The sequence below is a fragment of the Pseudogemmobacter humi genome (assembly GCF_900609055.1).
In the GTDB taxonomy this organism is placed as follows: Bacteria; Pseudomonadota; Alphaproteobacteria; order Rhodobacterales; family Rhodobacteraceae; genus Pseudogemmobacter; species Pseudogemmobacter humi.
On sequence record NZ_UXAW01000071.1, the window covers coordinates 56563 to 109250 of the forward strand.

Below are 52688 nucleotides of genomic sequence, written 5' to 3' on the forward strand. Positions count from 1 at the left end.
CTGGGACGGCGCCTATTCCGCGTCGAAATTCGCGGTCGAGGGCTTTTGTCTGGCGATGCGCGAGGAACTGAAACCCTACGGCGTCGAGGTCTGCACCGTGAACCCCGGCGCCTATCGCACCGGCTTCAACGACACCGGCATGGAATCGCAGGACCAATGGTGGGCTCAGGGCGAGCGTGTGATGGCGCACTGGCCGGTGCGCGAGTTGAAGAACCAGCATGATCCGGCCGAAATGATCGCGGCGATGATCGACGTGCTGACCGCCGAAAAGCCCGCCTTCCGCACCGTCCTGCCCGCCAAAACCGCCGACCGCGTCCAGAGCGAACAGCGCGAAGCCTGGGACTGGACGGTATGAGCCTGCGGGTCACAGCCCGCATCACCGCGCGCGATCCGGAAGCGCTGATCCCGCTCTTGCACCAGTTGACCGAACACAGCCGGAATGAGCCCGGCTGTCTCGACTACGGCTGGTATCGCAAGGGCGCGGTCTTTACCTCGGTCGAGCTGTGGCAAACGCCCGAGGCCGAGCGCGCCCATAACAGGACCGCGTTCCTGGACGACCTTCTGTGCCGCATCGTCCCGTTGCTCGAAGGCCGGCCCGAGGTCACCCGCTGGGAGAATATCTGAGACAGAGCGCGGATCACCTGAAACAGCGGTTCCTCTGTTGTCGCGCGCCTTCGCCGGCAGGCCTCACCCCCCGCCTTCCTGGCAGGGGCCGGCGGTATGTGCAGAGAGCATGGCTTCAACGTCATCCAGAAAAGCGAACCAGGCGCCTTCCTCGTCTATGCCGTTGATCCGCATCAGAAACAGCCCCTCAACGGCCAGAAACGCCACACGCGCCGCCCGCGCCCGGGGCGAGGGGCCATCGAGGCGGCTGAACATCCCCTGATACCAGGCCCGTATCTCCTGCATATGCACCGGATCCTTGAGCGAGCCGACCAGAAGCCCGGCCATTCTGGCGTTCATCGCCTGCTGCGAGGCGCGGGTGGCCTGGATATAGCGGCGGACGAAGGCGACCGGATCACCGGGAGGGGGCTCTCCCATCAGCGCATCGAACTGACTGGTCCAGCGGTCGATCAGGCTGCGCACCAGATCTTCCTTCGAGGCAAAGGAATACTGCACGCCGCCTTTGGTAATACCCGCCGCCTGGGCCAGGGCGCCGATGGTCAGGGCGGCCGCGCCGCCGCTGCGCACCAGCTCTTCGGCGAGGTCCAGCAGCTTCTCGCGGGTGATGGTCGGCTTTCTGCCCAATGTCCTGACCTTCGCAGATTTCGGTTGAAAGAAATACGACCGTATTTATATGGAGCCGGGCAGCAGAAGCCAAGGTGACTCATGCCCGCCCGTCAACCCGATCCGAAACGCTGGCTGGTGCTGCTCGCGGTGATGCTGGCGTTCCTGCCGGTGGTGCTGGACATGACCATCCTGCATGTCGCCGTGCCCAGACTGACCCAGGCGCTGGCCGCTTCCGGCACCGAAGTGCTGTGGGTAATCGACATCTATCCGCTGCTGATGGCGGGTCTGCTGGTGCCGATGGGGACGCTGGCCGACCGGATCGGCAACCGGCGCATCCTGCTGACCGGGCTGGTGATCTTCGGCGCGGCCTCGGCCTTTGCGGCCTTTGCGCCCAATGCGCCGGTGCTGATCGCGGCGCGGATGCTGCTGGCGCTTGGCGGCTCGATGATCATGCCCTGCGTGCTGGGGATCATCCGCCGCACCTTCGAGGATGAGAAGGAACGCGGTCTGGCGCTTGGCCTCTGGGGCACGGTCGGCGCGGCGGGGGCGGCGGTCGGCCCGCTGATCGGCGGCGCGCTGCTGGAGCATTTCTGGTGGGGCTCGGTCTTTCTGATCAATATCCCGGTGATGGTGGTCGTCGTGACCGCCTGCTGGCTCCTGCTGCCCCGGCGCGAGGAAACCACCCCCGGCCATTGGGCCATCGGCCAGGCGCTTTTGCTGATCTTCGGCATGATCGCGACGGTTTACGCGATCAAGGCCGGGTTCGGGGCCAGACAATCGCTGCCCGTCGTGCTGGCGGTGCTGGCGCTCGGGCTTGGGCTGCTGACGATTTTCGCCCGCAAGCAGATGCGCGCGGCCGAGCCGATGCTGGATCTGTCGCTCTTCTCGCATCCGGCCATTCTGGCGGGGATGATCATGGCGATGGTCGCCAGCGGGTCGCTGGCCGGGGTCGAGCTGACGCTGGCGCAAGAGTTGCAATATGTGCTGGACAAGACCCCGCTTCAGGCCGGGATCTTCATGATCCCGATCATGGCCGCGGCGGCGATCGGCGGGCCGGTGGCGGGCTGGCTTTCGGCCCGGTTCGGCCTGCGCCCGGTGGCGAGCCTCTCGATGGCGGTTTCGTCCGTCGCCCTGGCCTGGCTGGCCTTGAGCGATTTCCACACGTCGGGGGTGATGGTGCCCGCGCTGCTGGCGGTGCTGGGGCTGGCGCTGTCCATCGGGCTGACAGCCTCGTCCATCGCCATCATGGGCTCGGTCGAGGCCAGCAAGGGCGGCGCGGCGGGCTCGCTTGAGGCCACCGGCTATGAACTCGGCACGGGCCTCGGCATCACCTTCTTCGGCGTCTTCATGTCGGTGGTTTACGGGCGGCATTTCGATGCGCCGCCAGGGCTTTCGGCCGGTCAGGCGGCTCAGGCGACCCGCTCGATCGGGGACAGCTATCTTGTCGCCCGCGATCTGGCGGCGGTCGAAGGAGAGGCGGTGATTGCGGCGGGCAAGGCGGCGTTTTCCTCGACCCATTCGGTGCTGCTGCTGACCGCAGCGGCGCTGATCGGCGCGCTGGCGGCCTTGGTGTTCTTCCTGCTGGCAAGGGTGAAAACCACCAGCGCGCAGCACTGAGGCAAAGCTCTGCGCAGCGCTTCCGCCAGCGCGCAGAGGAACCGTGCAAAGCCCGCCCCGGGGGTCAGAGCAATGCGTCGTCCGCCGCCATGATATCGGCGGCGCCGGCCCGGATCGCGCTTTCCAGTGCGACAGTCCGGGGGAGCAATCGGGATGTGAAATAACGAGCCATTGCCAGCTTGTGCCGTGCCAGCGCAGGAGAGGAGTTCCGAGCCGCCTTTCCCGCCATGCGCACCCAGAGCCACCCATAGGTGACCAGGGCAAAGCAATGCAGATATTCCGTCGCCGCGGCCCCGGTTTCGCGCGGATCGCCGGCCCTCGACAGAACGAACCCGGTCAGATCTTCAAGGCGGGTCAGGGCTGAGGCAACAGCCCTTCTTGCCGGTTCCAGCTCTTCGGCGGCCTGCGGGGCAAGATCATCGCGCATCAGCGCGAAAAAGCGACGCGCCGGATCTCCGTTCTCCATTGGCAGTTTGCGGCCGACCAGGTCCATCGCCTGCACGCCGTTCGTGCCTTCATAAATCTGGGTGATGCGGGCATCGCGCACATATTGCTCCATGCCCCATTCGCGGATGTAGCCGTGACCGCCGAAGACCTGTTGTGACTTTACCGCGGTCTCAAAGCCGAAATCGGTGCAGGCGGCTTTAACCACCGGCGTCAGCAGGGCGACATAGCCCCCGGCTTCGCGGCGGGTTGCGGGATCGGGATGGCGGGCCGCGATATCCATCTGCAAGGCGGTCCAGATGCCAAGCGCGCGGCCCGCCTCGGTGAGCGCGCGCCCGGTCAGCAGCATCCCGCGTACATCGGCATGGCCGATGATCGGCACCGGCCCCAAACTGCCATCCGCCCCCCGCCCCTGACGCCGCTCGCGCGCATAGGCCACGGCTTTCTGACTGGCCGCTTCGCCGATCCCCAGGCCCTGCATCCCGACAAACAGACGCTCGGCGTTCATCATGGTGAACATGGCGTTCAGCCCGGCGCCGGGTTCGCCGATCAGCCAGGCGGTCGCGCCGTCGTAATTCATCACGCAGGTCGGCTGGGCATGGATTCCCATCTTGTGTTCCAGCGCACCAACGGACATCCGGTTGCGAAGCCCCGTCTCGCCCGCCTCATCGGCAAGGAATTTCGGCGCAAGGAACAGGCTGATCCCCCTGACGCCCGCCGCCGCGCCCGGCAGCCGCGCCAGCACCAGATGCACGATATTGCCGCCGAAATCGTGATCGCCCGAAGAGATGAAGATTTTCGTTCCATGCAGCGCATAGGTGCCGTCACCGCATGGTTCGGCCCGGGTCGTGAGCTGCCCGAGATCTGTTCCGGCGCCGGCTTCGGTCAGGGCCATGGCCCCGGTCCACTCGCCCTGGATCATCTTCGGAAGATACTGCTGCTTCAGCGCGTCGCCGGCATGGTGGAAGATGGTCTCGGCCGCGCCACGGGTCAGCCCCGCGAACAGTCCGAAGGACAGATTGGCGGATGACAGCATTTCATCCAGCAGCAACTGAAGCACATGGGGCAGGCCCTGGCCTCCGAACTCGGGCGCGCCCGAAAGACCCGCCCAGCCCGCGGTGACAAATGCCCGATAAGCGGCGGGGAAGCCCTGCGGCGTGCTCACCACGCCGTCTGCAAGTCTGCAACCCTGCTCATCGCCGGGCCGGTTCAGCGGTTCAAGAATACGGGCGCAGAATTTTCCGGCCTCATCAAGTATGCTGGTCGCCAACCCGGTATTGATATCGCCGAAACCAGGAAGGACGGACATCTTCTCATCGAAATCAAAGACATCCCCCAGCAGAAAAGACATGTCGGCAACGGGCGGAACATAGGCTGTCATCGGATATCTCTTCCGGAAAAAGGGGTCTGTCGGTCCCGGCTTTGCCCGGATCGCGGACGGCACAAGTGCTGTGGCGGGCATAGCGACACCCTGCCGGAAGCGATGCGACCGACAGGGAAGGCGCCAGCGGAGGAAGGCCCGTGATCAGCCAGCCGTGCCCGGCAGGCCACGCGCGCGGGCCATGCTCATGGCGGTGTCCTGGATCATGTCTTCCTGGCCGCCGATCATCTTCTTGCGGCCGAGTTCGATCAGAATGTCGCGGGCGGGAACGCCGAAGCGTTCCGCCGCGCGGCGGGCGGGCAAGAGGAAGGTCGAATAGACCCCGGCATAGCCGAGCGTCAGCGCCTCGCGGTCGACCCGGACGATACTATCCATGAACGGCACCACCACGTCTTCGGCCAGATCCATCAGCGCGAAGGTGTTGCTGCCGGTCTCGATCCCCATCCGGTCGCAGACGGCGGCCAGCACCTCGATCGGCGCATTCCCGGCGCCCGCGCCCAGCCCGGCAAGCGAGGCATCGATCCGGCTTGCCCCGGCAGCGATGGCCGCGATGGAATTGGCGATGCCGAGGCCGAGGTTGTGGTGGCCGTGGAAGCCGATCTCCGTCCCGGGCTTCAGCGCGTCACGCAGGCGGCTGATCACTTCGGTCACGTCATCGGTCAGCATATATCCCGCGGAATCCGTGATATAGACCGTGTTGGCGCCGTAGCTTTCCATCAAAAGCGCCTGTTCGGTCAGGCCTTTGGCGTCGTTCAAATGCGACATCATCAGAAAGCCGGTCGTATCCATCCCCAGCTTGCGCGCGAAGGCGATATGCTGCGGCGAGGTATCGGCCTCGGTGCAATGCGTCGCCACATGGACCGAGCGCGCGCCGCAGTCATAGGCCTCCTGCAATTCGCGCATGGTGCCAAGGCCGGGGATCAGCAGGACCGAGATCGTGGCCTGTTTCACCACCGCCGCCACCGCCGAGATATATTCGGCGTTCGAGGCCAGCGCCCGTCCATGCTGGATCGAATTGCCGCCCAGCCCCGCGCCATGGGTGACTTGCAGGTAAGGCACCCCCGCCGCATCCAGGGCCGAGGCGATCTTCACCATCATCTCGACCGGGATCTGTTCGCGTTTCGCATGCATCCCGTCGCGCAAAGACATGTCATGCAGCCTGACCTTGCGGCCTTCGAGTTTGCTCTTCGCCATCACACGGCCTCCGCTTCAGACTGTTTCACACCCGGCAGGGCGATGGAGCCGTCCTGGATCCCTTTCGCGAACATCTCGGCGGTGCGGGCGGCGGCGGCGGTCATGATGTCGAGATTGCCGGCATAGGTCGGCAGGTAGTCGCCAAGGCCCGCGACCTCCATGAAGACCGCGACGCGGTTGCCGTCGAAATCGGGGCCGTTCACAAGGCGGTAGCCCGGGACGTAAATCTGCACCTGTTCGATCATCCGCAGCACGGAGGCGGTGATCGCCTCGCGGTCGGGGGCGCCTTCGACCTCGCAATAGATCGTGTTGCGCATGATCAGCGGCGGATCGGCGGGGTTGATGATGGCGAGCGCCTTGCCGCGTTTCGCGCCGCCCACCTTCTCCAGCGCGTTGGAGGTCGTATAGGTGAACTCGTCGAGATTGGCGCGTGTGCCCGGCCCCACCGACAGCGAGCTGAGCGAGGCGATGATCTCGGCATAACCGACCGGCTGCACCGCGCCGACCGCCGCCACAATCGGGATCGTCGCCTGCCCGGCGCAGGAGATCATGTTGACATTGACCACGCCCCCCGCCGCCGCGATCTGCGCGAGGTTGACCGGCGGCACGCACAGCGGCCCGATGGCGGCGGGCGTCAGATCGACCATCAGCACGCCCAGCTCATTGAGTTTGCGGCTGTTTTCGGCATGAACATAGGCCGAGGTCGCGTCAAAGGCGATCTGGATCCCGTCGGCCAGCACATGCGGCATGAGCCCGTCCACGCCCTCATGCGTGGTCTTCAGCCCCATCTCCCGCGCCCGCGCGAGGCCCTCGGAGCCTGGATCGATCCCCACCATCCAGACCGGCTCCAGCACATCCGAGCGTTTCAGCTTGTATAGCAGGTCGGTGCCGATATTGCCGGACCCGATCAGGGCGCATTTGATCTTTGCCATTCTTCCCCCCCTTGCCCGTCAGTCGCCGAAACGGACCGAAACCGAGCCCATATCCAGAAACCGCGCGATCAGGCTGTCGCCGGATTTCACCGGCACCGCCGCCGTGATCGCGCCGCTCATCACGAAACTGCCGGCGGGCAGCACCTCGCCCATCTCATGCAACACACCCACCAGCATCGCCACCGCATCGGCCGGATGGCCCAGCACCTCGGCCGAGGCGCCAAGGGCGACGATCTCGCCATTCAGCTCCATCACGGTGCCGATGGTGCGCAGATCAATGCTGCCCGGGCGACGCGGCCGCCCGCCCGCGATAAACCGCGCGGAAGAGCTGTTATCGGCCAGCACGCTTTCCAGATCGAATTTGAACCCGGTGAAACGGCTGTCGATGATCTCGACCGAGGGCTGGATGTAATCGGTCGCCGCCAGCACCTGATCGCGGCTGACCTGGCCGGACAGTTCCGCCCCCATGACAAACGCGATCTCGCATTCGGCGCGCGGATGGATCATGTCGCCCAGCGAAATCACCGAGTTCTCGGGCCGCGCCATCGCATCGGTCAGAAAGCCGATGCCCGGCTTGTCGACCCCCATCTGCAACATCTTGGGCCGCGAGGTCAGCCCGGCCTTCCAGCCCACGACCCGCTGGCCGCGCGCCTCATAGCTGCGGCGCAAAGCGGTCTGCACGCGGTAGGCATCGGCCACCGTCATGCCGGGGTAATCATCGGTCAGCTTGCGGATCGGGGTGGCATAGGTCTGGGCGGTCTCCACCCGTTCGGCCAGCCGCTGAATGGCGGTGTTGTCCAGTGTCATACCTGCGCCCTCCCCTTGAAACGCGCGGTGCAGGTGCCGACACCTGCGATGGTCGCGACCAGTTCGTCCCCGTCCACAACCTCGATCAGCGGTGCCTGGGCGCCCGACAGGATCACCTCACCCGCCTTCAGCGTGATCCCGAGCGCGCCGAGCGTATTCGCCAGCCAGGCCACCGCATTGGCGGGCGAGCCCTGGACCGCCGCGCCAACCCCGGTCGAATGCAGCGCGCCGTTCTTCTCGATCACGAGGCCGGCAAGGCTGAGGTCGATATCGCGCGGATCGGCGCGGCCTTCCCCCAGCAGAAACACCCCGCAAGAGGCATTGTCGGCCACCGTGTCCTGGATGCGGATCTTCCAGTCGGAAAACCGGGTATCGACGATCTCGAAACAGGGCGTCACGTAATCGGTGGCGCGGATCACATCGGTCACCGTCACGCCCGGCCCGCGCAGATCGTGTTTCAGCACGAAAGCCAGCTCTGCCTCGGCCCGGGGCTGCATCAGCGCCCCCATATCAATCGCATCGCCGTTCTGATAGAGCATCTGCCGCGTCAGCTGGCCGAAATCCGGCTGGTAGACGCCAAGCGCATCCTGGATCGCGCGGCTGGTCAGCCCGATCTTGCGGCCGACAATCTCATCCCCCGCCGCGATCCGCCGCGCCAGCATGCGCGACTGGATGTTATAGGCGTCGGTGATCGTGCTTTCCGGCGCGATCTCGCTGATTTTGGTCGTCGGGCGGCCAGAGACCATCGCCTCATAAAGCGCATCCCCCAGCTTTGCGACCTGGCTTTCCTCGATCATGGACCCTCCTCCGTCTGCGGTGAGACTAGGAGAGGGCGGAAATACGCTCCAATACTTTGATGGTCCCCTTGCGATACCGGAAGCGTATGAAATGACCCGCAGAAATCATACGAAAAAGGTATCGCATTCCCATCCTAAAAGCATTGGAGCGCATGGTGCGCCCTGGCTAATCTGCCGCCGGATACGGACCGCTGTGCCGCATCGCGCAGGGCCTCGGAGAGGAGACCAGCCATGAAACGCTTTGACCTGTTCATCGACGGGGAATTCCGCGCCGCGCGTTCGGGGCGCAGCTTTCAGAAAATCTCGCCGGTCGATGGCCGGGTGATCGGCACCGTGCAGGAGGCGCTGGCCGAGGATGTCGACGCCGCCGTGCAGGCCGCCCGCGCCGCGCTGAACGGGTCCTGGGGGCAGATGCCGGTCAAGACCCGCACCGATCTGCTGCTGGATCTGGCCCATGCGATCAACCGCCGCGCCGCCGATTTCGTCGAGGCCGAGGTGCAGGATACCGGCCATACCCGCGCCTTCGCCAGCCATGTCGAGATCCCGCGCGGCGCCGCGAATTTCGAGATTTTCGCCAATCTGCTGAAGAATACCGGCGGCGAGTTCTTTGCCATGGACACGCCCGACGGGGCCGGCGCGGTGAATATGGAATTGCACCGCCCCAAGGGGGTGATCGCGGTGATCTCGCCCTGGAATGCGCCGTTCCTGCTGATGACCTGGAAGGTCGGCCCGGCTCTGGCCTGCGGCAATACCGTCGTGGTGAAGCCTTCCGAGGAAAGCCCGGCCACCGCCACGCTTCTGGGCGAGGTGATGAATGAGGTCGGCATCCCGAAGGGCGTCTATAACGTCATCCACGGCTTCGGCCCGGGCTCGGCCGGCGAATTGCTGACCCAGCACAAAGGGGTCGACGGCATCACCTTCACCGGCGAGACCCGCACCGGTGAGGCGATCATGAAACAGGCCGCTGTCGGTCTGCGCGATGTATCGTTCGAGCTTGGCGGCAAGAACCCGGCCATCGTCTTTGCCGATTGCGATATGGACAAGGCGATCGAGGTGGTGATGCGCTCGGCCTTCGCCAATACCGGGCAGGTCTGTCTCGGGACCGAGCGGGTCTATGTCGAACGCCCGATCTTTGACGCCTTCACCGCGCGGCTGAAGGCCGGGGCCGAGGCGCTGAAACCCGGCGGACCGGACGATCCTGGCACCACGCTCGGGCCGCTGATCTCGGCAGAACATCGCGACAAGGTGCTGTCTTACTATCAAAAGGCCCGCGACCTCGGCGCGACCGAGGTGACCGGCGGCGGCGTGCCGGTGTTTGGCAACGATTGCGACAAGGGCTTTTTCGTGCAGCCGACGATCTGGACCGGCCTCTCCGACGACAGCGCCATCATGCGCGAGGAAATCTTCGGCCCCTGCGTCCATATCAGCCCGTTCGATACCGAGGATGAGGTGATCGCCCGCGCCAATGACACAGGCTACGGGCTCTCGGCCACGGTGCTGACCGAAAACCTCTCCCGCGCGCATCGCGTGGGGCGGCGGCTGGAGGCCGGGATCATCTGGGTCAATGCCTGGTTTCTGCGCGACCTGCGCACGGCGTTCGGAGGCTCGAAATCCTCAGGGATCGGGCGCGAGGGCGGCGTGCACTCGCTGGAATTCTACACCGAGCGCAGCAATCTGTGCATCAAGCTCTGAGCTCCGGCGTCTCCCCGGGCCGGGGAGTGACCCGCCGACGGCCACCAGGGCCGCGGCGGGTCTTGACATATCCCCCCTTCCGGCTGGCCTGATCGGGGCGGACAGGACGGAGGGAACCGCTGATGAACATCCGCCAGCTGAAATATTTCGTCGCCGTCGCGGAAGAGCTGAACATCGGCCGCGCGGCGCAGCGGCTCAACGTCTCGCAGCCGCCGGTGACGCGGCAGATCCAGCAGATGGAAGAGGAGCTGAAAGCGCCCCTCTTCATCCGCAACCCGCGCGGGGTCGAACTGACCCAGGCCGGTGAGATCCTGCTGGCCGAGGCGCGCAATATCATCGGGCTGATGGATCAGGCCGGCCAGCGCGTGCTGCGCGCCGCGCGCGGCGATCTGGGGCGGCTGGATGTGGGGATCTTCGGCTCGGCGATTGTCGGCATCATTCCGGGCATCATCCAGGCGTTCAAACAGCTTTACCCGAACGTCCATATCATGCTGCATCCGATGGACAAAATGCGCCAGGTCGAGGCGCTTCTGAACCGCACCATTGATGTCGGCTTCAACCGGCTGCTCGACCCGGAGCCCGGCATTTCCATCGAGGAAATCTCGCGCGAGCGTATCCTTGCCACCGTCAGCGCCAGCCGCCCCGGCGGCGACCGCCCGGTCAGCCTCGCGAGCCTCGCGAAAGAGCCGCTGATCCTGTTTCCCGCCAGCCGCGCGCCGGGTTTCGTCGAGGCGGTGGCCGATCTTTTCCGCTCCAACGGCTTCACGCCGCAGGTGGGCCAGGTGGTCGGCGACGCCTTTACCGGCATGGCGCTGGTGGCCTCGGGATTCGGAAATTGCCTCGTGCCGGAATCGATCAGCTCGGTCACCATGCCGGGGGTGGCCTTCCGCCAGCTTGATCTGGCGGAGCCGGTGACCGTCGATCTGTCCTGCATCTGGCGCGAGGGCGACAGCTCGCCGGTTTTGCAGAACTTCCTCGCGGTGGCGCGGGACTGGGCCGGCCGCAATCCTGTTGGAAATAAATAGATTTATCAGTATCTTACCCGGCCCTCCCGGGCCGGCTGCACGGGGCTTATCTCTATACGTTTCCCGTATGGAACCAGCTTTCAAATGGTATTTGAAAGAAAGGCTCATGCTCTGCACTCTGACCTCATGACGCAGCGATGGAGGCGCTGCCGATGACCCCGGACCCCGCCGAAAACCGGGGGAGGGAGCCGGTTGCCCCCGCGTGATCGTCAGGCCAAAGCGAGGTGCAAGATGCCAATCATTCAGGTCCACATCATGGAGGGCCGGACGGACAGCCAGAAGCAGGCGATGATGCGCCGCGTCACGGAAGCCGTGGCCGAGACGCTCGACGTTCGGCCATCGGCGGTGCGGATCATGATCCATGAACTGCAATCGGGGCATTTCTCGGTCGCGGGCGAGCCACGCTTTGCCGAAGCCACGGCGTCCGAGGCGGGCAAGAACGGCCATAGCGGCCATATTCTGCACGCGGGCGAGGCACAATCCTGACCACAACACGCCCGGAGGAGGGCGGAAGACATATCAATCGGGGCGCGCGCGGCAGGGGAATGGCCGGCAGACCCTTTTCCGAAAGGGAGGAACCATGACGTTTCAAGAACCGATCCATGACGTGGCGCAACTGGCCATGGTCGAGATTTTCACCCCGAAATACGAGGAATCGCTGAACTTCTTCGAGACGTTTCTCGGCATGTACAAACAGGCCGAAGACGGGAAATCGGCCTATCTGCGCGCCTATGAGGACCGCTATCACCATTCGATGAAGCTGACGCGCTCGGACAAGGCCGGGGTCGGCGTCATCTCCTGGCGCGCGATGTCGCCCCAGGCGCTGGAGCGCCGGGTTGCGGCGATTGCGGCCTCGGGCCAGCCCGGCCGGTGGGTCGAGGGGCACAAGGGCTATGGGCGCGCCTATGAATTCACCACGCCCGACGGCCATGTGAACCATCTGTTCTGGGATGTCGAATATTTCAAGCCGACCGAGGCGCAGCGCTCGCGTCTCCTGAGCCGCGCGCAGAAACGCCCGCTCAGCGGCGTGCCGGTGCGGCGTCTGGACCATGTGAACATCATGGTCTCGGATGTGACGAAGAACGCGACCTTCATGCAGGAGACGCTCGGCTTCCAGAAGCGCGAGAATGTGGTCTTCGGCGGCAAGGATGAGCTGGCCTGCTGGCTGTCGGTCAGCCCGCTGGTGCATGAGATCGCCATGACCAAGGACAATTCCGGTCACGGCAACCGGCTGCACCATCTGGCCTTCTGGTATGGCAGCCAGGGGCAGATGCTCGACATCGCGGATCTCTTGAAGGAATACGGCCTGCATATCGAGGCGGGCCCGGCGAAACACGGCATCAGCCAGGGCTATTTCATCTATTTCTACGAGCCCGGCGGCAACCGGATCGAGCTGTTCGGCGATTGCGGCTACCTGATCTTCGACCCGGAATGGAAGACCGTCACCTGGGACGAGACCAATTTCTGGAGCGAGGGCGGCGTCTGGATCGGCGGCGACCTGCCGCAGGATTTCTTCGTCTACGGCACCCCCATCGTCGAGGCGGCCGCCGAGGCCGCCAGGGCCGCCGAGGTCGAACCGGCAGAGTAATTCCAGGCGGCGGGTGCCAGCCGGCGCCCGCCGCCCGTGACCTGCAAAGGATCAACGCAACAGGGGACAGGCCAGACGCGCACCGGGGAGGGTGCCGCGACCGGCGCGATATGTCCGAGGAGGAATGCAATGAAAGATCAGGCGCCCGTTCAGGGTCTTACCCCTTACAAGGGGGATGAATATCTGGATTCGATCCGCGACACGCGCGAAGTCTGGATCCATGGCGAGAGGGTAAAGGATGTCACCAGCCATCCCGCCTTCCGCAACTCGGCGCGGATGGTGGCGCGCTGGTATGACCGGCTGAATGCCGAGAAAGACACGCTTGGGGTGGTGACGGATACCGGCTCGGGCGGCTGGACGCATCCGTTCTTCAAGGCGCCGCGCACCGCGGGCGATCTGGTCCAGGCCCGCGACGCCATCGCCCGGCTGCAAGGCGTGGCCTGCGGCTGGATGGGGCGCTCGCCTGATTACAAGGCGTCTTTCCTCGGCACGCTGGGCGCCAATGCCGATTTCTACGGCGAATATGCCGGCAATGCGAAGGCCTGGTATCGCCAGACCCAGGAGCGGGTGGAATACTGGAACCATGCCATCGTGAATCCGCCCATCGACCGCCATCTGCCCATCGAGGAGACCGGCGGCGTCTTCATGCATGTCGAGAAGGAAACCGATGCCGGGCTGATCGTCTCGGGCGCCAAAGTGGTCGCCACCGGCTCGGCGCTGACGCATCAGAACTTCATCGCGCATTACGGCCTGCCGGTGAAGGACAAGAAATATGCGCTGATCTGCACGGTGCCGATGTGTGCCTCGGGCGTGAAGCTGATCAGCCGCGTGAGCTATGAACTGAACGCGGCGGTGATGGGAACGCCGTTCGACTATCCGCTGTCCTCGCGCCTTGATGAGAATGACGCGATTCTGGTGTTCGACAAGGTGCTGGTGCCCTGGGAAAACGTCTTCATGTATGGCGACCCGGACCGGGTGAACTCCTTCGTGCCGCTGTCGGGGTTCGTGCCGCGCTTCACCTTCCACGGCGTCACCCGGCTGGCGGTGAAGCTCGATTTCATCGCCGGGCTGTTCTCGAAGGCGCTGGAAACCACCGGGGCCTCGGGCTTCCGCGGCCCGCAGACCGCCGTGGGCGAGGTGATCGCCTGGCGCAACCTGTTCTGGGGTCTCTCGGATGCGATGGCGCTGAACCCCATCGGCTGGCCGGGAACGGATGGCTATGTGCAGCCCAACCTGAACTCGGCCACCGCCTACCGCGTCTTTGCGCCGATGGCCTATAACCGCATCAAAGAGCTGATCGAGCGTCATATCGCCTCGGGTCTGATCTATCTGCCCGCCTCGGCGCTGGATTTCCAGAATGAGGAGGTCCGCCCGCTGCTCGACCGTTTTGTGCGCGGCTCAAACGGCATCGCGGCGATTGACCGGGTGAAGCTGCTGAAGCTGCTCTGGGACGCGATGGGGTCGGAATTCGGCGGCCGGCACGAGCTTTACGAGACCAATTACGCCGGGAATTACGAGAATATCCGCATCGAAACCATGTATATGGCGCAGGGCACCGGCCAGCTGGATGCGATGCGGCAGATGGTCGATGACTATATGGCGGAATATGATCTCGACGGCTGGACGGCGCCGGACATGATCAACCCCTGGGATGTGAACCGGCTGAAAGCCGGGTTCCAGGGCTGATCCGATGCTGGAGTTCGGAGGGGCGGTAACCGAAGTCAGCCTCGGCGCCCCCGCTCCGATGGCGGGCTCGGTGCTGGCCATCGGCGCCTTTGACGGGGTGCATCTGGGGCATCAGCGGCTGATCCAGGCTGCGGTGGCCGATGGCTGGCGGCTTGGTCTGCAATCGGTGATCTGGACCTTCGATCCGCCGCCCAAGGTGGTGTTCGGGCGGGCCGCTCCGCTGTGTGGCCTTGAGGAAAAGCTCACCCGGATTGCCCGTCTCGGGCCGGATCTGATCGTGGTGATCCCGTTCGGCCCGTCCTATGCCGCCCGCACAGCCGCGCAGTTCATCGCGGATCTGACGCGTATCAGCCCCCGGCACATCCATGTCGGCGCGGATTTCCGCTTTGGCGCGCGGCAATCGGGCGATGTGGCGCTGCTGGCAGAGCATTTCCCGGTCACCCTGGCCGCACCGGTATGCTGTGCCGCCGGCGAGACGATTTCCTCAACCCGGCTGCGTGATCTGAGGACGCGCGGTGAATGCGGCAGCGCCCTGATGGGGCCGGAAGCGGCGCTGATCTGCGCCCCGTCCGGCGCGCATATGACACTCAACCTGCATCACAGGGAGGCCATGGATGGCTGGAATTGACCCGCGCGCCCTGCGCGACGCCTGCGGCAGTTTCGCCACCGGCGTGACGGTGATCAGCACGACCACGCAGGACGGCGACCATGGCATGACCGCCAACGCCTTCATGTCGGTCTCGCTCGATCCGCCGCTGATCTCGATCTCGCTGGACCGCAAGAGCCGGATGCATGGCAAGGTGCGCGAGGCCGGATGCTATGCGGTCAGCATCCTTGCGCAGGATATGGAACCTATCGCGCAGCATTTTGCCGGGCGGCACAACCCGCATCTGGCAGAGGTCTTTGAGCGGCGCGGCGATCTTCCGGTGGTGCCCGGCGCGGCGGCGGTCTTTCTGGCCGAGGTCGCGCAGGAGGTGGAGGCGGGCGATCACACGCTCTTCATCGGCCGCGTGACCGGGATCGACCGCGCCGACGGCGCCCGGCCGCTGCTGTTCTGCGCCGGACGGTTCGGCGGCCTCGCCGGCTAGATCCGCCTTCAGCATCCACACGCCCGCTGATGGGCCTTGCTCCGCCGGTGACGCGGCGGGGATGGGACGGTTTTGCGCGGGCAAACAGATAAAACAGGGAGAAAATCATGACGAAATTTCTGACGACGGCCGCTCTGGCGCTGGCGGTGACGGGTGCCGCTCTGCCCGCGATGGCGATTGATGTCGGGCCGGCGGATTACACGCTGATGCCCGGCGGCACGAAAATGGGGCTGCTCTATCTCCAGCATCTGAGCTCTGACAGGTTCATTCTGAATGGCGCAGAAGTGCCGGGATCGAAATTCAGCGCCAATGTCGCGATCCTGCGCGGGCTGAATTACACCACCATCGGGGATGAGACGGTGCTCTTGCAGTTCGTGCTGCCGGTCTCGGACATCTCCACCGCGCAGATCGGCGGCGGCGCGCTGCCGGTCGAGGAGGGCCTCGGCGATCTGACGCTCGGGATCACCTACTGGCCGGTGAAGCCCGCCAATCCCGAGACCGGCACCACCATCGGCCTCACCGCCTTTCTCACCGCCCCGACCGGCGCTTATGAGATGGGCAGCGTCGGCATCGGCGAGGGCACCTGGACCCTCACCCCGCAGATCGGCCTGATCCAGGGGCTTGGCAACGGGTTTTACCTTGATGCGGTGGCGGATGTGGCCCTGAGCCTCGATCATACCGAGAACGGGGTGGAAGTGTCGCGCGATCCCGCCTGGCAGGTCCAGGCCATGCTGCGCAAACAATTCTCGCCGGAGACGAATTTCGCCCTTGGCCTTTCCGGGCAGTTCGGGGGCGATCTGACGGTCGGCGGCGTCGGGACCGGCCAGAAGATCCGGCGCGACCAGATCCGGCTTTACGGCTCCACCTTCATCGGCGAGGGATTGCAGATTCAGGGCATGCTGGCGCGTGATCTGCATGTCGAAGGCGGATTCGAGTATTCAACGGTGGCGCAGGTCCGCCTGCTGAAAGTGTTCTGACCGCTTACCCGGGAGCCGCTGTGACGCAGGCCAGGCCGACAGATCCGCTATCGGGCGGTGCTGACGGCGCATGCAGACTGCGGAAGAACTTTTCCGGTGCTCGCCATCTGGTCCGGGCGGCTCACCCTGGCTGTTGACCGTCACCGGGAACCGACCCGGCCCCGCAGGCTCGCAGCGCTTCGTTGCGCGCCTGCAAAGGCTTCGGCGGGTATCCGGGCCAACCGGAAGAAATGGCCCGGATATCATCGCCAAAGTCGCGCGGAGAGGTGAGGAGGATCGGAAAACAGTCCCGGGTGAGCAGGATCAGCCTTTGATCCGGGCATCGAATGCCCCGATCGTGTTTGCCCGACGATCGGATGAGATGTCTCCCCCCGGTGAGCGCAGCATGGCGAGAGACTTCGACCGGCAGGATGCCGGGGTTCAGATCCGCATCCTGTCGCAGGCTCTTCCAAACCAGTGGCGTTCAACCCGAGACCACCGGCGCCCGTCGCAGGCAACGAACTCCCGCGCGTATCGACGCCCGCCTGCCCGACCCTCTGGCGGCCACAAAGCGGATCTCACCGCCGTAACCCGCGCGGAAACCAGGATGCATTGTGCGAACCTGTCCGGCCAACGACCGGCCGCAGGAGACTTCGACCGCCGGCTCGCCGGGCGCCGGCGCCGTGTCGCCGTGCTGACCGGCTACCCGCGATCCTCCGGTGACACTGCGCCGCCGGTCCTGAGCGCGCCGGGGCGCTGATCGGGGGGCGCTGATCGGGCGAAGCTGTGAAAGCTCCGCCCCGCGCAGGCGGGACACAGCCCGCCCCGGATTGCCCCCCGTGCAGGCGCCCGCCCTGCATAAGCCGGAAGCCCCACCCGAGCGGTTCACGAAACCGCCGCCATGCCGGCGACGGCTCCCGGCCTTACCAGTAATACGGTATCCCGTAGTAATCGTAGGACTTCCGCGCATATTCGTGGTTATCCAGCCAGTCCTGCGGCAGTTCCGGGGCGCCCTCCAGCTGCGCTTTGGTGATGTCGGTCACATAGCCGCCCTTGGTCACGTCATAGCTCAGCTTGCGCCAGGGCAGCGGATGCTGGGTGGCGCCAAGGCCAAGGAAACCGCCGAAGCTCAGCACCGCATAGGCGATGTTGCCGCTCACCTTGTCGATCATCAGATGGTCGATCTTGCCGAGATGGTCGCCGACCGGGCTGAACACATCGGTGCCGTTCACGTCGGCGCTGGAAACCATGGTGTGGATCGGGCGCGTGCCCGGGGTCTGTGCCTGTTGCATCTTATCCTCCTGGGGTATCGGTTTCTACCTGAAGGAAACGCGGCAGAGGCACCTGCTGTTCCCCGCGCGCGCCGTTGCGGCGGAGGATCGCCGGCATTCACCCCCGCCGCGCGTCCAGCCAGGCCCGCACACAGGTGGTGACATGGGCGAAACGGTCGCCGCCCAGATGCACGCCGCCATACCAGCGGGTGACGACGACGATGTGATCGGTCAGCCCCTCGCGCTCAAGCATGCGCAGGATGATCGCCCCGGCGCCGCTTTCGCCATCGTCGTTCTTCAGCGGGCCATCGCCGGACAGCAGCACCGCCCAGGAATTATGCGTGGCTCTGGCGAATTTCTTGCCGCGTTTCAGCGCGGCGAGGAAGGCAAGCGCATCCTCGCGCCCCGCGACGCGCCCGCCCGAAACCGCATAGCGCGAGCCGCGGTCGCGCAGCACGTCGGGCAAAGTGAAACCGTCTCCGGGCAGATCGTCGGACATGGCCCTGCATCGCCGCCGGGCGGCGCGGGGTCAAGCCCTCAGCTTCCGGTCAGCCGCCGCCGCCAAGCCGCCGCACCGTGGCCGCGACCACCGCCTGGCGCTCGGCATTGGCGGGATGGCTGCCCATAAAACGGTCGCCCGGATCGGGCAGGCGGCTGAAGAAGGCCGCGCCGCGCAAGGGATCATAGCCCGCCACCAGCGCGATCTCGGCACCAAGCGAATCCGCCTCCAGCTCGAATTCCTTCGAGTAATGCTGGGCGGCGAGGCCCGCGCCGATCTCCTGCACGCGCTGCAATTCGGCCCCGCTCAGCCCCGAGGCCTGGCCGAGGATGCCGACGAGGATCGCCCCGGTCGTCGCCTGATCCTGGCGGCGCGGGATATGGCCGGCGATGTGATGCGCGGCCTCATGGCCCAGAACGAAAGCCAGTTCGTCCTGGTTCCGGGCCATGTCGAGCAGGGCTTTGGTGAAGACGATCACCGGACGGCCCTGCGGATCGAGGGTCTGGAACGCATTGGCGGGCTGGCCCGGCTCGTCGTCCACCGCGATGTGGAAATCGCAGCTGCGCCCGCGCACCTTCTGTTTGCACATGGCCTCGATCACCGGCTCGACCCGCGCCGCCACCGTCATGATCGGCGCGTTTGAAGGCAGGGGCCTGCCCGAGGCGGTCACGATCCCCGACCAGGCCGAAGCGGCCGCGGGCGGCTCGCCGGGCACCGCATAGGGCAGCGCGCCGACGCAGCCCGACAGCGCCAGCAAAGCGGCGGGCAGCAAAGCGCGCAAGGAAGGGATCAGGGAATCGGCGAACATGCTGCGTGAGATAATCCAGCCGCCCGCATGAGGCCAGCGCCATCGCGCCCGCCCGGGGGGCCGATCACATCCCCGTCATCGCGCGGTCGCGCCGAATCCGTTGCCCCCCTGCCCGCGCCGGGCTAGCCTTGGGCGCATGTTCACCATCGAGCACGAATTCGACGCCACCATCGTCACCCTCATCGACGAGGGCGAAAGCGAGATGCCGCTGACCGGCGACGTGATCATCCATGCGTTCGAGGAATGCGTGACGATCGAACAGACCGATCCCGACACCGACGAGACGATGCGGATCACGCTCTCGACCTCGCAGCTCGCCGATCTGGCGGCGGCGCTGGACCTGCCCGAAGGCAGCTACCGGATCGAGCGGCGCGAGGGCTGAGCGGAGGGGAACACTCGCGCGCCGGACAGGCCGCTCCTGCTATCCCTCGCGGCGGGAACCCGCGTCGTTGCTCAGACCACGGGAAATGCACCACATAGGCAGTGCCTGAAGAACCCTACCTCCGCAATCCGCCGGGCCGCCGCCATAGCGGACACCCCGAACGGTCTTCGTCCGGGGTCGGCACCTTCCTCTCCGGCGCTCCGTCCCGGGCGGCCAAAGCGCATTGGGGGCTCAGTCGAGGCGAAACAGCTTGTCGCGCGATTTCGCGCCACGGATAAGCACGAGGCGACTCTTCGCCACCCCGAGCGCCCCGGCCAGCATAACCCGCGCGGCCTCGGTCGCCTTGCCATCCTCGGGGACCACGGTGACCGAGATGCGGATCGGCGCCCCCGGCTCCAGCCCTGCGCGGCGCGCGTTCGGGGTGACACGGACGGCGATCCCGGTCCCCGGGACGGCCAAGGCGCTGAGATCGGGCAGGCTCATGATCCCCTCCGGCGTTTTCCCGCACCGTTGTCGCCCGCCCCGCCCCCGCGCGCAAGGGCCGGGCCACTCCGTCTTGCTGCCACGTTGCAGGAGGGGGCCCTGCCCCCTCGCGCCTGCGGCGCTCTCCCCCGGGATATTTTCAGACAGAAAATGAGGAAAAGCGGCTCTGCTCATTTTCTGTCTCTAAATATCCCCGCCGGAGGCAGCCGACGCCGGCCCGGGATGCAGGCGCTGGCCTGTTTCGCGCCGAGCGCCTAATCTGCCCCCGACCCGAGACGGAGAACACCATGAGCGACCGAAACCAGCCCGCCCTCGATTTCCTCGCGACCCGGCTGTCGCAGCCCGCGAAGATGTTCGACGATCCGGTTCCCGCGCGCGCGGAACTGGAAGAGATCCTGCGCCTTGCGCTCAGGGTTCCCGACCACGGCAAGCTGGAGCCCTGGCGGCTGATCGTGCTGGAGCGGGCGGACTTCACCCGGCTCGCCGATCTTGCCGAGGCGCGGGCGAAGGAGCTGGGTGCCGATCCGGAAAAGATCGAAAAGGGGCGCGGCCAGTTCGACCGCGGGCGGCTGGCGGTGGCGGTGATTTCCTCGCCCAAAGCCTCGGACAAGATCCCGCTGGCCGAGCAGGTGCTCTCGGCGGGGGCGCTTTGCATGAACCTGCTGACGGTGGCCTGCGCGGCGGGCTGGGGCGCGAACTGGCTGTCCGGCTGGCCCGCGCATGACGAGGTTTTCCGCGCCCGCGCCTTCGGCTGCACCGCAGACGAGCGCGTCGCCGGGATCGTGCATATCGCGACCCCGGGCCGCAGCTTCCCGGATCGCCCCCGCCCCGATCCGGCCCGCGTGGTGCAATGGGGCCTCGGCTGAGACGATGATCCTGCGCGCCTTCCGCGACACGCTCGGCCAGTTGCGCGAGCCGGAATTCCGCCGCCTCGGGCTGATCGCGCTGGCCCTGACGCTTGCGCTGCTGGTCGCGGCCTATGCGGCGTTTCTGATATTCCTCGCGTCGATCGGTGACGGAGACGTGGCTTTCGCTGGCAAGGGGCTTGCGGATCTGCTGGGCCTGCGCTCGATCCTCGTCATGCTGATGATGTCGTTTCTGCTGATGGTGCCGGTGGCCGCCGCTTTCGCCGCGCTGTTTCTGGGCGATGTGGCGGCGGCGGTCGAGGCGCGGGATTTCGCCTGGCTTCCGCCCGCGGGGCCGCCTGCCCTGCCCGGCGGCCGTCTGCGCCATACCGTCAATTTCATCGGCCTGCTGATTGTGGCAAATGCGCTGACGGGGATGGCGCTGGCGTTCCTCGGTCCGATGGCGATTGCCCTGTGGTTTCTGGCCAATGGCGGGCTGCTCGGGCGCGAGTACTTCACCCTGGCCGCCGCGCGCCGCTTCCCGCCGGAAACCGTGGCCCGGCTGCGCGATGCTTCGGTGAGCCGGATCTGGCTGGCCGGGCTGGCGATGGCGGTGCCGCTGGCGGTACCGGTGGTGAACCTGGCGATCCCGTTCCTCGCCGCCGCCACCTTCACCCGGCTGATGCACCGCAGCGCGGCGGAAGGGCTGTAAGGCTCAACCGCCGCTCTGGCTTTCCTCTTCCTCGGGCGGCAGCGTGCCGCGGAAGTCGAAGTCGCGCACGGTGATCCAGCCGGAGACGATGATCCCCGCCACCGCTGCCCAGAGCGCGGTGGCGAAGGCGGTCGCGATCAGCGCGCTGCGGCCGACATTCTCTTTCGCCGGGGCGCTGGCCGGGGTGCCCGGCACGACCTCGCCCGTATCCTGCTGCGTATGGGTGCGCAGCTGGAGCACGATGTAGAAGGTCAGGAACCAGATGACCGCATAGAGGACCAGCGCCGAGGTGATGTTCATACCTGTTCAAGCTCCACGAGGCAGCCGTTGAAGTCTTTGGGATGCAGGAACAGCACCGGCTTCCCATGCGCGCCGATCTTCGGCTCGCCGGTGCCAAGGACGCGCGCGCCCTGTTCCTTCAGCCGGTCGCGGGCGGCGAGGATGTCATCGACCTCATAGCAGATGTGGTGGATGCCGCCGGCGGGATTCTTCTCCAGAAACCCGGTGATCGGAGAGTTCTCGCCCAGGGGATACAGGAATTCGATCTTGGTGTTCGGCAGTTCGATGAATACCACCGTCACGCCGTGATCGGGCTCGTCCTGCGGGGCGCCGACCTTCGCGCCGAGAGTATCGCGATACTGCGCCATGGCCGCGGCAAGATCCGGCACCGCGATGGCGACATGGTTCAGACGTCCGATCATCTCATTCTCCCTTGCTCCGATGGCCCTGACGCTTATGCGCGCGGGGGCGAACGCGGGCAAGGGGCAGGCTGCGTTCAGGGGCGTTAACGCCCCGTTCATCCTGCTGTGCCAGCCTGCAAGGCGCATCCCTGCCCCCGCAATCCCCGAGGTATCTGCCATGCCCCGATCCGACGAGATGTCCGCCCTGTTTTCCGCTCCGCCCGTGCCGCAGGCGCCGCTGCCCCTGCGCGGGCTGACCATTCTCGCGGTCGAGGACAGCCGCTTCACCAGCGATGCGCTGCGGCTGATGTGCCAGCGCTCGGGCGCGCGGCTGCGCCGGGCCGAGAGCCTCGCGGCGGCGGTCTCGCATCTGCGGCTCTACCGGCCCGATGTGGCGATCGTCGATCTGGGCCTGCCCGACGGGCGCGGCGAGGATCTGATCCGCAGCCTCTCGGTCGCCGGGGGGCCGGTGGTTTTCGGCACCAGCGGCGACGCGGGCGGCGGGCGGGCGTCACTCGCCGCCGGGGCGGCCGGGTTTCTGGAAAAGCCGCTGCCGGATCTTCAGGGCTTTCAGGCAGCGATCCTGTCGCATCTGAGCGACCGGCATCTGCGCGCGCGTCCCTTCCACGCCGGGATCACGCCCGACCCGCTGGCGCTGCGCGACGACCTGCGCATGGCCGAAGCCGCGCTGGCCCGGCCCGGGGCACCGACCCGCGACTGGCTGCGCGGCTTCCTCTCGGGCCTCGCGCTCCAGGCGCATGATCCGGCGCTGGCCGCGGTTTCCGAGGCGGTGGGCAGAGGGCAGTCTGGCAGCGGGATCGGCGCCGTCCTGCGCGACCGGATCGGGCGGACCGAAGCCTTCCGCGCGGCGGGATAAGATACCGCTGACGGGGAAGATCCGCGCCGGCCGCCGTCAGACAATCGGGGTGTGCGGATCCTCCGCATCAGAGCCCCCGGCAGAACGGTCCGATTGCCCTCGCCCGCTTCCACGAAACACGCCAGGGCAATCAGGCCGCGCCTTCTCAGCCCTGCAACGCCGGATCCGATCCCGCGCGCACCAGCCGCGTCAGATCCGAGAGCCGCTCGCGCTGCCGTCCTTCGGCGTCGAAATTCGCGGGCGACAGCCAGGCGCGGAAAGCCTCGGACAGGGCTGGCCATTCGCTGTCGATCACCGAGAACCAGGCCGTATCGCGGTTGCGGCCCTTGACGATCATGTGCTGGCGGAACAGCCCCTCGAAGCTGAAGCCCAGCCGTTGCGCGGCGCGGCGCGAGGGGATGTTCAGCGCGTTGCACTTCCATTCGTAACGGCGGTAACCGGCGCGGAAGGCCCAGTCCATCATCAGATACATCGCCTCGGTCGCCGCCAGCCCCCGCTGCATGGCGGGCGAGAAACAGATGTGGCCGACCTCGATCACCCCCATCTGCGGCGTGATCCTGAGATATGAGGCAATGCCGATGCAATGCCCGCCCACCCGGTCGCGCAGCACGAGGAAATAGGGATCCGCGCCGCCTTCGGCCTCTTTGGCCCAGCGGTGATAGGCGCCTGCCGAAACGAAGGGGCCGTTCGGCATGTAGGTCCACAGCTCGTCATGGCCGGAAAAGGCGGCATAGAGATCGGCGGCGTGAAGGTCGGCCGACAGTGGCTCCAGCCGCACCGCCCGGCCCTCAAGCACCAGATCGGCGGGCGCGGGCGGCGGGACCCAGCCGGCGACCTCTGGCCCGGGCTTTCCGATTTCGTTCCTGCCGCTCATCCCGCTCTCCCCTGGTCGTTCTCCGCCGCCACGCTAGGACGCGGACCTGCGCGCTGCAAGGTGCTGCCCTTCTGGCTTCGCTGCCGGGGCGCAACTGGACCTGGCCCTTCGCTGCGCTCCCCCCGAAACGAAAGCGGCCTGGACTGCCCGCTCTCCGGGCGTCATGGCCGGCAGCGGATGCGGCGCCCCGCGCGTTCACGCGGAATCTGCCGGGATATTGCGCGCGGTTTTCGCTGCATCCGCCCTGTCGGGCCGCCTCTTCGCATTCTGACGCCCGGAACGCCCCGGATCAGGCGCTGGCCGCGGCGTTACCGGCCGAAGGGAAGCCCGTCGAAATCGGCCCTTTCCAGCGCCACGCCCGCGGCAAGCAGCGCGGCATAGCCGAGGCTCATGTGGAAGAAGAAATTCGGCAGCCCCCAGAGGAACAGAAATTCCGTCGCCGGCTGCTCCGGCACCGCAGCGCCCTCTGCGTGGCGGATGAGCCGCGCTTCGGCGCCCGTGAAATCGGCCGGTTTCATCACCCCGAGCAGCGCACGCGCCACCGCGAGGCGGGGGCCAAGCGCCTCGGGCAGGTCGGGCACCTCGCGCCCGGCGAGCGGACAGGCCACCCGCATGGAAAGGCCCGCCGCAGCGGCGAACTGCTGGCGGGCCGTCATTCCGTCGGCGCCCGGGGCGTCCAGCGCATCCGGCCCCGCGATCGCCACGATGTCCGCGATGCGGGACAGGTAGTGGCGAAAGACGGGGACCGTGGCCTGGTACATCAGCTTTCTTTCGGGATCACCCTCAGCCGCAATTCGCGCAGCTGTTCGTTGCTCGGCTCGGACGGCGCATTCATCAAAAGATCCTCGGCCCGCTGGTTCATCGGGAACATGATGACCTCGCGGATGTTCGTGGTATCCGCCAGCAGCATCACCAGCCGGTCGATCCCCGCCGCGCAGCCGCCGTGGGGCGGCGCGCCGTAGCGGAACGCCTTGACCATGCCGCCGAAACGGCTGTCCACCTCGGAAGCCGGATAGCCCGCGAGTTCAAACGCCTTATACATGATTTCCGGCTTGTGGTTGCGGATCGCGCCCGAGATCAGTTCATAGCCGTTGCAGGCAAGGTCGTATTGCCAGCCGAGCACCTGGAGCGGGTCGCCCGCCAGCGCCTCCATCCCGCCTTGCGGCATCGAGAACGGGTTGTGGCTGAAGTCGATCTTCCCGTCGTCGGTTTTCTCATACATCGGGAAATCGACGATCCAGGCGAAGCGGAAGCTGTCGGTCTCGGTCAGCCCCAGTTCGCGGCCGATCTCGTTGCGGGCGCGGCCCGCGACCGGCTCGAACACCTCGGGCTTGCCGCCGAGGAAGAAGACGGCATCGCCCTCGTTCAGGCCCAGTTCAAGGCGGATCGCCTCGGTCCGCTCGGGGCCGATGGCCTTGGCGATGGGGCCTGCGGCCTCGGTCGAGCCGTCCCCGGCCTTGCGCCAGAAGATATAGCCCATGCCCGGCAGGCCCTCTTTCTGCGCAAACGCATTCATCCGGTCGGCGAATTTGCGGCTGCCCCCGGTCGGCGCGGGAATGGCGCGAACCTCGGTGCCCTCGTTTTCCAGCAGGTTCGCGAAGATCGCGAAGCCCGAGCCGCGGAAATGTTCCGACACATCCGCCATGCGGATCGGGTTCCTGAGGTCGGGCTTGTCCGAGCCATACCATTTCAGCGCGTCGCGGTAAGCGATCCGGGGCCATTCCGCATCGACCTTGCGGCCATTGCCGAATTCCTCGAACAAGCCCTGGATCACCGGCTGGACGGCGGCGAAAACGTCGTCCTGGGTGACGAAGCTCATCTCCAGGTCGAGCTGGTAGAAATCGGTGGGCGAGCGGTCGGCGCGCGGGTCTTCGTCGCGGAAACAGGGCGCGATCTGGAAATAGCGGTCGAAACCGGCGACCTGGATCAGCTGCTTGAACTGCTGCGGCGCCTGCGGCAGGGCGTAGAATTTGCCGGGGTGCAGGCGCGAGGGCACGAGGAAGTCGCGCGCCCCTTCGGGCGACGAGGCGGTGATGATCGGGGTCTGGAACTCGGTGAAATCCTGATCCCACATCTTGTTCCTGAGCCAGCGCACCACGTTGGAGCGCAGCATCATGTTGCGGTGCATCGTCTCGCGCCGCAGATCGAGGAAGCGGTAGGTCAGCCGGGTTTCCTCGGGATATTCCGTCTCGCCGAACACCGGCAGCGGCAGTTCCTCGGCCGGGCCCAGCACTTCCAGCCCGGTCACATAGACCTCGATCTCGCCGGTGGGGATCTTCGGGTTCACGAGGCTCGCGTCGCGCGCCTTCACCCTTCCGTCGATGCGCACGACATATTCGGCGCGCACCTTCTCCATCGCGGCGAAGGCCGGGCTGTCGCTGTCGGCCAGCACCTGGGTGATGCCGTAATGGTCGCGCAGGTCGATGAACAAGACGCCGCCATGATCGCGCACCCGATGGACCCAGCCCGACAGGCGCACCACCTCGCCCACATTGGCCGTGTTGAGCCCCGCACAGGTGTGGCTGCGATAGGCGTGCATGGTCATTCCCCTTCCCGAGGCGCTGTTGTTCATCGCGGCCCGATAGAACGCCCGGGCCGGTTGAAGTCAAGCCCGCGCATCCCGCGCCTTGCCGGAACCGCGCCGAATTTGCGCGATGACAAAGACGCGCCGCCGGCTTTGCCCGAGTCTGCAACACAACAAACGGGGTGCGCGATGCCTGGAAAACAACTTTCCCGATGGACCATCGCCTGGTTCGCCAGTGCGCTGGCCTTTCTGCTGGCGTCGCTGACGCTGGCGGTGGCGGGCTATGGCGGGCCCGCGGACTGGGCCGGAGGCGCGGCGCTGGCGGTGGTGCATCTCTTCGCGCTCGGCTGGCTGTGCCAGATGATGCTGGGCTCGCTGATCCAGTTCGCGCCGGTTCTGGCGGCGCGGCCGCTGGCGCGGCCCGGCCTGGCGCTGCCCGCGCTGCTCTTCTGCGCCTTAGGCACGCTGATGCTGGCGGCGGGGTTCCTCGCGCTGGACGGATGGGAGCCAGGGCGGCCGCTGCTCAGCCTTGCGCCGCTGCCGCTGGCGCTGGCCTTCGGCTTCGCCTTGGCGATGCTGGCGCCGGTGCTGGCGGGCAGGGGCGCCTGGCGGCAGAGCGAGGCGCGCGCGGTGCTGGCGGGCCTCGCGGGTCTTGCGGCGCTGTGGTTCAGCGGCGCGGGGATGGCGCTGGCGCTGACCGGGTTCGGCCCGGGCGGGCTGGTGAGCGGGGGGCTTCCGGTGCATATGGTGCTGGGCGCGGGCGGCTGGCTGACGCTGGCAGCGATGGGGGTCAGCTACAAGCTGTTCGCCATGTTCCTGCTGGCACCCGAGCGCGACACCCGTCTGCGCCGCGCCGGGTTCTTCGCCGCGCTGGCGGCGCTGGCGCTGGCGCTCGCCGCGCTGATCATGGCCTGGCTGGAGCAGGACACCGCGCTGCCGCTCGCGCTTGCGCTGGCCACCGGCGCCCTTGCGGGCCTGTGCTATCTGGCCGAGATCTTCCGGCTCTGGCGCGCGCGCCGCCGCCCCCGGCCCGAGGTCAACATGAATTTCAGCCGGGTCTCGCTGGTGTTCCTTGTCGCGACGCTGGTTCTGCTGGCGCCCGCGGCGCTTCTCGGCGGCCCTTTCGCCGAGGCGGCGGTGTTCCTGGCGCTGGCGGGCTGGCTCTCGACGCTGACGCTGGCGCAGATGATCAAGATCACCAGTTTCCTGACCTGGATCCAGGTGTTCTCGCCGCTGATCGGGCGGCAGAAAGTGCCGATGGTGCAGGATCTGAGCGATCCGCGCACGGTCGCCCGCTGGCTCTGGCTCTGGACGGCGGGCGCGGCCTGCGCCACGCTGGCGCTGCTGGCGCAGACCGGTCCCGGCTTCCGCCTCGCCGCCGCGCTGATGCTCGTCGCCGCGCTCGGCCTTACGCGTGAGGCCTGGGCGATCCGCCGTCTGCGCCATCTTTCGCCTGCCCTGCGTCCCGCTCTGTTGCCACCCGTGATCCTTCCCCCTCATCCCACCCCTGTCCAGGGCCGGAGTTCCCTTCATGACCGCCCCCACCCCATATGAACTTGATGTCCGCCCGCAACTCGCCCGTGGCGAAGAGCCTTTCGCCGCCATCATGGCGGCGGCCGACGCTCTGATCCCGGGCCAGGCGTTGCGGCTGATCGCTCCGTTCCGCCCGGTGCCGTTGTTCAACGTGATGGCGAACCGCGGCTATGCGGCCAGCGACCGCCAGCTTCCCGGCGGGGGCTGGGAGGTCACCTTCACCCCCGTGGCCGAAGCGGCGCCGGAACCCGGCCTCGCCCCGGGCAGCGCGGCGGCGGCCATCCTCTGGCCGGACCCCGTCCTGACGCTGGATCTGGCCGGGCTGGAGCCGCCCGAGCCGATGGTGCGGATCCTGGAGACCGTCGAGACGATGGAGCCGGGCAGCGTGCTCTTCGCGCTGCTGGACCGCGAGCCGATGTTCCTGTTTCCTGAACTCGCCACGCGGGGCCATGAATGGGCGGGGAATTTCGCCCAGGACGGCGCGACCTACCGGCTGCTGATCCGCGCGGGGGGGCTGTGATGGACAGGGGTCTGCGCGACAGGGTGGAGCAGGCGCTGACCTCGGTGATCGACCCCGAGACCGGGCGCGACCTGGTGGCGATGGGGCTGATCTACGGCATCCGCACCGAGGGCGGGCTGGCCGAGGTCGAGATGACCACCACCACCCGCGGCTGCCCCCTGTCCGAGATGCTGCGGCTCGGGGCCGAGGCGGCGGTGGCCGGGGTGCCGGGCGTGGCGCGGGCCGAGGTGCGGCTGACCTGGGATCCGCCCTGGACGCCCGAGCGGATGCGACCCCTCTGAGACCAGCGGATGCGGCCGCTCTGACACCAGCGGATGCGATAATCCGCAACGATACGGCCGGGCCCGGGAAGCCCGGCCGTTCCGTCTCAGCCGCCGCGCGGCTTGCGGCGCTCGCGCAGAAGCATCCCGGCATGCTCCGCAACGAACAGTCCGAAACCGAGGATCCAGAGCGCGCCCGCCGCCTCCATCAAGAGCGCGCCGCCGGTCACATCGGCCAGCGGCCGCGCAAGCGCCGCGGCGAGGATGCAGAGATAGGACAGGCTGGTCAGCCGCGAGGCCGTCAGCGCCCGCCCGGTATGGCCGCGCGTCGCCCGCGTCATCACCGCCAGCATCATGCCGCCGATCACCCCCACCGTCAGTACATGCAGCGCCGAAGCCGGAAGGATCAGCTCAAAGGCCGCCGCCGCGATGGCAAGAAAGCCGAGCGGCACGCAGGCGTAGCACAGATGCAGGATGAAGAGGATCATCTCGGCCCGCGTCGCCAGCCCGCGCCAGCGCGCCAGCCGCAGCGCGTTCAGCACTGCCGCCAGCAGCGCCAGCGGCATCAGCAGGCCCGCCCCGGGCACCAGAACCCAGAGCGCCAGCACCGCCGCCGAAACGCCGATCACGCCCAGATCGAAACGGTTGTAGGCCACCGGCAGCAGGGTCGCGCCGCGCTGGCTCAGCCAATTGCGGGTAAAGCTCGGGATGATGCGGCCGCCGATGATCAGCACCAGCACCACATAACCCGCCACGCCGCCCCTCAGCCAGGGCGCCGGATCGCCGCCGTTCAGCACCGCGAGATGAAAGCCGATATTGCCCAGCATGATCGCGCTCACGCCGCCCAGCACCTTCAGGTCGTTCCATTTGCGCCCGGCGATGATCTCGCGCGCGGCGATGGCCAGCAGCACCGGCAGGAAGGCGCTGTCCAGCACCGCCGCCAGCCAGGGCCCGGTCAGCGCCGCCGCCGCCATCGCGACCCGCCCCACCGCCCAGACGGCGGTCAGACCGATCAGCCGCCCGCCCGAGACCGGCAGCGCGCCGGTCCAGTTCGGGATCGCGGTCAGCAGGAACCCCGCCAGCACCGCAGGCGCGAAGCCGAACACCATCTCATGCGCGTGCCACAGGGGCGCCCCGAACTCGCCGCCGAGCGGCAGGCCGTAAACGAGCGCAAGGATCCACAGCGCCATGGCCAGCGCCGCCCAGAGCGCGCCGCCCAGAAAGAACGGCCGGAAGCCGTAGGACCACAGCGCCGCGCCGTCCTGTTTCAGCCCGCGGGGGATTCGCTCACGCTTGATCTGCACCATGGTCACGTCTCACTCCTTCGCGCGCGGCAATCCGTTATCTCAGCCATAGGCTTTGAAAACGCAGGCTCTTTGCGCGGGCGCAAGCAACGGGCCGTTTCGCCCACCGATGCTTGTTCCGGCACAACGAAGAGGCCGACGGATTCTGTCATTCTTTACTTAACCGGAAACGATCCGGCACCAGAAAGAGTGAAAGGACCTGGCCATGACCACGCTTCCCGTCAGCAGACGCACCATCCTCGCGGGGGCCGCGATCGCCGGCGCCCTGACCCAGGTGCGCCAGGCGGCCGCCGAGACGAAAGAGGTTCTCACCCCGGCCGTTGCGACCGAGCTGACCGATCTGCCGCGGGTGAAGGTGAAACTCGTCGATCCGCCCTTCGTCCACGAGCACGAACAGGTGGCGACCGGCGGGCCGAAGATCGTCGAATTCGAGATGGAGATCATCGAGAAGAAGATCAAACTCGACGACAGCGGGGCGGAATACTGGGCCTCGACCTTCAACGGCACCGTGCCGGGCCCGCTGATGGTGGTGCATGAAGGCGATTATGTCGAGCTGACGCTGATCAACCCGGCCTCGAACGAACTGATGCACAACATCGACTTCCACAGCTCGACCGGCGCGCTCGGCGGCGGCGGCCTGACCCAGGTCAACCCCGGCGAAAAGACCATCCTGCGCTGGAAAGCCACCAAGCCCGGCGTCTTCGTCTATCACTGCGCGCCGCCCGGAATGGTGGCCTGGCACGTGGTCTCGGGGATGAACGGCGCCATCATGGTGCTGCCGCGCGACGGGCTGAAAGGCCGCGAGGGCGAGGCGGTGAAATACGACAAGGTCTATTACATCGGCGAGCAGGATTTCTACGTGCCGCGCGACGAGGCCGGCAACTGGAAGACCTACGACAGCCCCGGCGAAAGCTATGAGGATGTGGTCGCGGTGATGAAGACCCTGACGCCGACCCATGTGGTGTTCAACGGCGCGGTGGGCGCGCTGACCGGCGACAATGCGATGACGGCGAAAGTCGGCGAGACGGTGGCCTTCGTCCACAGCCAGGCCAACCGCGACACCCGTCCGCACCTGATCGGCGGCCATGGCAACTATGTCTGGGCCACGGGCAAGTTCAACAACCCGCCCGAGGTCGGTCTGGAAACCTGGTTCATCCCGGGCGGCACCGCGGGGCTGATGGTCTACACCTTCGAGCAGCCCGGCATCTACGCCTATGTGAACCACAACCTGATCGAGGCTTTCGAGCTTGGCGCCGCCGGCCATGTGATGGTCGAGGGCGACTGGAACGACGATCTGATGACCCAGGTGCTGGCGCCGAGCGCGATCTGACGAAGCTCTCCGGGGCCGCCCGCAGCGGGCGGCCCCCCTTCTCTCTCCTGACGGAGCAGCCTCATGCCTTCGATCGCCACGCTTCTCGCAGGCGCCGGTCTCAGCGCGCTTGCCTTTTCCCTCTGGCCCGTCACCACGACCCCGGTTGCGATGACCCAGGAAAGCGGCCCCGGCCCGCAGGTCGTGCGCCTTGATCCCGCGCCCTTCCTGCACCGGCTAGACGGCGACTGGCAGCGCGAGGGGCGGCCGGTCGATGCGCCGGTGGAAATGGTGACGATCCCGGCCCCGGTCGAGATCATGGCGACGCCGGTCAGCACCGGCGAATATCTTCTTTGCGTTCAGGCCGGCGCCTGCGCGGCGCCCTCGGGGCCGGTGGATCTGGCCGAATTGCCGGTGACCGGCGTGTCCTGGCTTGACGCCAGAGCCTATGCCGCCTGGTTCAGCACTGAGACCGGCGAGAGCTGGCGCCTGCCCTCGGACGCGGAATGGGCCCAGGCCGCGGGCTCGCTGTTTCGCGACGACGGGCTGGGGATCGAGGACGATCCCACCAACCCCGCCACCCGCTGGATCGCCGAATACCGCCAGGAATCCGCCCTGAACCGCGAGCGCGACCGCGAGATCCGCCCCGTCGGCAGCCTGAACGTCAATGAACTCGGCGTTCACGACATCGGCGGCGCGGTCTGGGAATGGACCTCGACCTGCCTGCGCCGGATCGAGACCGATGCCTCCGGCGCGATCCTGCGCGAAAGCGATAGCTGCGGCATCTATATCGCCGAAGGGCTGCACCGCGCCGCGATCATCGAATTCGTGCGCGAACCGAAAAGCGGCGGCTGTTCGGTCGGCGTGCCGCCCGACAACCTGGGCTTCCGCCTGGTGCGGGACTTGCCTGAAACCCCGGGCGGGGCAGGCGGTGCCTGACCGCCCGAAGCCTCCGGCGGGCTTTTGGTCTTTGATTTGTCGCGATAATGCGGCAACAAGGCAGGAGTCTTCCGCGGGGCCTCAGATGGCGATCGACATCTCGCTTGTGCGCAATCTGCCCTTGTTCCGGCAGATGGATCCGGCCGATCTGGCCCGGCTGATGGCGCGGGCCACCTCGCGCCGCATCCCCCAGGGCGAGATCGTGTTCGAGCAGGGCGCCGAGGCGGTGGCCTTCTATCTTCTGCTGCACGGGCGGCTGAAAGTGACCCAGGTCACGCCCGACGGCCAGCAGGTCATGGTCCGCGTCGTCCACCCGGGCGATCTGTTCGGTTTCGCCAGCGCGCTTGCCCGCCCCGATTATCCCGGCACCGCGCGGGCGGCGGTGGAAAGCATCGTCGTCGGCTGGCCGATGGCCGACTGGGACGCGGTGGTCGAGAACAACCCCCGCCTTGCGATCAACGCGATGCAGACCATCGGCCAGCGGCTCGACGAGGCGCATACCCGCCTGCGCGAAATGTCCACGCAAGAGGTGGAGCGCCGCGTCGCCCATGCCGTGCTGCGCCTTGCCGAAAAGGCCGGCCGGATCGAGGCCGCCGGCACCCGGATCGACTTTCCGATCACCCGCCAGGACATCGCCGAGATGACCGGCACCACTTTGCACACCGTCTCGCGGCTGTTGTCCTCATGGGAGGGCCGGGGCCTCGTGGAGGGCGGGCGGCAGAAGCTGACCATCGTCGATGCCGAGGGGCTGGCGAAGATCGCCGACCCGGAAAGCTGACTTTCGCCCCTCTCTTTGCGTTTACACAACAAAGGCCGCCGCCCTGCGCGCTAGCCATGGGCAAAGCACCGGCGGCGCAAGGAGAATCGCGATGCCCCCCGCATGAGCCTAAGGCAAAGGCGAAACCCCGATCACCCAGGGATGCGCAAGGATCAGCCCCGCCCAGAGCGCCAGCGCCAGCACCAGCCGCCAGACCGGCGGATGCCAGCGGCGAAGGCCACGGGCGAAAGGCAGGTTCGGGCTGACAGCCGCCAGCCGCTGCCACTCCGCCGCCCCCAGGTCCCGCCGTCTGCGCTTGTCGAGAAGCCCCATCCCCGCCAGACAGAACAACGCGAAAATGCCGAACAGGATCACATGCGCCAGATCGCCGTTCACCAGAAGATGCGCCGCCGACCACAGGAACAACGCCCAGAGGAGCGGATGGCGCATGATCCCGGCAAGGCCCGGCCGCAAAGGGTCGAACCCTTCGCGCCGCCCGCCGAAGGACAAGGGATTCGGCGCGCCGAGCGCCAGCACCACCAGAGCCACCGCCAGCGGCATGATGATATTCGCCGCCCAGCGCATCCAGGGGTATTGCTCCCAGATCGTGACATAGGGCGCGCGTCCGGCAGCCACGATCACCCAGGCCAGCACCGCGAGCGACACCAGCCCGAACACCGCCGCGTAAAGCCTGGGCCCAAGCCGCGCCTGCATCGCCCGCTTCACCCCGGGCCGCGCCGGAATCCAGTGGCTGGCGAAGAAAGCCGCCAGCGCCAGCGCGAAATTCAGCCAGTCCATTCCCGCTCCTTCCGAAAGGCCGCGCCATGACCCTTCGCCTCAGCCCGGCGCAACGCCGCATCGCCTGCCAGTCGCGCCTGTTCGCGACCCTGCCCGATGAGCTGCGCGATCCGCTGCTCGATGCCGCGCGCATCACCCATCACCCGCGCGGCGCCGCGATCTTCCACCACGGCGACACCGCCCATTCCATCCATATCGTGGCCGAGGGCTGGGTGAAACTCTATCGCATCGCCCCGAACGGCACCGAGGCGGTGGTCGGCGTGATGACGCGCGGGCAAAGTTTCGGCGAGCCGATCGCGCTTCGCCGCTCGGCCTATCCGGTCTCGGCCGAGGCCTGCACCGAATGCCGGCTGATCGAGGTGCCCGCGACCGCCTTCCTCGCGCTGCTGCGGGAAAGCCCCGAGGCGGCGATCTCGGTCCTGTCGGCGACCTTCCTGCATCTGCAAGGGCTGGTGGAACAGATCGAGCAGCTGAAAGCGCGTTCCGGCGCGCAGCGGGTGGCCGAATTCCTGCTGGAGCTGTGCCCCGAAGGGACCGACAGCGCCACGGTGATCCTGCCCTATGACAAGGTGCTGATCGCGGGCCGCCTCGGGATGAAGCCCGAGAGCCTGAGCCGCGCCTTCGCCCGGCTGCGCGATCACGGCGTCAGGATCAGCCAGACCCGCGCCGCCATCGCCTCGGTCGCGCGGCTGAAGGATCTGATCCACGAGGAGCAGACCGGCCCCCTGAGCCGCGCTATCTGAGCGAGAGCGCATAGACCCCCCACAGCCCCAAAAGCCACAAGACCAGCGGCAGCATCATGGCGCCCAGCCAGCCCGGCGCGGCTTTCAGATGCAGGAAGCCGCCCAGGATCGCCCGCGCCTTGGCCGCGGCGAGCAGCAGCACGGCCGCACCGGTCCACAGGCCCCCCGTCCCCGCCAGCGCCGCGCTGGCGGTGGTCAGCGCGATCAGGATCAGCCAGGTCCGTGTGAGCGCGTCCATCCTGGTCACCGCATCAGATACAGGGGCGGCAGGATCAGCACCCAGACCAGATCCACCATATGCCAGAACATCGCGCCGGCCTGCACCGCCTCGGCCCGCGCGCGGATCGCAACCAGCGCCAGCACCGCGACCCCGGCAAGGACATGGGCGGCATGGAATCCGGTCAGAAGGTAGTAAAAAGTAAAGAACGGATGCGTCTCCATGCCGATTCCGGCGGCATAATCTTTGAAATATTCAAACAGCTTGAGCGCGAGGAACACGAGGCCCCCCAGCCCCGCCAGCATCAGCCCGCGCCGTGCCGCCCGTTTCGCCCCGCGCGCGGCCGCCCGTTCCGCCCGGGCCGCGAACAGGCCCGAGGTCACCAGAACGAAGGTATTCGCCGCCGCCAGCCTGCCGTCGAGCATGGCCTGCGCGGCCCCGAACCCCGCCGGATCGCCCACCCTCAAGACCAGCATCACGGTGATACCGGCCGCGAAGATCAGCAGTTCCGAGACGATCAGGATCCACAGGATCAGCTCGCCCGGCAGATCATCGAGCCGCATCACATCACCAGTTGCCGGTAGATTTCCGGCAAGGCGGCGGTCAGCCGGTCGGGGTCGCGGATCAGGGCGAAACCGCCCTGGCCGAAGATGCGCGGAAACCAGGTCTGGGCGTCGCGGTCGATGGTGATCCCGAACACCGCATGGCCCACGCGCCGGGCCTCACGCACCGCCATGGCGCTGTCCTCGATGCCGTGGCGGCCCTCGTAATGGTCCAGATCGTTGGGCTTGCCGTCGGTGATGACGATCATCAGCCGGCGCGACTGCGCCTCTTTCCCAAGGCCCCGGGACGCATGGCGGATCGCCGCGCCGAGCCGGGTGTAGAAGCCGGGGCGCAGCGCGTGGATGCGGGCCTCGATCTCCTGCCCCATCTTCTCGTCGAAGCTCTTGCAATCGTGGATCCAGACCCGGTCGCGGCGCAGCGACGAGAACCCCTGGATCGCGAAACGGTCGCCGCAGGCCTCTAACCCCCAGGCGAGCGCGGTCAGCGCCTCGCGCGCGATGTCGATCACCGGGCGGCCGGTGACGGCGCTTTCGGTCGAGCGCGACACGTCCAAAAGGATCGAGACCGCCAGGTCGCGCTTTTCCGGCCGGGCCTGCTGCCAGATCCGGTCCGAGCCGCGCCCGGTGGCGCGCAGATCGGCGACCGAACGCAGCGCGGCGTCGAGGTCGATCTCCTCGCCGTCGGGCTGGGCGTGGCGGATCAGCTTTGCGGGGCGCAGGGCCTCGAACTGGCGTTTCACCGCACGGATACGGCGGCGGGCGGCATCGTCGGTGATGCCGTTATACGCCGGATCGGGCGCGACCGGGGCGGCCAGCACCCGGCAATGGTCGGGCAGATAAGCGCCCGTCCGCGCCTCCCATTCGGGATAGGTGAAGGGCGCGGCGATCCGCTCACGGTCCACATCCTCGGGCGCCAGATCAAGGTGCAGTTTCAGCTTCGTCGCCGGAGCTTTGGAAAGCTGGCCGAGCACGATTTCCTCGTGGTCCTGCGCGGCTTTCTTCGCATTGTCGAGATCGTCGTCCTCGACCCGGCGGTTGAGGTTCATCATCTCGGCCCAGGACAGCATGGCCTCGAATTTGTAGAGGATGATGCTGTCCTTGCGCTCGGCCTGGTCGGTCTTCAGCCGCCGCGCCTTGCGGGCGGTGCCGTCGCCGGCCTCTTCGGGCGTGCCGGCGGTGGGCATGCTCGCCACCTCGGACCCTGCGCCTGAGGCCAGCCCGCGCAGATCGGGCCACATTGGCACCGGCAGGAAGGGCCGGTAGCCCTTGGGCGCGCGCCAGTGCGCGGGCGGGTCGGTGTAACCCGCGAGCAGCGCCGGATCGGGCTGCGCGGGGTCGCCCAAAAGGTGGCGCACCAGCGTCTCGACCTCTGCTTCGGTCCCGCGCAGACCCGGACGGCTGCGCGCCGCCAGATGCGCGGTGCAAAGCCGGGCCCAGACCGGGCGCAGACCAGGCGCGGCGGCGAGCGTCGCCCGCACCATCGCCTCACCCGCCGCGATGGCCGCCAGATCGGCGCGCAACGGATCGGCGCCGGAGACCGCGCCCGCCGCATGGGCCGAAGCGGCGGCGAGCCAGAGATAAAGCGCCTCGTTGTCCTCGCGCGCCGGGAAGACGGCAAGCTCGGCGGGCAGCCGCAGGGTCGCGCCGTCGAAACTGGCGCGGGCCAGCCGTTCGGTCTCGAAGGCCAGCCGCCGCCGCCAGGAGATGCGGTGGCGGCTGTCCTGGTCGGCCACGGGTTTCAGCTCGACATCCGCTCCGCCGCCGAGGCCGCGAAACAGCACCGCGATCCGGCCGCGCATCTCGTCGAACCCGACGGCGGCGTCGGTGTGGCGCACCGGCGGATCCATGCGCGAGGCGAGGAAATGCCAGATCTTGCCGACGCTTTCCTCGGGCTCCCAGGGGGCGATGTCGAGATGAGCCATGATGTTACCCCGCCACCGCCACCACCAGATCCGACAGGCCCTTGCGGATATCGGCATCGTCGGTCAGCGGCTCGATCATGGCGGCGCGGATCGCGCGGGTGAAATCCATCCCGCCCGCGATCAGCGTGGCGGCATAGACCACGAGGCGGGTGGAAACGCCCTCTTCCAGGTCCTGGCCCTTGAGGCCCCGCAGCTTGTTCGCCAGCCTGACCAGCAGCGCCACGCGGTCCTCGTCCAGCCCGCTTTCGCGCGCCACCACGGGGATCTCATGCTCGGGCTTCGGGAAGGTGAACTCGACCGACAGGAACCGCTGCCGGGTCGAAGGTTTCAGCGTTTTCAGGATGTTCTGATAGCCGGGGTTGTAGCTTGCCACCAGCATGAAGCCTTCGGGCGCGGCCAGTTCCTCGCCGGTGCGGTCGATCGGCAGGATGCGGCGGTCGTCGGTCAGCGGGTGCAGCACGACGGCCACGTCTTTCCGCGCCTCGACCACCTCGTCGAGATAGCAGATCGCGCCCTCGCGCACCGCGCGGGTCAGCGGGCCGTCGACCCAGACCGTCTCGCCACCTTTCAGGAGATAGCGCCCGATCAGATCGGCCGCCGACAGGTCGTCATGGCAGGCCACCGTATAAAGCGGCCGGCCGAGCCGCGCCGCCATATGGGCGACGAAACGGGTCTTGCCGCAGCCGGTGGGGCCTTTCAGCAAAAGCGGCAGGCGGTTGGCATAGGCGGCAGCAAAGATTTCGCATTCATGGCCCTGGGCCAGGTAGAAGGGGGCATCCGCCCCCTTCGTGGTGAAGGTTCCGTCCATGGTCTCACTCCGCCGCATGTTTGACGACCGGGCCGGGCTCGATCACTTCGCGGCGCGGCACCAGGAGCGCGAAGATCAGCAGGAACGCGCCCAGCACCACCGCCACCCCCGCGCCGAGGCGCATCCAGTAGAACAGCGCGATCTGGTCCTGGACCTCCATGTAATAGGTGCCGAGCACCCGTTGCAGATGGGTCTGGACGGTGCCCGCGAAGGTCAGCACGAAGGTCATGAACACCATCCCGGCCGACATCAGCCAGAAGCCCACCATGTTCAGCACCTGGTTGTAGGGATCGCGATTGCGCAGGATCGGCAGCGCATAGGTGAACAAGGCCAGGTTGAGGCAGACATAGGCGCCGTAGAAGGCAAGGTGGCCGTGCGCCGCGGTGACCTGGGTGCCATGGGTGTAGTAGTTCACCCCGTGCAGCGTGTGCAGGAAGCCCCAGACCCCGGCGCCGAAGAAGGCCAGCGTCGCGCAGCCAAGGCTCCACAACAGCGCCGCCTTGTTCGGATGGTCGCGCCGGCCCTTCCAGACCATGACGAAGGCGAAGGCCATCATGGCGAAGAACGGCACCACCTCGAAGGACGAGAAGATCGAGCCGATCCACTGCCAGTAGGAGGGCAGGCCGATCCAGTAGTAGTGGTGCCCGGTGCCGAGGATGCCCGAGAACAGCGCCGTGGCGACGATGACATAGAGCCATTTCTCGACCACCTCGCGGTCCACCCCCGTCAGCTTCAGCATCAGGAAGCCGAGGATCGAGGCCATGATCAGTTCCCAGACGCCTTCGACCCAGAGATGGACGACGTTCCACCAGTATTGCTTGTCGAGCGCCAGGTTCGACGGGTTGTAGAACGAGAACAGGAACAGGAGCGCCAGCCCCCAGAGCCCGATCAGCAGGATCGAAGAGATCACCGTCTTGCGGCCTTTGGCGACCGTCATGGTGACGTTCCACAGGAAGATCAGCGCGGCGACGACGATGCCGGCCTTTACCCAGCGGGGCTGTTCAAGGAACTCACGCCCCTCGCGGCCCAGCAGGAAATTCCCCTCGAACAGGTTGAAGAGATAGGTGACGACCACGCCCGCCGTGCCCAGCACCAGGATGGCAAGCTGGATATAAGCCGCTTTGACCGAATGGATCTCGCGCTCCGCCTCTTCCGGAATCAGGAAATAGGCGGCGCCGAAGAAGCCGGTCAGCAGCCAGACGATCAGCGAATTGGTATGCAGCATCCGGCCGACCGAGAACGGCAGGATCTCGGACAGGAAATTCGGCTGGACATAGATATAGCCGATCACCACGCCCATGGTGACCTGCACCGCGAACAGAGCAAGCGCGACGAGGATATAGGCCAGCGCGATCTTTTGTGACTGATATTTCATGATGTTTTCCCCCGTTCAGCCAGCATCGTTGGGCGGCCAGCCCTGGGTGTTGATCCGGCCCGTCCACAAGAGGAAGTCGGACAGACCCCGGACATCCTCGTCGGAAAGGTTGAACTGCGGCATCTGGCGGCGGCCTTCCACGCCCGAGGGCTGAGCATCCATCCAGCCTTTCAGCATCTCGAAAGCGGCTTCGGGATCGTCCTCGACGCCCCAGCGGGCCATGACATTGCCGACCTCGGGGGCGAAATAGGCGCCTTCCCCAAGGATCGAATGGCAGTTCACGCAGGCCTTGGCCTCCCAGACGTGCTTACCGCGGGTCACGCTGTCGGTGATCCCGGCGTGGTCGGTGGACACGTTCACGATATACCAGTGACCGTGCACGAAAAGGCCGATGAATATGAGGATGAAGAACAATGACCCGCCGTAGAAGATGTTCCGGGCCATGCTCTTTGTCAGAACTTCGCGCATGGCGAGGGTCTCCCGGAGCTGTTGGCGATACTGACGGGGTGCCCTGGCGGGGGCTTTGGCGCCTTAACGAAAGTCAAGGATAAAGCGTTTTCCCTGGGCAAGGATGGCGGGACCTTCAGCGAACGGGTCGAGGGAACGCGCCATGTCCGAGATATCTCCGCTCCGCCCGGATTCGGGCGGATCCGCCGCCTGCCTCTGCGCCCGGGGCCAGACGCCGGGGGGCGCTGCCCCGCCCGGTCCGTGGCCGGTCTGGAAGCTGGCGGTCCTGCTCTATGTCTTTGCCGCCGGTGCGGTGGCGATCAATCTCTTCATGCTGGGGCTGATGTTTCAGTCCTTCGGTCTCCCGGCGCTGTCGCCGGTCATGGCGCTGATCCTCGCGGGACCGCTCGGCCTGCCCGCCGCCTGGGCCGCCGGCCGTTGGGTCCATGGCCTGCTGCGCGAGGCGGAAGGGCCGCCCGAAGAAGGGCCGCCCGAAGGGGATTGAACGGCGAAGGCGGGCCTCACAGACCTGCCTCGCGCATCGGGACGGCCGGCTCTCCGGCCCCACGCCAGGCCATCTCCTGGCGCGGGTAAAACACCGCTGCGGATCGCCCGGACCCGCCGGAAGCACGGATCAGCCGCTTCGCCGTTTCGACAGGATGGGCGGGGGATGCCGTCCCGATGCGGAAAAATGACGCGTCAGGGCAAGCGCGCGGCCCGCCACCCCACCGGCATTTCACCATACATCATCGTAAATAATCTTGTGAAATCATACCGCTGCCGCTGTCGCCCTTACGGGATGGCGAGCCTGTGCAAAGGCCCGGCAATCCATTCGCAGCCATGCCCGGGCGGGGCAGGAAAGACCGGCGGCATGGACCTGCCATCCGGCAGGAACCCCGCGCCGCCCGTCTCAGCGCCGCATCCCGGCCAGCAGTTCCAGATCGTGGCGGGATTTGCCGGTCTCCAGGGTGATCGAGCCGTTTTCCTCGCGTTCGATGCGCAGGGTGGCGGCGGGCAGGACAAGGGTCTTGCCGTCCATACCGAGGATACCGCCGATACCGATGGCGATCATCGCCTCTTCGCCCTCGCCGGTCACGTCGCGCACCGTGCCGACCCGCTCGTTCGCCGGGCCGAAGACCGGAGCGCCGTTCAACAGTTCGCGACGGATCTCGGCGGGGTGCAGCCTGCGGGTCATCGCGCTCCCCCCTCCCCGTCCTTATCGACCTTCTCGGGCAGGCCCTTGCGCGGGGTCGAGGCAAGCTCTTCGAGCTCCTTCTCCGTCATGCTCCGGGCCATCTGTTTCGAGGCACCGCGCAGATCCTTCTTCGCGGTTTCGCCGCGTTTGGCGGAAAGTGCGGCCCCGGCGGCTTTCTGCTGGGCTTTCGACTTCGCAGGCATGGGATATCCTCCTCGTCTGACAAGGAGGAAACCCGCAGCGGCGGGCGCAGGTTCCCGCCGCCCCTGCGCCCGGGCAGGATCAGGCCGCGATCTCGCGCGGAACGATGAAATCGACCGGGCTGCCCTGGCCGAAACCCGCCTCGGCCCAGGACGGCGTGTCGAAATCGACCACCAGAGTCGCCCCGGTCGGATAGCGGGTGAACTGCGGCGAGGGCGGCGTGCGCGCCACCAGCCGGTGGGCGAATTCCGCGATGCCGGGGTTGTGGCCGATCATCATCACCACATCGGCCTGCGCATGGCGCAGAACCGCCAGCATCACATCCGGCCCCGCATGATAGAGCGTGGGCTTCAGCGCCAGAACCGGCCCCTCGGGCAGGCCGCGCGCAATACCGGACCAGGTTTCCCAGGTGCGGATCGCATCCGAACACAGCACCTCCTGCGGCACGTAATCGCGCGAGGCCAGCCACAGGCCCAGATCCAGCGCCGCGGCCTGGCCGCGCTCGTTCAGGGGGCGGTCGTGATCGGCCATGGTGGGATCGTCCCAGCTGGATTTCGCATGCCGGGTCAGGATCAGTCGTTTCATCGGTGGAACTGCCTCATGTGATAGGCGGATTGTTCCTCCATCCTTGCATAACCGGCCGAGACCGGGCAAGCGCGCCGCGTGACGCAGCCGCGGCTCAGGCAGGGCTGGCCGGCGGGGGTGTCGAGATACAGGTGACAGGCCGGCACGTCGTAGCCATCGGCCCCCAGCGCCCCGGCGGGACAGGCGGTGAGGCAAGGCGCGTCGGCACAGCTCGCGCAGGGTTTCACACCGCGCGGAATGGTGAGGTGCTGTTTCAGCGCCAGCGCTCCACGGAAACTGACCATCAGCCCCTGGCTCTCATGCACCAGAAGCCGCACCGGACTGTCCCAGGCCCGGCCCGAGCGCAGAGCCCAGGGGTAAAACGGATAGAAGGGCGGGCCGCCGAAAGGGAAAAGCGCCTTCGCCCCCAGATCGCAGGCAAGGCGCCCCAACACCCGGCGCGACCAGCGATCAACCGGATCCGGCGCCCCGTCCCATTCCGGCTGCGCAGTCAGATGCGGCCAGTAGCCGGGTTCGGCCGGGCCGATCAGCACGAGGGTCCGGGTGCCCCTGGGAAAGCCCGCCTCGCCGGGATCAGGGTTGAACCCGCCCAGCACTTCGAGGCAATGCGGCGCGAGCCGCGCGGCCAGCGCCTCCAGCGTGATGTCGGATGTCTCGCTCATACCCGCCCTCGCAAAAGGGGGGCGCCGCCCCCCGGCCCCTGCGGGTCCTCCCCCCGGGGTATTTATGTCAGGATGAAATGCATTTTCATCCTGATCCAAATACCCCCGCCGGAGGCGTCCGGCCTTTGCCGGAAGCGACCGTTTTCAGCGTTTCACGCGCGGTTTCACCCGCGGCTCGGTCGAGCGGATCTGGCTGCCGGCGCCGTGATCGGTGAACAACTCCAAAAGCGCCGCGTTCGGGATGCGGCCGTCGAGGATGGTCACCGCGCGCACGCCCTCTTCGATCGCTTTCAGCGCGGTCTCGGTCTTGGGGATCATGCCGCCCGAGATCACGCCCTCGGCGGTCATGCGGCGGATGTCGTCGGGGGAGAGCGCGGTCATCACCTCGCCCTTCTCGTCCTTGACCCCTGGCACGTCGGTCAGAAGCAGCAGCCGGTCCGCCCTCAGCGCGCCGGCGATGGCACCCGCGGCGGTGTCGCCGTTGACGTTGAAGGTCTCGTTGTCCTGCATCCCGGTCGCGACCGGGGCGACCACCGGGATGATTCCGGCGGAATAGAGGTCGCGCAGAACCTGGACGTTCATCTCGACCGGGCGGCCCACATAGCCGAGTTCGGGATCGTCGGCCTCGCAGACCATCAGATCGTCGTCCTTGCCCGAGATCCCCACCGCGCGGCCGCCGGCGTCCATGATCGCCTGGACGATGCGCTTGTTCACGAGGCCCGAGAGGATCATCTCGACCACCTCGACCGTGGCCTTGTCGGTGACGCGCTTGCCTTTGACGAATTCGGATTTGATCCCGAGTTTGGACAGCATCTCGTTGATCATCGGCCCGCCGCCGTGGACCACCACCGGATGCAGGCCCACCTGTTTCATAAGCACGATGTCGCGGGCGAATTCGGCCATCGCGCCGTCGTCGCCCATGGCGTTGCCGCCGAATTTCACCACCACCACCGCATCCTCGTAGCGCTGAAGATAGGGCAGCGCCTCGGAGAGCATCTTCGCGGTGTTCTGGGCGTCTTGCATGGTCAGGGTCTGCTGCTTCATGGGGGCCTCCGGGGATCGTCTGCCCCATAGGACGTTTGGCCCGCGCTGCCAAGCGGGGCGATCCATGTTTTGCCCTCCATGTTTTGCCCTCCATGTTTTGCCATCCAGGTTTTGACAGGCGCGGGCCCTGGCGGCTATGCCGGAACGAGAGGCGGCGAAGGAGAGGGTGTGAAGGGCAGCGACAGGGAAGGCGCGCGGCCGCGGGTGCTGACGGCGGCGAATCTCAACCGGCGCGAAGAGATCCTTCAGGCCGCCGAGCGGGTGTTGCAGCGCGAGGGTTACGCCGGGCTGACCGCGCGCAAAGTGGCGGCCGAGGCCGGGTTCTCGCTTGGCCATCTGACCTATAATTTCAGCGGTATGGACGAGATCCTGTCCGAGACCTACCGCCGCCTCTCGGGCCGGTTGCGCGAACGCTCGGATGCGGTGACCGCGGAGGACGGGGCGCCGATGGAGCGGCTGGACGCTTTCCTGCATGCGGGGTTCAGCCCGGGGTTCCTCGACCCCGGCCATCTGCGGCTTCGGATCGACTTCTGGTCGGCGGCGCTGACATCAAAGGTGATCGCCGGGACCGAACGCGGGCTTTATGCGCATTATCGCCGCGATCTGACGGCTTTGCTGGAGGCGGTGGCGGGCGAGGCGCCCGCGCGGCGCGCCCGGGTGCCGCTTCTGACCGATACGCTGATGGCGACGCTGGACGGGCTCTGGCTCGACTGGATGCGCAGGCGCGACGAGGCGGGCGTCAGGAACGGCCTGCGCGGCTGTCTGGAGCTGGTGCGGGCGCTGCTGCCCTGATCAGGCGGCGCGGCGGGGCTGGCGGCTTTCCAGCCAGCGGAAACCCAGCACGATCAGCCCGGCCAGCATCAGATAGATCGCGGCCACGAGGAACAGGGGCTCATAGGTGATCAGCGTGTCCTGGCGCACGCGGCTGGCCACCGCATAGATCTCGATCACGGTGATCGTGGCCACCAGGGGCGTCGCCTTGAGTTGCAGCACCGTCTCGCCGCCCAGTGTCGGCAGCACCGAATGGAACGCCAGCGGCAGCGAGATCCGGGCAAAGATCTTGCGCCGCGGCATGCCCATGGCGCGCGCCGCCTCGATCTGGCCGCGCGGGACAGAGGCGAAGGCGCCGCGCATCACCTCGCCCTCGTAACCCGCGTAAGACAGCGACAGCGCCAGCAAAGCATAGGGCCAGGCCTGGCGCAGGATCGGCCAGAGCTCGCTCTCGCGGATCCAGGGGATGCCGGGGAACAACGAGCCGAGGCCGTAATACAAAAGCCAGATCTGCAACAGGAGCGGCGTTCCCCGGATCACCGTGCAGAAGGCGCGCGCGGGCCGGGCCAGATACCAGGGCCCCGAGGCCTGGGCGAGGCCCAGGGGCAGCGCCAGCGAAAAGCCGATCATCACCGACAGCACCAGCAGCCAGATGGTGCGCCAGACGCCCTGGCCGATCATCGGCGCGTATTTCGGCAGCCAGGACCAGTTGCCGGTCAGCACGATCCAGGCCACCAGCCCCGCGGCCACGGCCAGCATCACGATCCGGTGGGGCATCATCAGCGCGCGCATCAGCCGCCCCCCGCCGTTCGGGGCGGATCGCCGCGCCGCGCCCAGGCCTCCAGCCGGGCGAAGCCCCAGGTGGAAAGCATCGAGATCACCAGATAGATCACCCCGGCGGCGATGAAGAAGGTGAAGAAGGCTTTCGTGGTGCCCGCCGCCTGGCGCGTCGCCAAAGTCAGTTCGTTGAAGCCGACGATGGCCAGCAGCGCCGTGTCCTTGGTGGCGATCAGCCAGAGGTTCGACAGACCGGGCAGCGCAAGGCCCAGCATGGTCGGGATGGTGATGCGCCGCGCGATCTTGCCCGCGGGCATGCCCATGGCGCGGGCGGCCTCGATCTGGCCCGAAGGCACCGCGAGGATGGCGCCGCGCAGAACCTCGGTCGCATAGGCGCCCTGCACCACGCCGAGGACAAGCACCCCCGCCGTCACGCCGGAAATCTGGATCCGGCCGTAGCCCGAGGCCAGCATCAGCTTGTTCACCAGATCGGTGAGGCCGAAATACAGAAGCAGGATCAGGATCAGTTCGGGCAGCGCCCGCACCACGGTGGTGTAGACCGCAAGGCAATCGCGCAGGACCGGCCCGCCGTAGATCTTGCCGTAAGCGCCCGCCAGCCCGATCGCCAGCCCCAGCCCGAAGGCCCCGACCGCGATGCGGATCGAGGCCCAGAGGCCGACAAGCAGCGTGCCCCCCCATCCGGGAGGGCTGAGAGCCAGCAGGCCGAGCGTGTCCATCCTCTCTAGCGCCCGCGGCGGCGATCACTCGCCATAGATCGACGAGGTGAAATATTTCGAGGTGATCTCGTCATAGCTGCCGTCGGCGCGGACATCGGCGATCGCCTTGTTGAACGCCTCTTTCAGCGCCTCGTCGCCCTTGCGCAGGCCGACGCCGACGCCCAGCCCCAGCACCGCCGGATCGTTCTCCACCGCGCCCTTGATCTCGCAGCAATCCGCGCCCTCGGCGGCGACGAAAGCATCCATCGCGGTCGAATCGGCCTGGGTGGCGTCGATCCGGCCGGCAACCAGATCCTGGTTGGCCTCATCCTGGGTCTGATAGGATTTGATCTCGGCCGCCACCCCGCCGAAATGCTTCTCGGCATAGGTCTGGTGGATGGTCGAGACCTGAACGCCGAGGATCTTGCCGGTCAGCCCCTCGGGATCGGGGGTGATCGCATCGCCTTTGGCCGCGACGATCACGGCGGGCGTATTGTAGTATTTGTCCGAGAAGTCGATCACCTTCTGGCGTTCCTCGTTGATCGACATCGAATTCATGATCGCGTCGATCTGGCCGGCCTCCAGCGCCGGGATCAGCCCGTCCCAGGCGATCGGGGTGATCTCGCATTCAAACTCGGCCGCCTTGCACAAAGCCCACATCAGGTCGATCTCCCAGCCGGTCCAGGTGCCCGAGGCGTCGACGCTGGCGAAAGGCGGATAGGGTTCGGGCGCCATGCCGACGCGCACCTTCTGTGCCTCGGCCGCGCCCGCGGTCAGGCCGAGCGCGAGGGCCGCGGCTGCGAAAGTGAATCTGGTCATCTGATCCTCCTGGTTGATTATGTTTTTACGGGGTCTTCTCACGAGACCGATTTGAGAAACTGCTTCAGCCGGGCCGATTGCGGGGCGCCGAACAGCCGCTCGGGCGGGCCCTCTTCCTCGATCACCCCGTTGTAAAGATAGACCACATGGTCCGAGACCTCGCGGGCGAATTTCATTTCATGCGTGACCAGCAACATGGTGCGCCCCTCGTCGGCGAGGCTGCGGATCACCGCGAGCACCTCGCCCACCAATTCGGGGTCAAGCGCCGAGGTCGGCTCGTCGAACAGCATGGCGCGCGGCTGCATGCACAGCGCGCGGGCGATGGCGGCGCGCTGCTGCTGGCCGCCGGAAAGGAACGCCGGATAGGCACTTTCCTTTTCCTTCAGCCCCACCCGGTCGAGCAGCTTGCGCGCCCGCCCGACCGCCTCGTCCTTCGGCAGCCCCAGCACATGGACCGGCACTTCGATCAGGTTCTCCAGCACGGTCTTGTGGGTCCAGAGGTTGAACGACTGAAATACCATGCCAAGGCTCTGGCGGATCCGCTCGATCTGGCGGCGGTCAGCAGGGGTGCCGTCGGGGCGGCAGCGCACCTCCTCGCCGCCGATCACGATGCGGCCCGAGGATGGGGTTTCCAGGAAATTCACGCAGCGCAGAAGCGTTGACTTGCCCGAGCCGGAGCCGCCGATCAGCGTGACCACATCGCCCTCACGCGCGGTGATCGACACGCCTTTCAGCACCTCATGCGGGCCGAAGCTCTTGCGCAAAGCCTCGACCCGGATCGCTTCGGGACGGGGGGCGGGATTGGCCTGCGCGGTGTCTTTCATCAGGGCAGGCGTCCTCGCTGGTTGTCAGTCGTTTGCCTCCCGGGCCAGCAGGAAGCGGCGGACATGCGGCAGGACCTGATCGGTCGCCTCGATGAAGATCGCATGTTTCAGCCCCGGCAGGATCACCAGTTCCGCCTGCGGCATGGCACCGGCGATAAGCGTATTGAGCCGGGGATTGCAGCCCCCGTCAAGCTCGCCGGTCAAAACCTGGGCCGGAATCGAGATTTCGTGCAGCCAGGGGCCCATTTCGGTTTCGGCATAGATATCAAACACATTCAGAAAGATATCCGCAGGCGTGTCGGTCACCTGCCGCTTGCGCCATTCGATCACATCGGGGCGGGCCGCCACGAAATCGTCGGTGAACCAGCGCGCGGTCAGCGTATCCAGCACCGGGCCGATGCCCTTTTCGCGCATCGCCGCGACCACCGCTTTCACCTTCGCGCTGTCGTCTTCGGTGCGGAAGGCGGCGGTGGACCACAGGCCCAGCGAGCGCACCCGATCCGGGTAGCGGCGCGCATAGGCCGGGCCGATCATGCCGCCGAGCGAATGGCCGGCGAAATGGGCGCGCTCCACGCCGAGCCGGGCGCGCAGGGCCTCAAGGTCATCGACCAGATCCTCCAGCCCGAAGCGCCCCCCGGGCAAGGGGCTTTCGCCATGGCCGCGCAGGTCGTAGCTGATGCAGGTGAAACGGTCCTTCAGCCCCTCGATCAGCCGCGCGAAAGTCGCACGGCGCGCGCCGATGCCGTGGATCAGGAAAAGCGCCGGTCCCTCGCCGGTGACGGTGTAAGCGCAGTCGATGGCGGCCATGGGATCATTCCTTCGGGTCGGAGCCGAGCCGCCCGCCGAAAGCCCAGTCGTGTTTTTCGACATCGGTAAAGACGATCTGGATCGCCTCGGGCGTGCCGCCGCAGCTTTCGACGAAGGCTTTGGTCAGCGCTTTGGCGCAGGCGCGCTTCTGCTCGACCGTGCGACCCTCGAACATTTCCACCCGGATCATGGGCATGTTTCGGCTCCTTGCTTTATCTTATGCAACTTTTTCGCGTTTACCGCCCAGATGCGGCATCACATCCCGGGCGAAGCGCTCCATCATCTTCAGCGTCGCCGCCTGGGGCTGGCCGAAATTCGACGAGGCGATCACCTCGTCTATCCCGAGTTCGGCATAGGCGCCAAGCCGGTCGACCATCTCGCCCGCGGTGCAGATCAGCACGTTATGGCGCAGCTCCTCCACCGTCTGGCGCCGCGGCAGCGGGCGGATCATGCCGGAATCCACGATCCCCGGCCCGCCGAACACATTGTCGAAGCTCTGGTAATAGCGGTGCGCCAGCGCGGTCATCGCCTGCGCATCGGCCTCGTCCTGTGCCAGCCAGAGCGTGCGCTGCAACGACAGCCTCTGCCCCGGCGGATGGCCCGCGCTCGCGCGGCCGCGATGGTAGGCATCGACCTGGGATTTCAGGATCTCATGGCTGGCGCCGAGCGGCGTGGTCTGGATCGCATAACCCTTCGCCGCCGCCGCCTCGATCCCCGGCGGGGCCATGATCGCCAAAGCCAGCGGGATCGGATCCTCGGGCCGCGGCATGATGGTCAGCGACGCAAAGTTGTAGCGGCTGCCCTGCCAGGACACTTCCTTACGCGAGAGCAGCGCCTCCAGCACCGCGAGGCTTTCCTCGAAGACGGGCTTCGTCTCCTCCATCGGCACGCCGATCCGCCCGGTCTCATAGCCGAAAGCCCCCTTCCCCACGCCCAGCACCAGCCGCCCGTCGCAAAGCGCCTGCGCCTGGACCACCTCGCCCGCGAAGACCCGCATGTCCCGCAGCGGCAGCTGGCAGATCGAGGTGGCGATCTCCAGCCGTTCGGTATGGGCGGCGACCTTCACCGCCATCTGCAAGGGCGAGGGCACCAGCAGGATGTTGATCAGATGATGTTCGGGCACCGAGACGCCGCGATAGCCGCAGGCCTCGGCCTGGACCGCCTGCGCGACCATCTCGCGGTAAAGCTGTTTGCCGCCGGTCTCGGCCGAGAGCAGATGACTGCTGAGAAAATGCGAGAAGTCCATTCCATCCCTCCTGCCGCTGGTTTTGCACGTTTGTGCAAAACATGAGTCCCGTCAACAGGATTCGCGCGGAGCCTTCACGAAAACTCCGATTGCGGCCCGGGACGGAAGCGGCCAGAAAGGCAGGCGACAAGGAGATGCCATCATGTCCGAACAGAAGATCCTCGTTCTGACCGGGGCCTCCCGCGGGATCGGCCATGCCACGGTGAAGCGGTTTTCCTCGGAAGGCTGGCGGGTGCTGACCTGTTCGCGCCAGCCCTTCGACCCGCGCTGCCCCTGGCCCGATGCCGAGGCCAACCATATCGAGATCGACCTCGCCGATCCGAACATGACCATCGCCGCCATCGAGTCGATCAAGGCGAGGACCGGCGGAAAGATCCATGCGCTGGTGAACAACGCCGGGATCAGCCCCAAGGGGCCGGGCGGGGCGCGGCTGAACACGCTGGACACCGATCTGCGCACCTGGGGCCATGTCTTCCACGTGAACTTCTTCGCCAGCGTCATCCTCGCGCGCGGCTTGCAGGACGAGCTGGCGGCGGCGAAAGGCGCGATCGTCAACGTCACCTCGATCGCGGGTGCACGGGTGCATCCTTTCGCGGGCGCCGCCTATGCCACGTCGAAAGCCGCGCTGGCGGCGCTGACGCGCGAGATGGCGCATGATTTCGGGCCGATGGGGGTGCGGGTCAACGCGATCGCCCCGGGCGAGGTGGAAACCTCGATCCTGTCGCCGGGCACCGACAAGATCGTCGAGAAACTGCCGTTGCAACGTCTGGGCCAGCCGCGCGAAGTGGCGGATGCGATCTGGTATCTGTGTTCCGACCAGGCCAGCTACATCTCGGGCGCCGAGATCGAGGTGAACGGCGCCCAGCACGTCTGACGCAAAAATCTTCGAAGATTTTTGCAAATTCCTTGCAAGGAATTTGGCGCGCCGGCCACGGCGCGCCGCCGGAGTTTTCAAAAACTCCGGCCCGATTTCTTCAAAGAAATCGGCGCCTCACTCCAGCGTCGCGATAACGGCGCGCAGGGTCTCGACCCCTTCGCCCTTTTCCGAACTGGTGACGATGATCTCGGGATAGGCGGCCGGATGCTTCTGCAACGCCGCCATCACCTGCGCGATATTCGCCTCGCGGGTGGCCTGGTTCACCTTGTCGGCCTTGGTCATCACCACCTGGAAGGTCACGGCGGACTTGTCCAGGAGGCCGAGGATCTCGTCATCGACCTGTTTGATGCCATGGCGCGTGTCGATCAGCACGAAGGCGCGGCGGAGCGTCTGGCGCCCCGCCAGATAGGCGCGGAGCAGTTCCTGCCACTTCCTGACCACCGCCACCGGCGCCTCGGCGAAACCGTAGCCCGGCAGGTCGACCAGATAGCGGCTTTCGCCCAGAGCGAAATAGTTGATCTCCTGGGTCCGTCCCGGGGTGTTCGAGGCCCGCGCGAGGCTCTTGCGCCCCGTGAGCGCATTGATCAGGCTGGACTTACCGACATTCGAGCGACCGGCGAAACAAACCTCGACCCGGTCGGCGGGCGGCAGCGCCGCCATCGTGGTCACGCCTTTGACGAAATCCACCGGCCCGGCGAAGAGCAGCCGCCCGGTCTCGCGCGCCTGTTCTTCCGGCGCCCCGGCCAAAGTGAAGACCATCGTCATTCCAGCACCTCTACCCTGTCGCCCCGGGCGACGTTGCCGCCTTCGATCACCACGCCGAACACGCCGAAATCCTGCGCGCCCACCACTTCGCGCAAAGCGCCCAAAGTATCGGCATCGACCTCGCCGGTGGCGGGATCGACGGTGGTCGCCTTACAGCGCCCCACCCTCTCGCGGATCTCGATCACCGCCGCGCCGATTTTCAGCCGCCGGCCGATCCAGCCAAATTCCTCCCAGGGGGCGAACCCGTCGAGCCAGAAATTGCCGCGCCAGCGGTGGATCGACAGATCCCGCCCCATATGCGCCGACAGCGCCGCATTGGACGCAAGGTTCTTGATCGAGACGCCGGGATAATCGCTGTCGGTCATCGCCCGCCCCGGCGCGCGCACCAGCGCGACCGGGCGGAAGCGTTCCGTCGGGCTGATCGGCGCCAGCCAGTCGATCAGCCGCGCGCCCTCGGTTTCCGGGTCGAACTCCAGCGGCTCCAGCCGCGGATGGGTCAGCCGCATGTGCCGGGTCTCGGGGTCGAACCGCGCCTCTATCGCCATCACCGCGGGCGTGCGGGCACCACGCTGGAAATTGGCGCAGGACACCCAGGCGGGCGCGGCCGGGTCGAATTTCGACAGGTCATGCGCCACCGCCCAGGTCCGGTCCCAGGGCAAAGAGCCCCCCCCGGAAAGCCTTACGGACGCGAGTTCCTCGCGTCCGTGGGCCTTGATCGGGTGGCGGAAGATATGGGCGAGGTGCCCCGCGGCGGCGCTCATTTCTTCTTGCCGCCGCCCTTCGCTGGCGCCTTGTTGGCATTGGCCGCCAGTTTCGCTTCTTTCTTGCGGAAGCCCTGGCGGATGTTGCCGAAGATGTCCGGCTTATGCCCGTGGCTGCGCATGATGATATATTGCTGGGTGAAGGTGATGATGTTGTTGGTGATCCAGTAGACCACAAGGCCCGAGGCGAAGCCGCCCAGCATGAACATGAACACCCAGGGCATCCAGGCGAAGATCGAGGCCTGGACCGGATCGGCGGGCGCCGGATTCAGCTTCTGTTGCAGCCACATGGTGATGCCCAGAAGGATCGGCAGCACACCGATGAAGATCAGGTGCAGGATCGTCCCCGCCGCCGGTGCATCCCAGGGCAAAAGCCCGAACAGGTTGTAAAGCGACGAGGGATCGGGCGCCGAGAGATCCCTGAGCCAGCCGAAGAACGGCGCGTGGCGCAGCTCGATCGTGACGAAGATCACCTTGTAGAGCGAGAAGAAGATCGGGATCTGGATCAGGATCGGCAGACAGCCCGCCGCCGGATTGACCTTCTTGTCGCGGTAAAGCTGCAGCATCTCTTTTTGCAGGCGCTGCTTGTCCTCGCCGGCGCGCTCTTTCAGCGCCTCCATCTCGGGTTGCAGCTCCTTCATCCGCGCCATCGAGACATAGCTCTTATAGGCCAGCGGCAGCACGATCAGTTTCAGCACGAAGGTCAGCGCGATGATCGCGAGGCCCATGTTGCCGATCATCCCGTGGATCC

At 66.9% G+C, this 52688-nt stretch carries 62 protein-coding genes and 1 pseudogene (2 of these 63 only partly in view); 25 read left to right on the forward strand and 38 right to left on the reverse strand.

Annotation, left to right across the window (positions count from 1 at the left end; translation table 11 throughout):
* A protein-coding gene (locus tag XINFAN_RS11665) for an SDR family oxidoreductase (protein WP_199286411.1) crosses the window boundary here: on the forward strand, positions 1-355 show its 3' portion. The gene continues 578 nt to the left of window position 1, outside the view; 355 of the gene's 933 nt are visible here — the last part of the coding sequence; its start codon lies beyond the left edge, outside the window; the stop codon is at positions 353-355.
* A complete protein-coding gene (locus tag XINFAN_RS11670) occupies positions 352-624 on the forward strand; it encodes a putative quinol monooxygenase (RefSeq protein WP_124087040.1) in 273 nt (90 codons plus the stop codon). Before XINFAN_RS11665 ends, XINFAN_RS11670 begins: the two co-directional genes overlap by 4 nt.
* Positions 625-687: 63 nt before the next feature.
* Here XINFAN_RS11670 and XINFAN_RS11675 read toward each other — a convergent pair whose 3' ends face one another.
* Positions 688-1248, reverse strand: a complete 561-nt coding sequence (locus tag XINFAN_RS11675) for a TetR/AcrR family transcriptional regulator (protein ID WP_124087041.1) — start codon at positions 1246-1248, stop codon at positions 688-690.
* Positions 1249-1329: 81 nt separating this feature from the next.
* Between XINFAN_RS11675 and XINFAN_RS11680 the strand changes: the two genes are divergently transcribed.
* Entirely contained in the window at positions 1330-2847 is a 1518-nt protein-coding gene (locus tag XINFAN_RS11680) for an MFS transporter (RefSeq protein ID WP_124087042.1), read from the forward strand.
* 64 nt (positions 2848-2911) lie between these two features.
* Here the strand turns inward: XINFAN_RS11680 and XINFAN_RS11685 are convergent, their stop codons facing one another.
* From XINFAN_RS11685 to XINFAN_RS11705, 5 genes are all read right to left on the reverse strand, one after another.
* Positions 2912-4672 carry an acyl-CoA dehydrogenase C-terminal domain-containing protein gene (locus XINFAN_RS11685; RefSeq protein WP_124087043.1) on the reverse strand — a complete coding sequence of 587 codons (1761 nt, stop codon included), beginning with the start codon at positions 4670-4672 and terminating at the stop codon, positions 2912-2914.
* A 144-nt stretch (positions 4673-4816) separates the two neighbouring features.
* Positions 4817-5866, reverse strand: a complete 1050-nt coding sequence (dmpG, locus tag XINFAN_RS11690; protein ID WP_199286412.1) for a 4-hydroxy-2-oxovalerate aldolase — start codon at positions 5864-5866, stop codon at positions 4817-4819.
* A complete protein-coding gene (locus XINFAN_RS11695) occupies positions 5866-6798 on the reverse strand; it encodes an acetaldehyde dehydrogenase (acetylating) (protein ID WP_124087045.1) in 933 nt (310 codons plus the stop codon). The genes dmpG and XINFAN_RS11695 overlap by 1 nt, the downstream gene beginning before the upstream one ends.
* 18 nt (positions 6799-6816) lie before the next feature.
* Positions 6817-7605, reverse strand: a complete 789-nt coding sequence (gene dmpH / locus XINFAN_RS11700; protein ID WP_124087046.1) for a 2-oxo-3-hexenedioate decarboxylase — start codon at positions 7603-7605, stop codon at positions 6817-6819.
* Positions 7602-8402, reverse strand: coding sequence for a fumarylacetoacetate hydrolase family protein (locus tag XINFAN_RS11705; RefSeq protein WP_233352195.1), 801 nt, complete (start codon positions 8400-8402; stop codon positions 7602-7604). The genes dmpH and XINFAN_RS11705 overlap by 4 nt, the downstream gene beginning before the upstream one ends.
* Positions 8403-8633: 231 nt before the next feature.
* Between XINFAN_RS11705 and XINFAN_RS11710 the strand changes: the two genes are divergently transcribed.
* The 8 genes from XINFAN_RS11710 to XINFAN_RS11745 all read left to right on the forward strand — a co-directional run bounded on the left by XINFAN_RS11710 (position 8634) and on the right by XINFAN_RS11745 (position 16458).
* Positions 8634-10094 (forward strand): 2-hydroxymuconic semialdehyde dehydrogenase, encoded by a 1461-nt coding sequence (locus tag XINFAN_RS11710; RefSeq protein WP_124087047.1) that lies wholly within the window; start codon positions 8634-8636, stop codon positions 10092-10094.
* Between the two features lie 122 nt (positions 10095-10216).
* A complete protein-coding gene (locus tag XINFAN_RS11715) occupies positions 10217-11119 on the forward strand; it encodes a LysR substrate-binding domain-containing protein (protein WP_124087048.1) in 903 nt (300 codons plus the stop codon).
* 231 nt (positions 11120-11350) lie between these two features.
* Positions 11351-11605: a tautomerase family protein gene (locus tag XINFAN_RS11720; protein ID WP_124087049.1), complete on the forward strand. Its 255-nt coding sequence runs from the start codon at positions 11351-11353 to the stop codon at positions 11603-11605.
* A 94-nt stretch (positions 11606-11699) separates the two neighbouring features.
* Entirely contained in the window at positions 11700-12707 is a 1008-nt protein-coding gene (locus XINFAN_RS11725; protein ID WP_124087050.1) for a VOC family protein, read from the forward strand.
* Between the two features lie 129 nt (positions 12708-12836).
* Positions 12837-14393: a 4-hydroxyphenylacetate 3-hydroxylase N-terminal domain-containing protein gene (locus XINFAN_RS11730; protein ID WP_124087051.1), complete on the forward strand. Its 1557-nt coding sequence runs from the start codon at positions 12837-12839 to the stop codon at positions 14391-14393.
* Between the two features lie 4 nt (positions 14394-14397).
* Complete coding sequence (locus tag XINFAN_RS11735; protein WP_124087052.1) at positions 14398-15021, forward strand: FAD synthetase family protein; 624 nt, start codon at positions 14398-14400, stop codon at positions 15019-15021.
* Positions 15008-15481, forward strand: a complete 474-nt coding sequence (locus XINFAN_RS11740) for a flavin reductase family protein (RefSeq protein WP_124087053.1) — start codon at positions 15008-15010, stop codon at positions 15479-15481. Before XINFAN_RS11735 ends, XINFAN_RS11740 begins: the two co-directional genes overlap by 14 nt.
* 107 nt (positions 15482-15588) lie before the next feature.
* Positions 15589-16458 carry a transporter gene (locus XINFAN_RS11745; protein ID WP_124087054.1) on the forward strand — a complete coding sequence of 290 codons (870 nt, stop codon included), beginning with the start codon at positions 15589-15591 and terminating at the stop codon, positions 16456-16458.
* Between the two features lie 902 nt (positions 16459-17360).
* Here XINFAN_RS11745 and XINFAN_RS11750 read toward each other — a convergent pair.
* The 3 genes from XINFAN_RS11750 to XINFAN_RS11760 form a co-directional block, all read right to left on the reverse strand.
* Positions 17361-17729 (reverse strand): PRC-barrel domain-containing protein, encoded by a 369-nt coding sequence (locus XINFAN_RS11750; protein ID WP_233352196.1) that lies wholly within the window; start codon positions 17727-17729, stop codon positions 17361-17363.
* Between the two features lie 97 nt (positions 17730-17826).
* Positions 17827-18207, reverse strand: coding sequence for a YigZ family protein (locus XINFAN_RS11755; protein WP_124087055.1), 381 nt, complete (start codon positions 18205-18207; stop codon positions 17827-17829).
* Positions 18208-18256: 49 nt separating this feature from the next.
* Positions 18257-19015, reverse strand: coding sequence for a M48 family metallopeptidase (locus XINFAN_RS11760; RefSeq protein WP_124087056.1), 759 nt, complete (start codon positions 19013-19015; stop codon positions 18257-18259).
* Between the two features lie 136 nt (positions 19016-19151).
* Here XINFAN_RS11760 and XINFAN_RS11765 point away from each other — a divergent pair, with 136 nt between their 5' ends.
* Positions 19152-19397, forward strand: coding sequence for a DUF8831 family protein (locus tag XINFAN_RS11765; protein ID WP_124087057.1), 246 nt, complete (start codon positions 19152-19154; stop codon positions 19395-19397).
* 231 nt (positions 19398-19628) lie between these two features.
* Here XINFAN_RS11765 and XINFAN_RS11770 read toward each other — a convergent pair whose 3' ends face one another.
* Positions 19629-19880, reverse strand: a complete 252-nt coding sequence (locus tag XINFAN_RS11770) for a DUF167 domain-containing protein (protein WP_124087058.1) — start codon at positions 19878-19880, stop codon at positions 19629-19631.
* Between the two features lie 287 nt (positions 19881-20167).
* On the opposite strand from XINFAN_RS11770, the gene XINFAN_RS11775 reads away from it, so the two are divergent.
* Complete coding sequence (locus XINFAN_RS11775) at positions 20168-20746, forward strand: nitroreductase family protein (protein ID WP_124087059.1); 579 nt, start codon at positions 20168-20170, stop codon at positions 20744-20746.
* Positions 20747-20750: 4 nt separating this feature from the next.
* Positions 20751-21437: an EI24 domain-containing protein gene (locus XINFAN_RS11780; protein ID WP_124087060.1), complete on the forward strand. Its 687-nt coding sequence runs from the start codon at positions 20751-20753 to the stop codon at positions 21435-21437.
* Between the two features lie 3 nt (positions 21438-21440).
* On the opposite strand, the gene XINFAN_RS11785 is transcribed toward XINFAN_RS11780, so the two are convergent.
* The gene (locus XINFAN_RS11785) at positions 21441-21737 is read right to left on the reverse strand and encodes a DUF1467 family protein (protein ID WP_124087061.1); all 297 of its coding nucleotides are present in this window, start codon (positions 21735-21737) and stop codon (positions 21441-21443) included.
* Positions 21734-22138 carry a methylmalonyl-CoA epimerase gene (mce, locus tag XINFAN_RS11790; protein ID WP_124087062.1) on the reverse strand — a complete coding sequence of 135 codons (405 nt, stop codon included), beginning with the start codon at positions 22136-22138 and terminating at the stop codon, positions 21734-21736. The genes XINFAN_RS11785 and mce overlap by 4 nt, the downstream gene beginning before the upstream one ends.
* Before the next feature lie 157 nt (positions 22139-22295).
* Here mce and XINFAN_RS11795 point away from each other — a divergent pair, with 157 nt between their 5' ends.
* A complete protein-coding gene (locus XINFAN_RS11795) occupies positions 22296-22994 on the forward strand; it encodes a response regulator (RefSeq protein WP_124087063.1) in 699 nt (232 codons plus the stop codon).
* 145 nt (positions 22995-23139) lie between these two features.
* Here the strand turns inward: XINFAN_RS11795 and XINFAN_RS11800 are convergent, their stop codons facing one another.
* From XINFAN_RS11800 to aspS, 3 genes are all read right to left on the reverse strand, one after another.
* On the reverse strand, positions 23140-23868 hold the full coding sequence (locus tag XINFAN_RS11800) for a GNAT family N-acetyltransferase (RefSeq protein ID WP_124087064.1): 729 nt from the start codon (positions 23866-23868) through the stop codon (positions 23140-23142).
* Between the two features lie 308 nt (positions 23869-24176).
* Complete coding sequence (locus XINFAN_RS11805; RefSeq protein WP_124087065.1) at positions 24177-24629, reverse strand: DUF1993 family protein; 453 nt, start codon at positions 24627-24629, stop codon at positions 24177-24179.
* Entirely contained in the window at positions 24629-26407 is a 1779-nt protein-coding gene (gene aspS, locus XINFAN_RS11810; RefSeq protein WP_124087111.1) for an aspartate--tRNA ligase, read from the reverse strand. Before aspS ends, XINFAN_RS11805 begins: the two co-directional genes overlap by 1 nt.
* 174 nt (positions 26408-26581) lie before the next feature.
* Between aspS and XINFAN_RS11815 the strand changes: the two genes are divergently transcribed.
* Genes XINFAN_RS11815 through XINFAN_RS11825 form a run of 3 tightly spaced genes read left to right on the forward strand, consistent with a single transcriptional unit; the run spans position 26582 to position 28726 of the window.
* On the forward strand, positions 26582-27946 hold the full coding sequence (locus XINFAN_RS11815; RefSeq protein ID WP_124087066.1) for a hypothetical protein: 1365 nt from the start codon (positions 26582-26584) through the stop codon (positions 27944-27946).
* Positions 27924-28445, forward strand: coding sequence for a DUF2249 domain-containing protein (locus tag XINFAN_RS11820; protein WP_124087067.1), 522 nt, complete (start codon positions 27924-27926; stop codon positions 28443-28445). The genes XINFAN_RS11815 and XINFAN_RS11820 overlap by 23 nt, the downstream gene beginning before the upstream one ends.
* Positions 28445-28726 (forward strand): metal-sulfur cluster assembly factor, encoded by a 282-nt coding sequence (locus tag XINFAN_RS11825; RefSeq protein ID WP_124087068.1) that lies wholly within the window; start codon positions 28445-28447, stop codon positions 28724-28726. Before XINFAN_RS11820 ends, XINFAN_RS11825 begins: the two co-directional genes overlap by 1 nt.
* An 86-nt stretch (positions 28727-28812) precedes the next feature.
* Here the strand turns inward: XINFAN_RS11825 and XINFAN_RS11830 are convergent, their stop codons facing one another.
* The gene (locus XINFAN_RS11830) at positions 28813-30012 is read right to left on the reverse strand and encodes an NnrS family protein (protein WP_124087112.1); all 1200 of its coding nucleotides are present in this window, start codon (positions 30010-30012) and stop codon (positions 28813-28815) included.
* A gap of 202 nt (positions 30013-30214) precedes the next feature.
* On the opposite strand from XINFAN_RS11830, the gene nirK reads away from it, so the two are divergent.
* The 3 genes from nirK (at position 30215) to XINFAN_RS11845 (ending at position 33035) form a co-directional block, all read left to right on the forward strand.
* Entirely contained in the window at positions 30215-31339 is a 1125-nt protein-coding gene (gene nirK / locus XINFAN_RS11835; RefSeq protein WP_124087069.1) for a copper-containing nitrite reductase, read from the forward strand.
* A 63-nt stretch (positions 31340-31402) separates the two neighbouring features.
* Positions 31403-32257 carry an SUMF1/EgtB/PvdO family nonheme iron enzyme gene (locus tag XINFAN_RS11840; RefSeq protein ID WP_124087070.1) on the forward strand — a complete coding sequence of 285 codons (855 nt, stop codon included), beginning with the start codon at positions 31403-31405 and terminating at the stop codon, positions 32255-32257.
* A gap of 85 nt (positions 32258-32342) precedes the next feature.
* Positions 32343-33035, forward strand: coding sequence for a Crp/Fnr family transcriptional regulator (locus tag XINFAN_RS11845; RefSeq protein WP_124087071.1), 693 nt, complete (start codon positions 32343-32345; stop codon positions 33033-33035).
* A gap of 108 nt (positions 33036-33143) precedes the next feature.
* Here XINFAN_RS11845 and XINFAN_RS11850 read toward each other — a convergent pair whose 3' ends face one another.
* On the reverse strand, positions 33144-33812 hold the full coding sequence (locus XINFAN_RS11850; RefSeq protein ID WP_124087072.1) for an NnrU family protein: 669 nt from the start codon (positions 33810-33812) through the stop codon (positions 33144-33146).
* A 26-nt stretch (positions 33813-33838) separates the two neighbouring features.
* On the opposite strand from XINFAN_RS11850, the gene XINFAN_RS11855 reads away from it, so the two are divergent.
* Positions 33839-34555 (forward strand): Crp/Fnr family transcriptional regulator, encoded by a 717-nt coding sequence (locus XINFAN_RS11855; RefSeq protein WP_124087073.1) that lies wholly within the window; start codon positions 33839-33841, stop codon positions 34553-34555.
* Here XINFAN_RS11855 and XINFAN_RS11860 read toward each other — a convergent pair.
* Genes XINFAN_RS11860 through XINFAN_RS11885 form a run of 6 tightly spaced genes read right to left on the reverse strand, consistent with a single transcriptional unit; the run spans position 34548 to position 39908 of the window.
* The gene (locus XINFAN_RS11860; RefSeq protein WP_124087074.1) at positions 34548-34793 is read right to left on the reverse strand and encodes a cytochrome C oxidase subunit IV family protein; all 246 of its coding nucleotides are present in this window, start codon (positions 34791-34793) and stop codon (positions 34548-34550) included. The two genes, XINFAN_RS11855 and XINFAN_RS11860, sit on opposite strands and share 8 nt — an antisense overlap.
* Positions 34794-34798: 5 nt before the next feature.
* Complete coding sequence (locus XINFAN_RS11865) at positions 34799-35335, reverse strand: cytochrome c oxidase subunit 3 (protein ID WP_124087075.1); 537 nt, start codon at positions 35333-35335, stop codon at positions 34799-34801.
* Positions 35335-37257 (reverse strand): nitric oxide reductase activation protein NorD, encoded by a 1923-nt coding sequence (locus XINFAN_RS11870; protein WP_124087076.1) that lies wholly within the window; start codon positions 37255-37257, stop codon positions 35335-35337. Before XINFAN_RS11870 ends, XINFAN_RS11865 begins: the two co-directional genes overlap by 1 nt.
* A gap of 4 nt (positions 37258-37261) precedes the next feature.
* On the reverse strand, positions 37262-38065 hold the full coding sequence (locus XINFAN_RS11875; protein ID WP_124087077.1) for a CbbQ/NirQ/NorQ/GpvN family protein: 804 nt from the start codon (positions 38063-38065) through the stop codon (positions 37262-37264).
* Between the two features lie 4 nt (positions 38066-38069).
* Entirely contained in the window at positions 38070-39440 is a 1371-nt protein-coding gene (locus XINFAN_RS11880) for a cbb3-type cytochrome c oxidase subunit I (protein ID WP_124087078.1), read from the reverse strand.
* Between the two features lie 15 nt (positions 39441-39455).
* A complete protein-coding gene (locus tag XINFAN_RS11885) occupies positions 39456-39908 on the reverse strand; it encodes a c-type cytochrome (RefSeq protein WP_124087079.1) in 453 nt (150 codons plus the stop codon).
* Positions 39909-40050: 142 nt separating this feature from the next.
* On the opposite strand from XINFAN_RS11885, the gene XINFAN_RS11890 reads away from it, so the two are divergent.
* Positions 40051-40392 carry a hypothetical protein gene (locus tag XINFAN_RS11890; RefSeq protein ID WP_354002134.1) on the forward strand — a complete coding sequence of 114 codons (342 nt, stop codon included), beginning with the start codon at positions 40051-40053 and terminating at the stop codon, positions 40390-40392.
* A gap of 405 nt (positions 40393-40797) precedes the next feature.
* Here XINFAN_RS11890 and XINFAN_RS11895 read toward each other — a convergent pair whose 3' ends face one another.
* The 5 genes from XINFAN_RS11895 to argB form a co-directional block, all read right to left on the reverse strand.
* On the reverse strand, positions 40798-41082 hold the full coding sequence (locus XINFAN_RS11895; protein WP_124087080.1) for a PRC-barrel domain-containing protein: 285 nt from the start codon (positions 41080-41082) through the stop codon (positions 40798-40800).
* Positions 41079-41285 (reverse strand): DUF3008 family protein, encoded by a 207-nt coding sequence (locus XINFAN_RS11900; protein ID WP_124087081.1) that lies wholly within the window; start codon positions 41283-41285, stop codon positions 41079-41081. The genes XINFAN_RS11895 and XINFAN_RS11900 overlap by 4 nt, the downstream gene beginning before the upstream one ends.
* A gap of 79 nt (positions 41286-41364) precedes the next feature.
* The gene (locus XINFAN_RS11905) at positions 41365-41868 is read right to left on the reverse strand and encodes a SixA phosphatase family protein (protein ID WP_124087082.1); all 504 of its coding nucleotides are present in this window, start codon (positions 41866-41868) and stop codon (positions 41365-41367) included.
* The gene (locus XINFAN_RS11910) at positions 41865-42530 is read right to left on the reverse strand and encodes a ferredoxin (RefSeq protein WP_124087083.1); all 666 of its coding nucleotides are present in this window, start codon (positions 42528-42530) and stop codon (positions 41865-41867) included. The genes XINFAN_RS11905 and XINFAN_RS11910 overlap by 4 nt, the downstream gene beginning before the upstream one ends.
* Before the next feature lie 144 nt (positions 42531-42674).
* Positions 42675-43553, reverse strand: a complete 879-nt coding sequence (gene argB, locus XINFAN_RS11915) for an acetylglutamate kinase (protein ID WP_124087114.1) — start codon at positions 43551-43553, stop codon at positions 42675-42677.
* A 189-nt stretch (positions 43554-43742) separates the two neighbouring features.
* Here argB and XINFAN_RS11920 point away from each other — a divergent pair, with 189 nt between their 5' ends.
* The gene (locus tag XINFAN_RS11920; protein ID WP_160144604.1) at positions 43743-44366 is read left to right on the forward strand and encodes a TetR/AcrR family transcriptional regulator; all 624 of its coding nucleotides are present in this window, start codon (positions 43743-43745) and stop codon (positions 44364-44366) included.
* Here XINFAN_RS11920 and XINFAN_RS11925 read toward each other — a convergent pair whose 3' ends face one another.
* From XINFAN_RS11925 to XINFAN_RS11955, 7 genes and pseudogenes are all read right to left on the reverse strand, one after another.
* The gene (locus tag XINFAN_RS11925) at positions 44367-45137 is read right to left on the reverse strand and encodes an ABC transporter permease (protein WP_124087085.1); all 771 of its coding nucleotides are present in this window, start codon (positions 45135-45137) and stop codon (positions 44367-44369) included. It lies immediately after the preceding gene.
* Positions 45137-45859 carry an ABC transporter permease gene (locus tag XINFAN_RS11930; protein WP_124087086.1) on the reverse strand — a complete coding sequence of 241 codons (723 nt, stop codon included), beginning with the start codon at positions 45857-45859 and terminating at the stop codon, positions 45137-45139. Before XINFAN_RS11930 ends, XINFAN_RS11925 begins: the two co-directional genes overlap by 1 nt.
* Before the next feature lie 24 nt (positions 45860-45883).
* Positions 45884-46657, reverse strand: coding sequence for a transporter substrate-binding domain-containing protein (locus XINFAN_RS11935; RefSeq protein WP_124087087.1), 774 nt, complete (start codon positions 46655-46657; stop codon positions 45884-45886).
* Between the two features lie 38 nt (positions 46658-46695).
* Complete coding sequence (locus tag XINFAN_RS11940; RefSeq protein ID WP_124087088.1) at positions 46696-47481, reverse strand: ABC transporter ATP-binding protein; 786 nt, start codon at positions 47479-47481, stop codon at positions 46696-46698.
* A gap of 24 nt (positions 47482-47505) precedes the next feature.
* Positions 47506-48288: an alpha/beta fold hydrolase gene (locus XINFAN_RS11945; protein ID WP_124087089.1), complete on the reverse strand. Its 783-nt coding sequence runs from the start codon at positions 48286-48288 to the stop codon at positions 47506-47508.
* A 4-nt stretch (positions 48289-48292) separates the two neighbouring features.
* Positions 48293-48487: pseudogene (locus XINFAN_RS11950) on the reverse strand (4-oxalocrotonate tautomerase); the annotation flags it as partial.
* 18 nt (positions 48488-48505) lie between these two features.
* Positions 48506-49534, reverse strand: coding sequence for an LLM class flavin-dependent oxidoreductase (locus XINFAN_RS11955; protein ID WP_124087091.1), 1029 nt, complete (start codon positions 49532-49534; stop codon positions 48506-48508).
* A gap of 142 nt (positions 49535-49676) precedes the next feature.
* On the opposite strand from XINFAN_RS11955, the gene XINFAN_RS11960 reads away from it, so the two are divergent.
* Positions 49677-50408 (forward strand): SDR family oxidoreductase, encoded by a 732-nt coding sequence (locus tag XINFAN_RS11960; protein ID WP_124087092.1) that lies wholly within the window; start codon positions 49677-49679, stop codon positions 50406-50408.
* A 117-nt stretch (positions 50409-50525) separates the two neighbouring features.
* Here the strand turns inward: XINFAN_RS11960 and yihA are convergent, their stop codons facing one another.
* The 3 genes in view from yihA to yidC are tightly spaced (each overlapping or abutting the next) and all read right to left on the reverse strand, a layout consistent with a single transcriptional unit that may run on beyond the window.
* Positions 50526-51176, reverse strand: a complete 651-nt coding sequence (gene yihA, locus XINFAN_RS11965) for a ribosome biogenesis GTP-binding protein YihA/YsxC (protein ID WP_124087093.1) — start codon at positions 51174-51176, stop codon at positions 50526-50528.
* Positions 51173-51937 (reverse strand): MOSC domain-containing protein, encoded by a 765-nt coding sequence (locus XINFAN_RS11970; RefSeq protein ID WP_124087094.1) that lies wholly within the window; start codon positions 51935-51937, stop codon positions 51173-51175. The genes yihA and XINFAN_RS11970 overlap by 4 nt, the downstream gene beginning before the upstream one ends.
* Positions 51934-52688, reverse strand: partial view of a membrane protein insertase YidC gene (gene yidC / locus XINFAN_RS11975; RefSeq protein WP_124087095.1) — the end only. The gene runs 1111 nt beyond the window's last position; the window shows 755 of its 1866 coding nt (coding positions 1112-1866); its start codon lies beyond the right edge, outside the window; the stop codon is at positions 51934-51936. The genes XINFAN_RS11970 and yidC overlap by 4 nt, the downstream gene beginning before the upstream one ends.

What these genes read in the sequence shown, in the direction of transcription:
- XINFAN_RS11880 (WP_124087078.1), bottom strand. Translation starts at nt 39,440, where the DNA reads ATGAAATATCAGTCACAAAAGATCGCGCTGGCCTATATCCTCGTCGCG.
- XINFAN_RS11720 (WP_124087049.1), top strand. Translation starts at nt 11,351, where the DNA reads ATGCCAATCATTCAGGTCCACATCATGGAGGGCCGGACGGACAGCCAG.
- XINFAN_RS11705 (WP_233352195.1), bottom strand. Translation starts at nt 8,402, where the DNA reads ATGATCGAGGAAAGCCAGGTCGCAAAGCTGGGGGATGCGCTTTATGAG.
- XINFAN_RS11850 (WP_124087072.1), bottom strand. Translation starts at nt 33,812, where the DNA reads ATGGACTGGCTGAATTTCGCGCTGGCGCTGGCGGCTTTCTTCGCCAGC.
- XINFAN_RS11805 (WP_124087065.1), bottom strand. Translation starts at nt 24,629, where the DNA reads ATGTACCAGGCCACGGTCCCCGTCTTTCGCCACTACCTGTCCCGCATC.
- XINFAN_RS11900 (WP_124087081.1), bottom strand. Translation starts at nt 41,285, where the DNA reads ATGCCTGCGAAGTCGAAAGCCCAGCAGAAAGCCGCCGGGGCCGCACTT.
- XINFAN_RS11680 (WP_124087042.1), top strand. Translation starts at nt 1,330, where the DNA reads ATGCCCGCCCGTCAACCCGATCCGAAACGCTGGCTGGTGCTGCTCGCG.
- XINFAN_RS11765 (WP_124087057.1), top strand. Translation starts at nt 19,152, where the DNA reads ATGTTCACCATCGAGCACGAATTCGACGCCACCATCGTCACCCTCATC.
- XINFAN_RS11820 (WP_124087067.1), top strand. Translation starts at nt 27,924, where the DNA reads ATGACCGCCCCCACCCCATATGAACTTGATGTCCGCCCGCAACTCGCC.
- dmpH (WP_124087046.1), bottom strand. Translation starts at nt 7,605, where the DNA reads ATGACACTGGACAACACCGCCATTCAGCGGCTGGCCGAACGGGTGGAG.
- XINFAN_RS11970 (WP_124087094.1), bottom strand. Translation starts at nt 51,937, where the DNA reads ATGAGCGCCGCCGCGGGGCACCTCGCCCATATCTTCCGCCACCCGATC.
- XINFAN_RS11780 (WP_124087060.1), top strand. Translation starts at nt 20,751, where the DNA reads ATGATCCTGCGCGCCTTCCGCGACACGCTCGGCCAGTTGCGCGAGCCG.
- XINFAN_RS11845 (WP_124087071.1), top strand. Translation starts at nt 32,343, where the DNA reads ATGGCGATCGACATCTCGCTTGTGCGCAATCTGCCCTTGTTCCGGCAG.
- XINFAN_RS11695 (WP_124087045.1), bottom strand. Translation starts at nt 6,798, where the DNA reads ATGGCAAAGATCAAATGCGCCCTGATCGGGTCCGGCAATATCGGCACC.
- XINFAN_RS11670 (WP_124087040.1), top strand. Translation starts at nt 352, where the DNA reads ATGAGCCTGCGGGTCACAGCCCGCATCACCGCGCGCGATCCGGAAGCG.
- XINFAN_RS11905 (WP_124087082.1), bottom strand. Translation starts at nt 41,868, where the DNA reads ATGAAACGACTGATCCTGACCCGGCATGCGAAATCCAGCTGGGACGAT.
- argB (WP_124087114.1), bottom strand. Translation starts at nt 43,553, where the DNA reads ATGCAAGACGCCCAGAACACCGCGAAGATGCTCTCCGAGGCGCTGCCC.
- XINFAN_RS11935 (WP_124087087.1), bottom strand. Translation starts at nt 46,657, where the DNA reads ATGACCAGATTCACTTTCGCAGCCGCGGCCCTCGCGCTCGGCCTGACC.
- XINFAN_RS11800 (WP_124087064.1), bottom strand. Translation starts at nt 23,868, where the DNA reads ATGAGCGGCAGGAACGAAATCGGAAAGCCCGGGCCAGAGGTCGCCGGC.
- XINFAN_RS11875 (WP_124087077.1), bottom strand. Translation starts at nt 38,065, where the DNA reads ATGGACGGAACCTTCACCACGAAGGGGGCGGATGCCCCCTTCTACCTG.
- XINFAN_RS11795 (WP_124087063.1), top strand. Translation starts at nt 22,296, where the DNA reads ATGCCCCGATCCGACGAGATGTCCGCCCTGTTTTCCGCTCCGCCCGTG.
- XINFAN_RS11940 (WP_124087088.1), bottom strand. Translation starts at nt 47,481, where the DNA reads ATGAAAGACACCGCGCAGGCCAATCCCGCCCCCCGTCCCGAAGCGATC.
- XINFAN_RS11770 (WP_124087058.1), bottom strand. Translation starts at nt 19,880, where the DNA reads ATGAGCCTGCCCGATCTCAGCGCCTTGGCCGTCCCGGGGACCGGGATC.
- XINFAN_RS11755 (WP_124087055.1), bottom strand. Translation starts at nt 18,207, where the DNA reads ATGTCCGACGATCTGCCCGGAGACGGTTTCACTTTGCCCGACGTGCTG.
- XINFAN_RS11925 (WP_124087085.1), bottom strand. Translation starts at nt 45,137, where the DNA reads ATGCGCGCGCTGATGATGCCCCACCGGATCGTGATGCTGGCCGTGGCC.
- XINFAN_RS11960 (WP_124087092.1), top strand. Translation starts at nt 49,677, where the DNA reads ATGTCCGAACAGAAGATCCTCGTTCTGACCGGGGCCTCCCGCGGGATC.
- XINFAN_RS11685 (WP_124087043.1), bottom strand. Translation starts at nt 4,672, where the DNA reads ATGACAGCCTATGTTCCGCCCGTTGCCGACATGTCTTTTCTGCTGGGG.
- XINFAN_RS11910 (WP_124087083.1), bottom strand. Translation starts at nt 42,530, where the DNA reads ATGAGCGAGACATCCGACATCACGCTGGAGGCGCTGGCCGCGCGGCTC.
- dmpG (WP_199286412.1), bottom strand. Translation starts at nt 5,866, where the DNA reads ATGGCGAAGAGCAAACTCGAAGGCCGCAAGGTCAGGCTGCATGACATG.
- mce (WP_124087062.1), bottom strand. Translation starts at nt 22,138, where the DNA reads ATGATCGGACGTCTGAACCATGTCGCCATCGCGGTGCCGGATCTTGCC.
- XINFAN_RS11740 (WP_124087053.1), top strand. Translation starts at nt 15,008, where the DNA reads ATGGCTGGAATTGACCCGCGCGCCCTGCGCGACGCCTGCGGCAGTTTC.
- XINFAN_RS11865 (WP_124087075.1), bottom strand. Translation starts at nt 35,335, where the DNA reads ATGCGGCTCGATGATCTGCCGGGCGAGCTGATCCTGTGGATCCTGATC.
- XINFAN_RS11750 (WP_233352196.1), bottom strand. Translation starts at nt 17,729, where the DNA reads ATGCAACAGGCACAGACCCCGGGCACGCGCCCGATCCACACCATGGTT.
- yihA (WP_124087093.1), bottom strand. Translation starts at nt 51,176, where the DNA reads ATGACGATGGTCTTCACTTTGGCCGGGGCGCCGGAAGAACAGGCGCGC.
- XINFAN_RS11930 (WP_124087086.1), bottom strand. Translation starts at nt 45,859, where the DNA reads ATGGACACGCTCGGCCTGCTGGCTCTCAGCCCTCCCGGATGGGGGGGC.
- nirK (WP_124087069.1), top strand. Translation starts at nt 30,215, where the DNA reads ATGACCACGCTTCCCGTCAGCAGACGCACCATCCTCGCGGGGGCCGCG.
- XINFAN_RS11860 (WP_124087074.1), bottom strand. Translation starts at nt 34,793, where the DNA reads ATGGACGCGCTCACACGGACCTGGCTGATCCTGATCGCGCTGACCACC.
- XINFAN_RS11725 (WP_124087050.1), top strand. Translation starts at nt 11,700, where the DNA reads ATGACGTTTCAAGAACCGATCCATGACGTGGCGCAACTGGCCATGGTC.
- XINFAN_RS11715 (WP_124087048.1), top strand. Translation starts at nt 10,217, where the DNA reads ATGAACATCCGCCAGCTGAAATATTTCGTCGCCGTCGCGGAAGAGCTG.
- XINFAN_RS11890 (WP_354002134.1), top strand. Translation starts at nt 40,051, where the DNA reads ATGTCCGAGATATCTCCGCTCCGCCCGGATTCGGGCGGATCCGCCGCC.
- XINFAN_RS11745 (WP_124087054.1), top strand. Translation starts at nt 15,589, where the DNA reads ATGACGAAATTTCTGACGACGGCCGCTCTGGCGCTGGCGGTGACGGGT.
- XINFAN_RS11955 (WP_124087091.1), bottom strand. Translation starts at nt 49,534, where the DNA reads ATGGACTTCTCGCATTTTCTCAGCAGTCATCTGCTCTCGGCCGAGACC.
- XINFAN_RS11855 (WP_124087073.1), top strand. Translation starts at nt 33,839, where the DNA reads ATGACCCTTCGCCTCAGCCCGGCGCAACGCCGCATCGCCTGCCAGTCG.
- XINFAN_RS11870 (WP_124087076.1), bottom strand. Translation starts at nt 37,257, where the DNA reads ATGGCTCATCTCGACATCGCCCCCTGGGAGCCCGAGGAAAGCGTCGGC.
- XINFAN_RS11775 (WP_124087059.1), top strand. Translation starts at nt 20,168, where the DNA reads ATGAGCGACCGAAACCAGCCCGCCCTCGATTTCCTCGCGACCCGGCTG.
- XINFAN_RS11825 (WP_124087068.1), top strand. Translation starts at nt 28,445, where the DNA reads ATGGACAGGGGTCTGCGCGACAGGGTGGAGCAGGCGCTGACCTCGGTG.
- XINFAN_RS11785 (WP_124087061.1), bottom strand. Translation starts at nt 21,737, where the DNA reads ATGAACATCACCTCGGCGCTGGTCCTCTATGCGGTCATCTGGTTCCTG.
- XINFAN_RS11760 (WP_124087056.1), bottom strand. Translation starts at nt 19,015, where the DNA reads ATGTTCGCCGATTCCCTGATCCCTTCCTTGCGCGCTTTGCTGCCCGCC.
- XINFAN_RS11735 (WP_124087052.1), top strand. Translation starts at nt 14,398, where the DNA reads ATGCTGGAGTTCGGAGGGGCGGTAACCGAAGTCAGCCTCGGCGCCCCC.
- XINFAN_RS11815 (WP_124087066.1), top strand. Translation starts at nt 26,582, where the DNA reads ATGCCTGGAAAACAACTTTCCCGATGGACCATCGCCTGGTTCGCCAGT.
- aspS (WP_124087111.1), bottom strand. Translation starts at nt 26,407, where the DNA reads ATGCACGCCTATCGCAGCCACACCTGTGCGGGGCTCAACACGGCCAAT.
- XINFAN_RS11885 (WP_124087079.1), bottom strand. Translation starts at nt 39,908, where the DNA reads ATGCGCGAAGTTCTGACAAAGAGCATGGCCCGGAACATCTTCTACGGC.
- XINFAN_RS11840 (WP_124087070.1), top strand. Translation starts at nt 31,403, where the DNA reads ATGCCTTCGATCGCCACGCTTCTCGCAGGCGCCGGTCTCAGCGCGCTT.
- XINFAN_RS11895 (WP_124087080.1), bottom strand. Translation starts at nt 41,082, where the DNA reads ATGACCCGCAGGCTGCACCCCGCCGAGATCCGTCGCGAACTGTTGAAC.
- XINFAN_RS11730 (WP_124087051.1), top strand. Translation starts at nt 12,837, where the DNA reads ATGAAAGATCAGGCGCCCGTTCAGGGTCTTACCCCTTACAAGGGGGAT.
- XINFAN_RS11945 (WP_124087089.1), bottom strand. Translation starts at nt 48,288, where the DNA reads ATGGCCGCCATCGACTGCGCTTACACCGTCACCGGCGAGGGACCGGCG.
- XINFAN_RS11710 (WP_124087047.1), top strand. Translation starts at nt 8,634, where the DNA reads ATGAAACGCTTTGACCTGTTCATCGACGGGGAATTCCGCGCCGCGCGT.
- XINFAN_RS11830 (WP_124087112.1), bottom strand. Translation starts at nt 30,012, where the DNA reads ATGGTGCAGATCAAGCGTGAGCGAATCCCCCGCGGGCTGAAACAGGAC.